The organism is Marinobacterium jannaschii DSM 6295, from assembly GCF_000620085.1.
Taxonomy (GTDB): domain Bacteria; phylum Pseudomonadota; class Gammaproteobacteria; order Pseudomonadales; family Balneatricaceae; genus Pontibacterium; species Pontibacterium jannaschii.
Map to the genome: position 1 here is coordinate 158138 of NZ_KK211067.1, position 56270 is coordinate 214407.

The window sequence follows — 56270 nt, forward strand, 5'->3', positions numbered from 1 at the left end:
CAAATTCCAGTATCTCCAGCTCATTCATCGGCCGGGTAACTGCCTGGTTTTCAGGCGATTTATCCAGTGGCAGGGATTTCACTTTTGAGGTCAGGACGTTCAGGGGGGAGCTCAGAAGCTTGCGCCCGAAATAGATAAACAGGCTCCACAGAATGGCGGTTTTAACCAGCGCCGCCAGCAGCAGCACGATCAGTGAGCCTTTGACTTCACGAATCAGCACATCGTTATTGGAGTAAAACACCACTTCGGCGATCTTGTCGGCCGACAGTCCTGCTTCGGTGTTGGGATCATAGAGGGAGAAGTTGTGTTGCAGTTGATTACTGAGGCGATGTTCTGATCCGGACTGCGGCATCTGGCCCGATTCGGCAAGAACAGAGCCATCGACGTCGTAGACCCTGACGCCGGTAATCGCCGCCTGGGTCAGCAGCCCTTTCAGTAAACTGTCGACCAGTTCTGAATCAAGGTGCCATACCGCGTTTTCCAGACCGTCCTGAACCAGTGGCTGTTGCTCGGCGATACGCAGCGCTATGCGGTTCTTAGAGCTATCGTAGTCATCCCAGGCCTGAAACAATGTGATGCAGATGGCGGCGATACAGTACATGCCAAAAACATGCTTAAGCAGCTTCAGGCCGATCGAGTAGGTCACCGGTGTGTTGCCTGTTTCCATACAGATGCTCCTGCTAGCGGTAGGCGTCCAGTAGCTTAGCCGTAGATTGTTTGGCTTGAGTGACAAGACGCAGCAGGTCTGGCCGGGTTTCGGGTAGCATGATGTAGCGGGAGAATTGCTGATGCTTTATGTCAGAGATCAGAAGTTTCTCTGATTCGGCTTTGATCACGGCATCGTAGCGCAGGAAGTAATTGATTGTTGAGGTCGGCAAGATAGTGGCATCTACCCGTTTCATCAGGATTTTCATCAGGTTATCCCTCTCCTTATTGCCGTCCAGGCGGCGGATTTTACCTTCGCTGACTAGGGGATCTATGCCGAGGTAGCGGTGGCCCCGCATACCGGCGAAGGTTTTTCCCTGAAGTGAATCCGGTCCCTGATAATCGACCGGATTATCGATATGGGACAGAACACTGCTCGATCCCGCGTACAGCTCATGCCAGAGGTAGTTGTCCCGCGGGCCTTTGATAAAGCCCCACCTGGGATTCACCCAGGGTACCAGCCAGTCCTGAGCGCAGCTCTGCTTTTCACACTGTCCCGCTATCCAGTGTTTTATCTTTGCATTCAGGCGTGGGCGAGGCAGTATTTTGACTTTAAAGTCGAACTGGTTTCCCGACTGCTGGCGCAGAATATCCGCCAGCTTATAGGTCAGCCCCTGGCCCGGTTTTGTCACAAATGGAGGATGGTTGTGATAGCTGTAGATATAGATTGTTTCAGCCACTGAGGGACTGGAAACGGCGATGAGCAGAAGCAGCAGTGGGGTGAATAGGCGACGCATACAGATCCCTCCAGATGCATAAGGAGACGGGGATTCCCGGTGCTGGCCGGTATCCGGGAGGGCGGTTGGATACCAGGACATCAGGTGCCGAGAGTGGCTTTATCCGGTGCCACATGTCGCTTAAGCATAGAAGCAGGATGCCATATTGCAATGCAGAAATGGCCAATTCAGACCGATGCCGTTGCCTGGCCGCTATCCTTCAATGCAGATCAGCTGCTGCTTAGCCGCGCTGTCAGCCATTCCCCCAGCCGGATAGCATCCGGACTGTCCGGCGAGGAGATCTGCAGGTTATAGCCGTAACCCGGAATCTCGACGGGTTGTCCCAGGGGAATCAGATCTCCGTTTTCAAGCAGGTCGCGGATCAGTCCGACAAAACCCAGCGCGATGCCCTGGCCCCGCTGGGCGGCTTCAACCACCAGCGCGTAGTTGCTGTAGACACTGGTATCGTCCGGAGTGACCTGAAAGGCCTTCAGGCTGAGCCAGCGGGGCCATGTCATCCACTGACTGCCGTCATCCAGCTCCAGCAGCGGCAGGGACTCCAGCCGTGGCGCGGTCAGTTCAGCAAGATCCAGTCCCTGTTCGGCGATAAACTCCGCGCAGGCCACGGGTACCACTGTTTCGCTAAACAGGTTTCCGTTTTCCCCACCGCTGAGCTGATCATAACTGATGACGATATCGGCTTTGCGGCGCTGTTCTGCCGTGATCACTTCCCGTGCGATCAGCTTGACCTTCAGGTTTGGGAACTGCTCGCGGATCTGCCTCGTCAGGGGCATCAGGCAGCGGCTGGTAAAAGCCGGGTGGGAGAGAATCTCCAGCGAGCGGGAGTGAGATTTCTGTAGCCGGTCACTGGCGTCCGCCAGACCATTCAGATGCAGCGATACCGCCTGATAGAAGGCTTCGCCATCCTGAGAGAGCTGCAGGGTGCGGCTCTGGCGGTTAAACAGCTGAATGTCGAGGAAACTCTCCAGGTTCTTAATCTGATGAGATACCGCCGGCTGAGTGCTGCCCAGCTCTGCCGCTGCACGGGTGACGGTGCCCAGACGCACTACGGCTTCAAAGGCGACCAGTGCTTTCAGGGGCGGTAAACGGGAGATCAGTCGACTCATTAGCTGTTTTTATAGGTGCATGAAAAAGTAGTCAGTATTGGCGGTCGGTATGTTTTGGCAGACTTAGCAGCGTAAACCCGACCGGCAGCGCAGACGCTGCTGATATCAAAAAAATAATAATACGAGTTGAGATCACGAAATATGAGTGATGCGCGATTTGTCGTGAATGAGACAGAAACTGAGCTGAACTTAGTTGTTGGCGACAGATATTTTCCGCTCTCGCCGATCTGGCTGCGTGAATTCAGCAGCGCACCGGAATATCTGGATGCCCGCACCCGCCAGCGCCTGTTTTCGACCCATACCATCGATGCCGGGCTGGAGTTTACCCGTATAGAGCCGCAAGCCGGACAGGTCGCTGTTGGCTTTAGCGATGGTTACTCCCAGCAGTTCGACGTGGCTGAGCTGGTAGAGGCGATCGATCCCCACACCGGCTGTCCGCAAAAAGCGGTGTTTCGCGAAGCGTCGATCCGGAAATTCGATGCAACTGCGCCATCGGTCGAGATGTTCGAGTTTTTCCTCAGATACGGCTTTGCCGTGGTTGAAAATATCGGCACTGAAGCGGACTCGATGGAACGCTATCTGGCGGCGCAGCAGCTTGAAATCCGTGCCACTAACTTTGGCCGCTTCTTTGAGGTGAAAACCCAGCCTGAAGCCAATGACCTGGCCTATACCAGTGTGGCGATCGGCCCGCATACGGATAACCCTTATCGCGATCCGATTCCGACAATCCAGTGCCTGCACTGCCTCTCTAACGAAGCCGACGGAGGTGAGTCCACTCTGATGGATTCGGTACAGGCGATCGAGATCATTCAGCGCGAGCGTCCCGAATTTGTCGAACTGCTTTGCACCGTGCCGGTACGCTACTGGTTTATCGACCGGGATACCGAGCTGAGCGAGTGGCGCACCATCTTCGAGCGTGATCATTTTGGCGAGATCGCGCGCATAAACTACAGCCCGCGGCTGGATTTCAGCTATCCGCTGCCGCCGGCGCAGTACCGCAGCTTTCATGAGGCCCGCAGTTATCTCAACGACCTGCTGAACAGTCCGCAGATGGAGCTGCGCTTCAAACTACAGGCCGGGGAGATGATGATCTTCGATAACCGCCGCATGCTGCACGGGCGTACCTCTTTTGATCCGGATTCCGGTGCCCGCCACCTGCGTGGCTGCTACGTGGATATCGATGCCGTGCGCAGCGGCTACCGCATCGGGCGCAAACAACAATAATCAGGGTGAGATGATGCAACAGGTTTCTTTTATTCAGATGAAGGACGGCACGGCCGAAGAGTATGCCTTTCTTGACCAGCATGAAAAGGCATATATCAAAGCATTGCCGGAGCGGGTACTGAGCCTGCTGGAACAGTTGGGCGATACGCTGGATGGCTACACCGTATCCCGGCTGGAGCACAGCCTGCAGAGTGCCAGCCGGGCGGAGGCCGACGGCTGTGACGAGGAGATGATCGTCGCCGCGCTGCTGCATGATATCGGTGATATGTACGCCCCCGCCAACCACTCGGAGTTTGCTGCTGCGCTGTTACGTCCCTACGTACGGCCGGAGCTGGCCTGGGTGCTTGAGAAACACGGCGAATTCCAGATGTACTACTGGGCCCACCATATGGGTAAGGACCGCAATATACGCGATCAGTATAAAGATCATCCCTGGTACCAGAGCTGTGTCGATTTCTGTGAGAAGTACGACCAGAACTGTTTTGATCCGGACTATCCGAGTAAACCGATCAGCCATTTCGCACCCATGGTGCGCCGGGTACTGGCCTGGCCAAAGTACTGAGCCGACGACGATGTTGCAAACCGCTGACCTTCTGTCAGCGGCTACTCCTCTTCAGGCCCGTCAGGGCCTTTTTTAATAGCCACGTCTGTTGATCTGATCTCTGGACGTCATTTAGCCGATATTTCTGGTGCTGTGGTCTGATCCGCGTATAATGCGCCGCTTCGAGCCTCTGTCACGGCAAAATCTGCGCTCTGTCGTCTGATTTTGTATAGGGAACTCTGTAGTCGTGGCTCGACATTCCTAAGGGGTGGCACTGTATTTCGCAGTGCCTGAGATGCCTGCTGGCAAACCCTTCGAACCTGATCCGGATGATGCCGGCGTAGGGATAGGACCAAGTTCACTTGTTTCCCCGCATCCGACCGGGTCTCTGAGCTGTTTCCGGAGACTTGCCTTGAGTATTAAATCTGTATCCTGCGGCCTGCTGGCTGCTTCCTTCTCTGTCGCCGCCACGGCGAACGAAGATGTTATTAGCGAACAGGCCACCCAGGTGGTGACGGCCGATTTCCGTCAGGCTGAGCTTGAGCTTATACCCGCCAGTATCAGCGTGGTGGATGAAGAGACGATCGCAGCCCGTGGTGCCAGCTATCTTGAAGACCTGCTGGCGCTGACCCCGAACCTGAACTTTGCCGGTGGCAGCTCCCGTGCGCGCTTCTTTCAGATTCGCGGCATCGGCGAGCGCAGCCAGTTCGTTGATCCGGTCAATCCATCTGTCGGATTGCTGGTGGACGGTATCGACATGAGCGGCCTGGGCAGCGGTGCCACCCTGCTTGATGTCCAGCAGGTCGAAGTATTTCGCGGCCCTCAGGGTACCCTGTTTGGCGCCAATGCACTGGCGGGGCTGATCAATATTCGTTCAAACGATCCGCTGGATCAGTTGGGTGGCAGTGTCGAGACAACCCTGGCGACGGATAATACCCGCAGCGTTAAAGGCGTGGTCAGCGGCCCGCTGAGCGATAAGGTGAGCTACCGGGTGGCAGCGCAGCGCTACCTCAGCGATGGCGCTATCGACAATGATCACCTGGGACGCAGCGATACCAATAATCTGGACGAGCAGGCGCTGAAAGCCCGTTTCCGTATCGAAGCCAACGATGAGCTGACGCTGAACCTGTCGCTGCTGCATATCAATATGGATAACGGCTACGACGCCTTCTCGCTGGACAATACCCGCCACACCCTGTCGGACCAGCCGGGTCATGACCGTCAGGAGAATAACGGCGTGGGCTTCAGTGCCAGCTGGGACGGCTTCGACAAGGTCGAGTTACAGCTGATGAGCAGCTATATCAATTCCAACACCGAATACGGTTACGATGAGGACTGGAGCTTTGTCGGTATAGCGCCGGGACTGGAATACAGCTCTTTTGATAATTACCAGCGCGATCGCCAGAGCGGCTCGTTTGAGTTGCGTCTGCTGTCAAAAGAGGGGGCCGAGTTATTTAACGGCAGCACCCGCTGGGTAACCGGCGTCTATCTGCATGACCTGAACGAAAAGCTGGCGCGTCAGCACACCTTTGCCAGCAGTGACTTCAGCAGTGACTACGAAACCACCCGTGCCGCTATTTATGGTCAGCTGGAAAGCGACCTGAGCGAAGACTGGGTGCTGACCAGCGGTCTGCGTGCTGAACATTGGGACGCAGACTACAACGACAGCGAAGGGGTGAGCAGTTCGCCGGAAGAGTTGCTCTGGGGAGGCCGCCTCGCCCTGCAGCACTTCCTGCAAAGCGGCAACAGTGTCTACGGTCTGATCTCGCGGGGGTATAAGGCCGGCGGATTTAATGCCAATAACAGCCTGCTGCCTTCCGAACGTGATTTTGAAAGCGAGCAGCTGTGGAATCTGGAAGTGGGTAGCAAGGGATACTACTTTGATGACCGACTGCAGGCCAACCTCGCGCTGTTCTACCAGCCGCGCAAGAACGTCCAGGTTAAGGATTCCCGTCTGGTACCAGTGGCCGGTGGCGCGACCAGTTTTAATGACTTTATTGCCAATTCCGCCAGCGGCTACAACTACGGCCTGGAAGCTGAGCTGAACTACCAGGCCAGCTCCGAACTGAGCCTGTTTGCCAGCCTGGGCCTGCTGCGTACCAAGTTAAAAGACCCGGCCGCCTCTTTCGATGGCCGCGATCAGGCCCACGCGCCGAAATACCAGTATCTGCTGGGCGCTCAGCTGGAGCTGGGTGCAGGCTGGTACACACGGGTAGAGATCGAGGGCAAAGATGCGTTCTACTTCTCTGATCGTCACGACGCCCGTTCGGTGGATTACGAATTGCTGCATGCCCGGCTTGGCTACCGCACCGCTGACTGGGAGCTGAGTCTCTGGGGACGCAACCTGACCGATCAGGACTATTTTGTGCGTGGTTTCGGTAGCTTCGGCAATGACCCGCGTAAGGGCTATGTTACCGAGCCATACTATCAGTACGGCGCACCGCGTCAGCTGGGTGTTACGGCTAAATACAACTTCTGAGGGCGATCAGGATGACAGATACGGCGATGAAACTGACGGTGGATATCAGCCTCTATCCGCTGCATGAGCGGTATATCGAGGCGATTGATGCGGTGATTCTGGCGTTCAGCCAGTACCAGGGGATTGATGTGGTGACTAATGCCACCGCCACCCAGCTATTCGGTGACTACGACCAGGTGATGGCAGCGGTGAACACAGAAATGCGCCGCTCGTTCGAGACCTGGGGCCGTTCTGTTTTTGTGGTGAAATTCATTGCCGGTGATAGCCGGGAGTTGCTGGATGGCCAGGCACAGCCATGAGTGATCTGTTGCAATCCCTGGTCAGTGGCTGGCAGATGATGTCCGGTTGGGAGCTGGTGGCGGTGCTGCTGTCACTGGCTTATCTCTGGCTGGCAATGATGCAGAATCGCCTGTGCTGGTACGCGGCATTCGCCAGTACCCTGATCTTCAGCTGGTTATTCTGGGATGCCAGTCTGTTGATGGAGTCGGCGCTGAACCTCTACTATCTCGGAATGGCGGCCTATGGCTGGTATCAATGGCGGGGGCCGCGTCCGGAAGAGGGGGCGTCAAGCCGGCCTATTACCACCTGGAGCCTCCGCCAGCACCTGCTGGCGATCGGCAGTATTGCCGCTATGACGCTGTTGTCCGGTAGCCTGCTGGCGGACAATACCTCGGCGGCGCTGCCCTATGTGGATTCGTTTACTACCTGGGGGGCGGTGCTCACCACTTATATGGTGGCGCAGAAAAAGCTGGAGAATTGGATCTACTGGCTGGTGATCGACGGCGTATCGGTGTGGTTGTTTATCGATCGCGGGCTGATGCTGACCGCCGCCCTGTTTGCAGTCTATGAGGTGATGGTTATCTTCGGTTTCCGGCAGTGGTATCGGGCTTACCGCGACCAGCAGCAGGCACAGTGGATGAAGCTGGCCTGAGCATGCTGGCCCGGACGATGTTTCAAGGACAGATAAAGCTGGAACTGGATAATGCCGGATTGGCTGATCGTCACCTTACGGGCCCTGATTGCCGGGCTGGCGATGTCGCTGGCTACAGGCTTATATAAGTCGTGAGATGGACGCCACCGCGAAAATGGGCCTGGTTTATATATCTGAAATGGGTCTTCTGGAGGTCCACTAAAGCATTTAGTCTGCACCGGTAATAAATCAAATTCAGGACACGCTGTGAACAGTGCAATCCTGCGCTTAAGCTGGCAGAAGGGCTGCCGGCTGTTCACCCTGTTCCTGATCAGTACCGGAAGCTAATCCTTATGAGTGAAGTGGTAGTCACAGAGCGGACACGGGTATGTCGGGGCCGGAAGAAAGCCCGCTACGATCGGGAAACCATCTATTCGATTCTGGATGAAGCCTATGTGTGCAATATCGGGGTCAATATTGATGGGCAGGCGGTGGTGCAACCCAGCTCCCACTGGCGGGTTGGCGACGAGCTGATGCTGCACGGTTCCGTCAAGAACGGTTTGTTTCAGGCGATACTGCGCGGCGAGACCGCCTGCATTACCGTCTGCTTGCTGGATGGCCTGGTCTTTGCGCGCTCTGCCTTTAATCACTCCGTTAACTTCCGCTCGGTTGTGCTGTACGGCAAGGGGCGCTTGGTCGAGGATGCAGCGGAGAAACAGGCCGCACTGGCAGCGATGATTGACAGGTACAGTGCTGGCCGTTCTAATGACGTCCGGCCTCCCAGCGATACTGAGATGAAGGCGACGGCGGTCTTTGCCTTTGCTATCGAAGAAGTGTCCGCCAAGGTGAGAACCGGCGGCCCGTCTGAAAAGCCTGAAGACCTGTCGCTGGATGTCTGGGCCGGTGTTAAACCGGTTGCAACGCTGATTGGTGAGCTGATACCGGATCTGCCTTTAACTGCCGATTCAGCACCTTAGCAATTCCCAAAGGATGGCGACGTGCCCCGGGAGTCCCGAAACCTTTTTACTGCGCTTTACCCGGATACGGATCGATATGAGCAATACACAGAAGAACAACCCGTTACACGGCGTCACCCTGGAAAAAATCGTCACTGAGCTGGTAGAGCGCTATGGCTGGGAGCGCCTGGGGAATCTGATTACGATCCGTTGCTTTCAGAAAGATCCCAGCGTGAAATCCAGTCTGCGGTTTCTGCGCAAGACGCCCTGGGCACGCACCAAGGTGGAAGAACTGTACCTTGCCACAAAAAGCAGCCCCTGGGATCAATGAGCCTTCTGTTGAGTTGTTGTAACTCTGTTGCAGCCGGGTTCAGAGGCTGAACCCGGCGCTGGATTCCTGCTGCAGTAACTCCCTGACCACTTTCAGGCCCGCTTCGAGCTCTTCCAGATCCCGGGGCGCGCTGATGCTGAGGCGTACCGCCGGTGGTATTGCCGCACCCGGCGGCGCGAACAGCTCGCCGGATTTCAGCTTGATATTACGCGCCTCGGCAGCCGCGACAAACTCGCTCAGCCGCAGCTGTTCCGGCAGCTTCAGCCAGACATGAAAGCAGTCGCGCTGATAGCGCAGCTGAAACTCGCCCAGATACTGTAGCGTCAGCTCCAGCCGCCGCTCGACCTCCTGCCGGATCTGCTGCAGTACCCGGTCGGCATCGCCGGCACGGATCAGCTCACAGGCGATACCGGTAAGCAACGGGCTGATCATCCAGCTGTGGTTCTGCAATGTTACCGCCATCTGTGTATGCAATTTCTCCGGCACCTGCAGGTAGCCGACCCGCAGGCCGGGCGCCAGACACTTGGAGAGGGCGCCGATGTGGATTACCTGTTCCGGGTCCATATTGACCATCGCTTCAGGCCGCTCCCTTGGCAGCAGGCCATTCACTTCATCTTCGATCAGGTAGAGTTTGTGCTTGCGGCAAACCGCCAGAATCGCTTCCCGGCGCGAGGCCGACAGGGTGCCGGTGGTGGGGTTCTGGAAGGTGGGCATGGCGTAGATCAGTCGCGGCTGGTAAAGGCGGCAGGCGGCATCCAGTGCTTCTGGCAGCAGGCCCTCCGCATCCATATCCACCGGTTTCAGGGTGATCTGTTTCTGCCTGGCCAGGCTGATCAGGCCGGGGTAACTGTACTTCTCAACCAGCAGGGTATCGCCGGCACGGCAGAAGGCGTCCAGTACCATATGGGTGGCGTTCTGGGCCCCGGAGCTGAACAGCAGGCGCTGTGGGTCGAGATGGACATGGTGGTGGCTTAGCCACTGGGCCATCTGCACCCGGTGTTGCTCTATTCCCTCCGGCTTCTGGTACAGCATCAGCTGATTAAGCATCGCCGGGTTACGGGTCAGCTGCTGCATCGCCTGATTCAGCATCTGGGCGCGATCCAGCCAGGGGGGGATGTTATAGCTGAAATGGGTATCTTCCGGATCTCCGCCGCCGCAACTGTCAAAGGTCCATACGGCCGCATTGTCCCCTACAACAAAGGTGCCGGCACCGATGCGGGCTTCGACCAGGCCCCGCCGCTCGGCTTCGGCGTAGGCGCGGGTCACCGTTCCGACGGTGACGCCAAGCTGATCGGCCAGGGCGCGGTGGGTCGGCAGCTTGCTGTTTGCGGGCAGGGCACCGCTTTCAATCAGCTGAGCCAGCTGATCTGCGATCTGGCGATAGCGTGGGCCTGCACCTTCAATCAGTACAATATCTGTGATTGTCATGGTGACAATAAACCTTTTGCGGAAAATTGTATGCTCTGTTAGCGTTGATTGTGTCAGTTAATTCAACACTATTCAGCCTGAGAGCATATATCAATCAATGTATCGATACAATTGTATCGTGACAATGTTGGTCGCTGCTATCCGGCCCTGCGGAGAGAGATATGGATCTTCAGCTTTTAGCCTCGGTCGCGGTGTTTGCCATCGCTACGACCGGTACGCCTGGCCCTAACAATATGATGCTGACGGCATCCGGTGCCAACTTCGGTTATTGGCGCACCCTGCCGCACCTGATTGGTATTACCCTGGGTGTCGCGACGCTGATCATCACAGTAGCGGCGGGCCTGGGCATTCTGTTTCAGCAGTTTCCGCTGGTACAGCAACTGCTGAAAGTTGTTGCCAGCGGATACCTGCTCTGGCTCTCCTGGAAGATTGCCACAGCCCGTTCGGCTCGCTTTGACAGTAATTCAGAGTCCAGGCCGATGAGTCTGTTTGCTGCGGCGATGTTCCAGTTTGTTAATCCCAAGGCCTGGATGATGGCAATAACCGCAGTCGGTTCCTTCACCCTCAGTGGCGGGGACTACTGGCATTCGGTGATCTGGGTCGCGGTGATGTTTATGCTCTGTGGCTTTCCCTGCACTTCTCTTTGGGCGGCCTTCGGCACCTTAGTCGGGCGTCTGCTTTCGTCACCGCGGGCATGGCGCTGGTTTAATGGTGTAATGGGAGCCTTAACTGCGGGCTGTCTGTTTTTTATCTGGTAAAGAAGCGGTGTCCGTATTAATACGGATACCGCATTCGGTTATTGGCCCGATAAACAAATAAAATTCGATTCTGATGGTTAAATAACCGGATATGGAATTGGTTTGTCTGTTATTTGATCTTTGTTTAGTTTTATTAAAGATCGGTTTAGTTTCACTTCAGTGATGGTTGTTTTTTATCATGATAGGATGCGTCGCAATATCAGAAGGTTGTGACGCATTTATAAAATGCGCGCAGTGTATTTTTGTTCCACTTATGATTCATAAGGTCATATCGTGAAAAAACTAATAAAAACAGCCCTGGCGGCAACCGCACTGCTGAGTGCTGGCTTTAGCAACGCAAACGCTCTCTCCGATCAGTCCACCCTGAAAAGTATCGCCAAGAGCGGTGAGATGAAGGTGTGCTTCGATGCCGGCTATATGCCGTTCGAGATGAAAACCAAGAAAGGTGGCTTTATCGGTTTTGATATCGACCTGGCCAAGCTGATGACCAAGCAGATGGGCGTCAAGTTCACGCCGGTTAATACAGCCTGGGATGGCATCATTCCGGCGATGCTGACCGGTAAGTGCGACATTATTATGGCGGGTATGACCATCACCGCTAAGCGTAATATGACTGTCAGCTTTGCCGACCCATATGTGGTAGTAGGCCAGACCATCGTACTGCGTCCGGGTCTGAAGGATGAGATCAAGAGCTACCGTGACCTCAATGATCCTAAGTACACGGTGACGGCAAAACTGGGTACCACCGGTGAGCAGGCGGTCAAGCGTCTGATCCGCAAGGCGAAGCTGGATCTGTACGAGACCTCTTCCGAAGCGGCGCTGGAGGTGATGAACGGTAAGGCCGATGCCTTTATCTATGACCTGCCAACCAACGCCGTATACAGCTCTCAGAATAAAGGTAAAGTCCTACACCTGGATCAGCCTTTCACCTACGAACCACTGGGCTGGGCAGTCCGTCAGGGCGATCCGGATTTCGTGAACTTCCTGAATAACTTTCTGCGCCAGATTAAGGGTGACGGTAGCTACGACCGTATCTACAACAAGTGGTTTAACGACGACCGCTGGTTGAGCCAGGTTCAGTAAAACCCCGCCGAAAAGCCGTTTTATACAGCCGTATAGGGATCTTGTCCTTTGCGGCTGTTTTGTTTTTAGCCGATGTGAAATTCTATGCATGTAAATCAGAAAAACTGGCTCTGGAATGGGGTTTTTATCGCCATCATTCTGGGGCTTTGTGCATCCGTTTACCTGGCCGGGAAGCGGATCGATTACTCCTGGAACTGGGACCGGGTTGTTCCCTTTATTATTAACTCCGACCCGCTGGAAATTGTTGCCGAAGTCGATGGCACCCTGGAATTTAATGAGCAGGGACAGCCACAGATCTATCCCTACGATGGCGGTGATCCTCAGCTGATCGATCCGACGCTGGCATTGTCGCTGAGCGAAGGGGATATGGTCTATGCCGGCGATGTGCTGGCGTCCATCGAGCAGACCCGTATCGGACCCTTGCTGGAAGGCCTGCTGGTCACCATCGAGATCTCCATCATCTCGCTGCTGTTTGCCGTGGTGATCGGTCTGATGGTGGGGCTGATGCGGGTATCGGTTAATCCGGCGCTGCGTAATCTGGCGATCACCTATATCGAGGTTATCCGTGGCACACCGCTGCTGGTGCAGATCTTTATTGTCTACTTCTTCCTGGGTACGGTGCTGGAACTGGAGCGGTTTACCGCCGGTGTGGTGGCCTTGTCGGTCTTTACCGCCGCCTATGTGGCGGAGATTATCCGTGCCGGTATCCAGTCGATTCCGAGCGGGCAGATGGAAGCGGCGCGCTCGCTGGGGATGAGTTATCCCAAGGCGATGATCTATGTCATCCTGCCGCAGGCGTTTAAGCGCACGCTGCCACCGATGGCGGGCCAGTTTATCAACCTGATCAAGGATTCTTCGCTGGTTTCGGTTATTGCCATCACCGACCTGACCAAGGCTGGACGCGAGGTGATCAGCGGGAACTTTGCACCGTTTGAGGTCTGGTTTACTGTGGCGCTGCTTTACCTGGTGCTAACGAGTGCACTGTCCTGGGCAATTCAACGTTTAGAGCGGAGGCTGGCGGCCAGTGACTAAGCACGATTCAAATCAGCCGGCGGCGGAAGCGCCGATTATCATTGCCACCGATGTGGATAAGATCTATCCCAACGGTTGTCATGCCCTGAAAGCGGTTTCCACCACCGTGGCCCGCGGCGAGGTGGTGGTGATCCTGGGACCGTCCGGTTCCGGCAAGTCCACTTTCCTGCGGACTCTCAACCAGCTGGAAGTGATTAATGGCGGCTCGATCCTGATCGATGGTGTCGACATGTACAGCAAGGGCACCAATATCAACCAACTGCGTGAGCAGGTTGGGATGGTGTTCCAGAACTTCAATCTTTTCCCGCACAAGACCGCGTTGGAAAACGTCATGCTGGCGCCGCTGAAGGTGTCCGGCCGCGAGCCGAAGGAAGTGGAAGAGCATGCCCGCGACCTGATGTATAAGGTGGGCATGGATCAGCGGATGCAAAACTATCCCTCGCACCTTTCCGGCGGTCAGCAGCAGCGTGTGGCAATCGCCCGTGCCCTGGCGATGAAGCCGAAGATCATGCTGTTCGACGAGCCCACCTCGGCACTGGACCCGGAGATGGTCGGTGAGGTACTGGATGTGATGAAGAGCCTGGCGGCCGAAGGGATGACCATGGTGGTGGTTACCCACGAGATGGGCTTTGCCCGCGAAGTGGCCGACCGGGTGCTGTTTATGGAAGAGGGCGCGTTGCTGGTGGAGGATAATCCGGATGATTTCTTTGATCATCCGAGCCACCCGCGTTTGAAGCAGTTCCTCTCCAAGATCTTCTGACCTGGCTATGCCCGGCAAAAGCCTGTCCCTGTGACAGGCTTTGTTCTTTCTGTCGCCTTTCTTTTGTCTTAATCCGCTTATATGCCTTTTTGTGTATAATCCGTACCCGACTATAAATGAGTGCCAGAAAGCCCTGTCGTGATCACTGCCAATTGTCCAGAGCGAGATCCGGAACAGGCACCGGAGCGCTGTGTCCAGCATTGTCTGGCGCACCTTCAGGCACTGAAATAACGGGTGAGGGGAGCTCGTCGCAGCTTTGCCTTCCGACCAAGAGCCTACATATGTGGAGAGCCTACGAATGAGCGTAATTCGCCAGGACGACTTTATCAGCTCCGTTGCTGATGCCTTGCAGTTTATCTCTTATTACCACCCGATCGATTTCGTACAGGGTGTGCACGAAGCCTATCTGAAGGAGCAGAACCCTGCTGCTAAAGATGCCATGGCTCAGATCCTGATCAACTCCCGTATGTGTGCTGAAGGGCAGCGCCCGATCTGTCAGGACACCGGTATTGTGACCGTCTTCCTGAAAGTGGGTATGAACGTACAGTGGGACGCGAAAATGAGCGTCACTGATATGGTCAACGAAGGTGTACGCCGTGCTTACACCCACCCTGACAATGTACTGCGTGCTTCTATCCTGGCTGATCCTGCTGGCAAGCGTCAGAACACCAAAGACAACACCCCGGCTGTTATCCACTACGAGATCGTCGAAGGTGATGAGGTTGAAGTGCATGTCGCGGCGAAAGGCGGCGGTTCTGAAAACAAATCCAAGATGGTGATGCTGAACCCGTCTGACAGTATTGTTGACTGGGTAGTGAAAACCGTACCGACGATGGGTGCAGGCTGGTGTCCGCCGGGCATGCTGGGTCTGGGTATCGGTGGTACCGCCGAGAAAGCTGCGGTACTGGCAAAAGAATCCCTGATGGATCCGATCGATATCCATGAGCTGCGCGAGCGTGGCCCGCAGAACCGGGTTGAGGAACTGCGTCTGGAGATCATGGATGCGGTCAACAATCTGGGTATTGGCGCTCAGGGCCTGGGTGGCCTGACGACCGTACTGGATGTCAAAATCATGGATTACCCGACACACGCAGCATCCCTGCCGGTGTGCATGATTCCTAACTGTGCCGCTACCCGCCACACTCACTTCAAGCTTAACGGCAACGGACCGGCTGTACTGACGCCGCCAAGCCTGGAAGAGTGGCCTGAAGTGACCTTCGAGGTGGGTGCCACCACCCGTCGCGTGGATCTGAATACCGTGACGCCTGAAGAGGTTCAGAGCTGGCAGCCGGGTGAAACTGTATTGCTGAACGGCAAGATGCTGACCGGTCGTGATGCGGCTCACAAGAAAATGGTTGAGATGCTCAACAATGGTGAAGAGCTGCCGGTGGATCTGAAGGGCCGCTTTATCTACTACGTAGGCCCGGTTGATCCGGTGGGCGATGAGGTTGTAGGCCCCGCTGGCCCAACCACTGCGACCCGTATGGATAAGTTCACCCGCCAGGTGATCGAGAGCACCGGCCTGCTGGGCATGATCGGTAAATCCGAGCGTGGCCCGGTGGCGATCGATGCGATCCGTGACAACAAAGCGGTCTACCTGATGGCAGTAGGTGGCGCGGCATACCTGGTATCCAAAGCGATCACCAACGCCGAAGTACTGGCGTTCCCTGAGATGGGGATGGAAGCGATCTACGAGTTTGAAGTGAAGGATATGCCGGTTACTGTTGCGGTCGATACCAAAGGCGAGTCTGTTCACACTACTGGTCCAGCCAAGTGGAAACAGATTATCGCGGAACAGGTTGGCTAAGCCTGCAACCTGCGCTGTGGAAAAGCGGCTTCGGCCGCTTTTTTGTTTTTTGCGCCAGCGCTGTCGCTCTGATGTAAGATGGACAGAAAAGCGCAGATTTTTCATGGTGCAGAGTGCTTTTGATTTTGTAATATCTGAACTACAATTCGCGCACAATTTTTCGGGAGACTTTCCCCTCTTTTCGGCAGCTGAAACAGTCGGGCCTGCATCGCGGGCGAGGTTAAGTTCCCCAGGCGTACCTGGCTGCCAAGCCGTAACCTCCTGTGACAGGCAGGGGTGAGTATCTGGAGAAACACGAAGTTGGTATCAAACGGTAAGATCAAACTGCAGGGCTTTAATAACCTGACTAAAAGCCTGAGTTTTTGTATATACGATGTCTGTTATGCGAAGACCCCCGAGCAGAAAGCTGAGTACATCGAGTATATCGATGAGGTGTACAGCGCTGATCGTCTGACTGAGATCCTCACTGAGGTGTGTGACATTATCGGAGCCAACATCCTCAATGTTGCGCGCCAGGATTATGAGCCTCAGGGTGCCAGTGTCACTATTCTGGTCTCTGAAGAGCCGATCAAAGAGTCCGACAATGTCGACCAGACTGAAAAACCAGGGCCTCTGCTGCCAGACTCTGTTGTCGCTCATCTGGATAAAAGCCATATCTGTGTCCACACCTATCCGGAGAGTCACCCGGATAATGGCATCTGTACTTTCCGTGCCGATATTGAGGTTTCCACCTGCGGAATTATCTCGCCGCTGAAGGCACTGAATTACCTGATCCATAAACTGGAATCCGATATCGTCACCATCGATTACCGGGTGCGCGGTTTTACCCGCGATGTTGAGGGTGTGAAGCACTATATCGATCACGATATCAACTCAATCCAGAACTTCGTAACGGATGATATCCGTGAGCTGTACAGCATGATCGACGTAAACGTCTATCAGGAAAACATCTTCCATACCAAGATGATGCTGAAGGACTGCGACCTGGATCAGTACCTGTTTGGTACCAAGGCTGACGAACTGACGAGTGAGGAAGAGCAGGAGATCACCGATCGCCTGTTCAAGGAGATGCGTGAGATCTTCTACGGCCGCAATATGCCGGAGATGAGCTGAGCATTAACCGTGGCTAAGAAAAACGCGACTTCGGTCGCGTTTTTTGTGTCTGCTGCTTTGTGGTTATCGCAGGGGCTATGAATTATCCGCATGCCGTTGGCTTGTGCCTGCGCCGATTCCCGCCAACACTTGTTGCAGGGCATTAGAAAGAGAGCCATTGCTATGTTTCTTAAAGAAAGTGCCAGCGGACATCTGGTGGAAGTGATAAACCTGCAGGATCTGTTTGACCCTTATCAGGCCGAACTTATGGGCCGTTCCCATTACGGCGAGGAGTTGCAGGAAGCTGAGCCGTTCGCCAAGCAGTGCCTGAGATTCCCCTCCGGGGAGGCGTTGCCGCGTTGCTGGCTGGAACCCCATTATCGCGACCATGAGCTGAGACGCTGACTGCGGCCAGGCGCAATCCCCAGCAAACCACGGGCTTCAGGAAGAGGCCAGCTTGCGTTGCTCGTCCAGATAGAGTGGCATCGGTCCTATGTCTTCATAGATCTCTTCGCCCTCTTCGACGCGGATTACCTTCTGTCCGGGAATGTAGGGCATTTGTGACTCCACTTCACTGATCGCCTGGTGAAGCAGACTGCAGATCACCTCTTCGCGGGATAGCTGGTACATCTTCGCCAATGCTTCCAGTTTGATCGCATCGCTCTTATACATCTCAACTTCGGCGCTGATCTTGCCGTTGGCCTGGCGGGAGTGCTCCTCCCAGCTCTGGAGTAATCTGTGAAATGCACTGCTGGCCATTGTGGCTCCCCCCTTGTGTCGCAAACTGTTCTTTTACTGTAGTCGATCCGGCGTGGAGGCGAAGGGCCGTGGCGGAAATTTTGCCGTCGTATTAGCCCTGAGGCGTCAGTGGTTTTTATTCCGGCGGTGATTCATTAGAATTCCTGCTTTCGATGCGAGCGGGAATAATCATGGCAATAATTAAAGTGGTATTTGGTTCTGTAAATGGCAATGCACAGCAACTGGCCGAGGATGCGGTCGAGCAGCTAAAAGCGGCAGGCCATCAGGCTGAACTGCTGCGTCATCCTGAAGTCGCACAGCTGGCCGGGGATTGCAGTGAAGCGCTGCTGGTGATTACCTCCACGACCGGACAGGGCGATATTCCGCCTAACCTGTTGCCGCTGTACGAACAGTTGAATGATCAGTTTCCGCTGATGCCGGAGAAACCCTACGGTGTTGTGGCGCTGGGTGACAGCTCTTATGAAGACTTTGCTGAAGCCGGGCGTTCATTCGACTTCCTGCTGAAGGACCTGAAGGCTCGCCGTGTGATACCGACTCTGTTTATCGATGCCTGTGAGACGCTTGACCCGGAAGAGGAGGTGGCGCAGTGGCTGGATCAGTGGCAGGCGCTGCTGGACTGAGCAGGCCTTGCTCCGGACCGGGCGGGGCTTAGCAGCTGTCGCCCGGAGTTGGCATTACTTCATAGTGCTGGGCGATATCCAGGAAGTGGCGGGTATCCTGCAACAATTCATAGAACTGGCCGGATGCGACCGGCTTGCTGAACAGATAGCCCTGTAGCTGGTCGCAGGCACGCTGCCGTAAAAACTCAGCCTGTGCCGCCGTTTCTACGCCTTCGGCGCAGACCCGCAGGTTCAGGCTGTGGCTGAGCGATATAACGGCGCAGATAATCGCTTCGTCGGCCGGATCGTTCGGCAAGTCACTGACCAGTGAGCGGTCAATCTTCACCTTATGCACCGGCAGCTTCTTCAGGTAGCTGAGCGAAGAATAGCCGGTACCGAAATCATCCAGGGCCAGATTGACGCCCAGGTCGCAGAGTCGCTGCAGCAGGTTGACGGTGCGCTCCTCCTGCTCCATGACGTAGGTTTCCAGAATTTCCAGCTCCAGCCGCTCGGGAGCCAGCTGGTATTTTTTCAGCAGGCCGCTGATCTGCGCAGGCAGGTCACCGTTATCCAGCTGGGCTCCGGCCAGATTGATTGCCAGGTGGAAATCCGCTTCCAGCCCTTTTTTCTGCCAGCGGGCGAGCTGTGCGCAGGCCTCTTCCAGCACCCAGCTGCCGATCTTACCCATCAGGCCGATCTCTTCGGCAATTGGCAGGAAGCGTCCCGGCGAGATCAGTCCCAGTTCCGGATGCTGCCAGCGAATCAGGGCTTCCGCCCCGACAATGCGCTGTCCTTCACCGTCCATCTGTGGCTGATAGTAAAGTTCCAGTTGGTTGTTCTGCAGTGCTTCACGCAGAGCCGGTTCCAGCGATACCCACTCTTCGACGCTGCGGGTCAGCTCGCGCTGGTAGAAGGCATAGTTATTCCGGCCGCGATCCTTGGCGCCGTAGAGGGCGATATCGGCATGTTTTAACAGCGAATCGCTGTTGTCGCCATGTTCCGGTGCCAGGGCGATACCGATACTGGCGGTGGTGAAGTAGTGACGGCCATTGAGTTTAAACGGCTCTTCCATCAATGCCACGATATGCTTGGCAACCTGTTCAGCATCCGGGGCATGCGCCACAGTATTCACCAGCACGGCAAACTCGTCGCCACCGATACGGGCAACGGTGTCCGGGGCGCTGATATTATCGCTGAGACGCTCAGCCACCTGCAGCAGTAACTGGTCTCCGGCATCGTGGCCGAGACAGTCATTGATATGCTTGAAGCGGTCAAGGTCAATAATCAGGATGGCGACCTTATCGCTGCCGCTGCGGTTATTCAGTGCCTGCTCCATGCGTATCTTCAGCAAGGTGCGGTTGGCCAGTCCGGTCAGCGGATCGTAGTGGGTCAGCTGGTGCAGTTTCTGCTCCGACTCCCACAGGTTGCTCATATCCGATACCACCGAGACGTAGTGGGTGAGCTGCTTGGCATTGTTGCGCACGGCATTGATGTTCAGCCAGTGCAGCTTGCTTTCGCCATTCTTACGCCGACTCCAGACCTCACCCTGCCAGTGATCGCACTCGCTGAGCGACAGCTTGATCTGGTCGAAGAAGGTTCGGTCGTGACGGCTGGAGTGAAACAGCGAAGTGCTCTGTCCAATCAGCTCTTCACGGCTGTAACCGGTCAGACGGCAGAACGCGGGGTTAACATCGACAATGCTCTGGCGATCATCACAGAGCATAATGCCTTCATTGGTTGACGCGAATACGATGCCGGCCAGCTTCAGCTGCTCATTGCGACTGTTCTCGGCGGTCTTATCCTGCAGTATGCCACTCCAGTACAGCTTATCGCTTTGGTGGTATACGGGGCGTGCCGAGGCGTGCAGGGAGAGTTCTTCACCATTGATATGGCGGGCCCGGAACTCACATTGCCAGGGCTCATTATTCTTCGCGGCCAGACGCAGCACCAGTTTCAGCCGGTCGAGATCGGCGGGCTGTATCTGTTGTTTCAGCAGCTCCGGCGCTTCGATCACTGCCACCGCATCCAGCCCCAGCATGGTTTCGATACCGCTGCTGAGAAAGCTGATATCAGTGTCCAGTGTCTGGTCGTGACTGCAGAGCTGGAAAACGGCACCGGGCAGGGTATTGGTAATCTGGCTCAGGCGGGCCTGGGTTTTGGTCAGTTCATCCCATACCTGTTCCCGGTGCAGGGCGATGCCGGCCAGGTGTGCCGCAGTATCAAGCAGGTTGAGATGGAAGGGTGTGGCTGCACGCGGGCTGTTGCTGGAGATAGCAATGCTGCCGATGATGCTGTCTGCGGTGATATAGATGGGGAAGGACCAGCAGGCGCGGATGCCGTAGTCGGCGGCGAAGTCCTGATAATCCGCCCAGCGCTGATCTGCCTGGGTATCCTCGACCACCACAGGAGAACCCAGGTATACGGCAGTGCCACAGGACGCGCCGATCGGCCCGGGAGTCAGCCCGCCCAGTCCGTCCCAGTGTTCCTCCGCGATGGAGGGCAGGCAGCGAACGTTGAGATGCTGGCGTTCATCGTCCAGTGTCATCACGCTGACGATGCAGTCACCGACCAGCGTTTCGATAAAACTGCAGATCTTTTCCAGCGTGGCGTTGGTTGGACTGTCTTGCCCGATCAGTTCGATCACTTCGCGTTGCAGGAACAGGATCTGGTCCAGCTCTTGCTGTGGCGGAGTGCTGTCTGTAGCTATCGCCTTATGGAGCGTTCGTCCATGCATCTGCAACAGGGGCCTTAAATGACTGTTTTAATTTGGAATAGCCTAATCTAATCGTTGGCGGCCCGTTGTTCAACTATGGCTATTGTATTAATCGGGATTACTTCTTAAGGAAGCCCCGCTGCTGCAGAAACGGCAGCATGTGCGGGCGCGCTTCCTTCACCAGCATGCCGGATATCTGCTCGGTCCAGCTCATCTCTTTATTGCCACCGGTGCGGCTGCGATAGTAATCACGCACCTCCTTGTCGTAATCCTGCAGGTGTTCGTGGTCTGCCTGGTTGTCGTAGCGGTCCTGTTTTAATACCACGGGCAGAGGCAGGCGGGGTTTGACCTCCGGGTTCTGGTCGGGGTAGCCGAGGCAGAGGCCAAATACCGGATACACCAGTTCCGGCAGTTCCAGCAGCTCAGCCACGCGGGCGATCTGGTTGCGTAAGCCGCCGATATAGACGCCACCCAGTCCCTGTGACTCGGCCGCGACCATAACGTTCTGGGCAAACAGGGCGCAATCCAGTGAAGCGGTAAGGAACTGCTCGGTAAAGCCGCTCTGCATCTCTGCCTCATGCATCTCGCATGCCTGCCGGTGGCGCTGCATATCGGCACAGAACACCAGAAACAGCGGCGCCTGTGCAACGTAAACCTGCCCACCGGCACATTCGGCCAGCTGACTGCGATTATCTGCATCGTTTACCTGAATTACGCTGCAGGCCTGAATAAAGCTGGAAGTGGCCGCTGATTGACCGGCTTCGATCAGTCGCTCAACCAGGGCCTGGTCAACCGTCTCCGGGGTAAACTTGCGGATTGAGCGATGTGACTTCAGTAGATCGATAACATCGTTTTGCATGGGGGCTTCCTTGGAAATGCTCGTTGGCCTGGGTTCAGCCGCTTATTCTACGAAATGTCAGATTAATACGCGCGGATTTCACCTTCCTGCTTTTCGGAACGCTGTGTTGCCACTGGTGTTGCAGGTCGCCGGCCATCAGCAGCAGAGAGCCGTGCCCGAGTAGGATCTCTCGCCGCAGGCTGTTGTCCTCCCGCTGGCGCAGCAGGAAACGCCTGGGTGTGCCCAGTGTGACCGATGCGATGACCGGGTTCTGTCCCAGCTCTGCTTCATCGTCACTGTGCCAGCCCATGCTGTCGCCGCCATCCCTGTACAGGTTAAGCAAGACACAATTGAAGCGGGCGTCGCAACGGCGTTCTATCGCCTGTTTAAGGCGGCCAACCGCCGGGTGCAGGGGCTGGGCGTGCATCACCAGTCCTGAGTACTGGTAGAGCAACCCCGGTTCGCCCTGAAAGTGCTGCTGTCTGGGGATCTTATGGGGGCGGCCAAACAGCTGAATCGTATCCTGGCGCCAGGGAATCTCATGGTAGAGCTGGCTAAACAGCTGATCGGCTTCGGCGGCGCTGAGAAAATGCTCGTAATATTCCAGAATACTGTGGTCGGCCATTAGTCTTGAATCTGTAACACTGATTTTTCAGCATAAGGGAGTTCGCGGCAGAAGTATAAGGCTGTACCAACACAGAGTTGCGGTGGCAGGCTATGCTGTGAGAAGACGTCGCTGAGCCCTATGAATCCGGCCAGCAGACACAACGCAGGGAGAGGACTATGAGTGATCTGGTTGAGCAAAGCTGTCAGGCCTGCCGGGCGGGAGCGCCGAAGGTAACCGAGACGGAGGCGCGGCAGTTGCTGGCCGAAATCCCCGACTGGGCGATAGTGACACGTAATGACATTCCGCGGCTGGTGCGCGATTACCGTTTTGCTGACTTTATAACAGCAATGGCATTCAGTAACCGGGTGGCGGGATTGGCAGAGGCTGAAAATCACCATCCGCAGATTACCACGGCCTGGGGCAGCGTGCGGCTGGAATGGTATACCCATAAGATCCGGGGACTGCACCGCAATGATTTTATCTGCGCAGCGCGCAGCGATCAGCTTTTCACCGAGATCGAAACTTAATCACTTAATCGATATCAATACGTCACCCCGCCGTGTTGGACTAGGATCGGGATATGTATTGGCGTTCGCCACGTATGAGTGGCGCAACAGATAGTATTTCTCAGGAATCAGGGAGAACACGAGATGCTGAGGTCTGTAAAAGCAAGCGACTATATGACAGAGGGTGTGATTACCTTTAAACCGGAAACCGACCTGTTCGATGCGATCAACAGCCTGTTGGAAAACCGGATTTCCGGTGCCCCGGTGGTGGATGATGACGGCAACCTGGCCGGTATCCTGTCGGAGGTCGACTGTCTTAAGGCAATTCTGGCGCTGACCTACCATGAAGAGGAGAAGGGCGGAGTTGTCGGAGAATATATGACCGGCGTAGTAGATACTGTTGAGCACGATGCTGATATCATTAGCGTTTCTGAACGGTTTATAAACGAAGGATTACGTCGGCTACCGGTTGTCAAAAATGGCAGGCTGGTGGGCCAGATCAGCCGCCGCGATATCTTGCGGGCGGTTGAAGTCTTTGCACAGGATGGCTGACGGCGTGCCGGTCCTCAGTATTGATCCCTGAGTGACGGCCGGAAACAAACCACAAAGCCGCAATAGGTCATCGCAGCTGATCAGTTAATGTTCAGTTGCGGATGATTAGTATTGCGGCTTTTTATGTAAGGTGAATGCCCTTCGATGTCTATCTCTATGCCCGAACAACCTCTGCTGGTTTATCCCTCCCTGGTCGCACGCTTCGGCCTCGAAGAGTCGCTGTTGCTGGGGTGCTATCAGCGCTTTGCTGAGCTGACTGGCAGCGACAGCGAAACTTCGGTGGTGGTGACCCTGTCACGCCAGCAATGGTTGCGGCTGGTACCGTTCTGGGATGAAGAGAAGCTGGCCGTGCTGACCAATAGCCTGGTGATCAAACAGGCGCTGGAGGCAGCCTTCGAAGGTGATATTGTCACGCTTGAGATTCTGGCCTCAGGCTCTCAGGAACCTCAAGTGCCGGCAACGGCCCGCGCCACAGAGAGAGGCAATCTTGCGGCCGCAGCCGATGACCGCGCAGTGGATTCAGCGCGGGCAGAATCCGGCTTCTATGCCACGGCAGCTGAGCCGGAAGAAGAGCCTCCGATATTTATCGGCGCGGCACAACGAGAGCCGGCCGACAGCCATACTGCCGATCACAGATCTGCCGCCCTGTTTGCCGATGCTGCAGCGCCGGCTGAATCAGCGGATATTGCCGGTCAGCCGACAGCTGAGCCGGTGAGCGCAGAACCGCTGCAGCCGGGAATGCCGGAACGGGAAGAACCGGAGCCGCCGCTGCTTAATGTGCCGGTCCAGGATCTGCCGGATTCGTCGCCTCAGTTCGATCGTCCGGTGTCACGCCTGCTGGCTGAAGAGATGGCGGCCGGAGAGCCGGACACGACTGACCACCGGGCATCGCTGTTGGATGATCTGGTGCCGGGGCGTGAATCTGGCGGATTCGATTCCGCTGATTTCAGGGTGGAAGTCGAACCGGTTGATCGTCTGCCGGTGGTCGAAGAGCCGCCGCAGTTTATGCAGCCGGTACATCAGGTTCGCCAGCCACGTTATCCGGATGAGATGCCAGCTGTACCACCTCCGGCAGAACCTCTGGTACCGGGACGCGGTCCTGCGCCGACCTTTGGCGGCAGCACTGGCTGGGCGCGTAACCGCCAGGCAAACCGTGCCAGAACCTCTGATGAGTTGCAGGAGATCTTCCAGCAGCGCGAAGTACGTAACCAGCAGCTGCATGCGATCTTTGTTGGCTGGCAGCCGTCGGAATCCTTCTTCGCCTTGCTGCCCCATCATGGAATTCCGGAAGAGTTTGCCCGCGAATGCATTGACGGCTTTATACTGTACTGGCTGGACAAAGATCGCCGGGAGACTAACTGGGACTCAAAATTCCTCGGTTGGGTGAAGCGGGAGTGGGTACACAAGCAAACCGCCGCCGGGCGCCAGCAGCGACAAGAGCAGGAACAACAGAAAGGTTTTGTGAACAATGAAAACACCCGCACAGATTCTCGCGCAAAACGCCAGCGGGTCACCCGGGCAATCATGGACATCCGCGACACCGACTGGTAATCAATCCGGGCCTCAGGGCGGTGCACCGCATCAGAATGCCCAGATCAGCCTGGAAACCAAGACGCTGATCAATATGATCTTTGCCCGTTTTATGGCGATCTACGGGCATAAGTTCAAAAGCTGCTTTGAGAGCGAAAATGAGATCCGCCTGGCGAAGCGGGAGTGGGCGCTCAGCCTCTCGGGTTACAGCGAGGCGGAACTGGTTGCTGCGATCAATCGTTGCAAGGAAACCCTGGCCTGGATGCCGACCGTCTCAGAGTTTATTGCCATCCTTAATGACCTGAATGGCGACTATGGCCTGCCCGCGGTGCGCACAGCCTATATCGAAGCCTGTATGAATGCCGATAAACCCAGTGCGCACCACTGGAGCCACCGGGCCATCTATCATGCCGGGCGTGCGACCGGCTGGTTCCGCCTGCGTAGTGAGGAGGAGCGCCAGGTATTACCTGACTTCCGCTATAACTACGAGGTGATCTGCCGTCGCGTGCGGGCCGGAGAGGAGCTGGATGAGCCTGTCCCGGTGGCACTGGAGAATAAGAGTGATGATACCCTGGCGGCGTTTATCCGCCAGTGGTCGGAGTCCCAGTCGGTGGATGAAGTTACGGCGACCAAACTGCTGTACTTTATGACCAAGCCAAAGGGCAGCCGTACCCGGGCCAAGTTTAAGGCGCTGGCGCAGAAGCAGCTGCTGGAGCTTAAGCTGCCGATCAGCCTGCCGGATGACTATCAATAGAGCGAGCTACGAGCTTGGAATGACAAAAAACGCCCGGACACTGTGCCGGGCGTTTTTGTGTGTGCAGCGGATCAGTTGTCGAAGGTAGAGCCGAACATCTCACCAATGGCATTGGAGAGGGTTTCGCTGCGTTCCGGGCTGCGGAATACCTGCATAATCAGCGCGCGCAGGGCAGGCATAAACATCAGATCGGCCAGCACCCGGGAGAAACCGACCTGACCGGCATTACCGGCAGCGAGGCGTTCGAGGAACAGTTTCAGCAGGTCGGGATACTGCAGGGTTTCGTGACAGCGGGTGGCGATGGCCGCAATCACTTCCGCTTCCAGTGCATAATCGCTTTCAAGAATCAGTTGCAGGGTCTGTTTCAGTCGCGCCTGGTCTCGGCTGTTGGAAATGCCGCGCACCATTGCCGCAACGCGATTGGCGTTGCAGTCCGGGCTGGAGAGGGTTTTCTCGACCCGCTCGGTCAGGGCGCTGAACAGCTTGTGGTCCGGTTCGATATTTTCCAGGCAGGTGCAGAGAATCTCGAACGGCACATCCGGTAGCTGCGGGATGGCACTGGCCAGTACTGCGCTGTTGCTGCCGGTTTCATGGCGGATCACCAGATCAGCGATACCCTGATATCCCAGTCCCTGCCAGTGGTCTGCAAAGCCCAGCTGGCCGGCAAAATACTGCTGGGCATACTCGTAGTACTTAGATGCGGGCTGGCCACTGGTCAGGGTGGCGTTGGCGTGGAAGATCGCCATTTTTTCCTGATCCGGCTTAAAGGCAAACGGATTGTCCTGCATGGCATCCGGTTCACCCTCTTTCTGTTCCATCAGATTGCCGATATTTTTCAGCAGGCGGTGCAGAATATCGTCGCGCACGGCGGTCTGGATAAAGCCGCGTTCGTCCAGTGGCAGTTTCAGGAACCAGACGACACTCTGTTCGCGTTGTTTCGGGTTCCAGATCATCAGGGCGATCCAGGCATGATGCAGAAACGGCAGAGGGTAGGGGGTCAGGCCCTGCTCAATCTTGCTGAATTCGCTGGTGGACAGTTTGGTGACACGACGTCCCATATCAAACAGACGGATCTGGGCACCGCTCTGGCGCAGAAAATCCACCATTGACTCAATTTTTTCTGACATCTCTACTCTCGGCCACAGGCAAAAATACTGATTTTACCAGTCTGGCGATCAGGGCAAAAGCGGATCGCAGATTCCCTGTCCCCGCTCCGTTATCTGTAGCAGTACCGCCAGTATCTGCCGATCGTAACGCTCCGGTGCCGCCAGCATCTGGTCGATTGCATCCCGGGCGGGGATTTTGCGGCGCCAGGCCCGGGGGCTGGTCATGGCCACATAGTCAGTGCAGATGGTCAGGATTCTGGCCTCGGTGGAGATCTGGGCACCGCTCAGGCCGAGGCGGCCGCTGCCATCCAGGTATTCATGTTTATGCAGGATGGTCTCCAGTACCGGGATATTAAAGTCGATACCGCTGAGAAACTGACGGCAGTACTTCATCTCGTTCGCCAGTTGCTGCTTTTCGGCTTCATTCAGCACGCCTTGCTTGGTGAGTGTCTGTTGTGGGATCAGCAGCTTGCCGATATTCGAAAGCCGGGCCGCATATTCCAGCGTGCTGCGCTGCGATTCGCTGAGTTGCATCACGTCGGCAATCTGCTTCGCCAGCTCGGCGGTATTGCCTGAATGCCGGCTGGAGTAAGGGTCATGCAGATCGATAGCGGCACAGAGAGTTTGCATAATCTGCTGTAACAGGTGGGTTTCACGCCGGTGATGACGTTGTTGCAGGGTGATGTCATGCAGGCTGATCAGTACCGCGTCCTGTGCCGCATACTGCATCGGTTGCAGGCTGGCGCTGTAGCTGTGCTGCTGATAGCTGAACTGCATCGTCTTCGATTGCTGCAGGCTGAAACATTGCTCCAGTGGCGGATCGAAACGGTCGGCATCGTGGGGGCCGATCAGTGCGGCGAGGGTCTTGTGGTCCATATCCCCCAAAGGCATCTGCAGCCGCTCAGCCAGGGCTTTGTTGGCAAACAGCAGCTGCCGGTTCCGGTTGACGATCAGAACCAGGTCACGGATGTGATCGTTGATCGCCTGTTGTAATCCCGCCTGATGCTTAAGCTGCTGGGTCTGTGCCGCCAGCCTGAGCGTCAGGCGCCGCTGCTGGCTGGTGCTGCCCCACCACCAGGCACCGGTGATCAGTACCAGCATAATCAGGGTGGAAATCAGTAACAGACTGCGCAGCTGTGCCCGTTGCAGATTGGCCGGTTGTATCACTTCAGACAGCTGTACGCTGGTGAGCAGCACCAGATCACTGTTGCCGATACGGCGACTGACGCCGAGTACGGTGCGACGGTGTTCATCCATCCCTTCGACCAGCGTCCCCGGCAGTTGTGCGGCTTTGCGCGCGACCAGCTGTTCTGATACCGCGACCGGCGTGAGGTTAAGGCGATTCTGGTCGCCCGAAGAGTAATCTATATAGAACAGTTGCTGTTCGTGGTCAGGCTGCAGCAATACGCTGGACAGGGTACCGATACCCTGATTGTAAAGTCGCAGCAAACGGGCCAGGTGACTGGATACCGGCTTCTGTCCTACCAGCATCGCCAGTAACTCCCGCTTCACACTGAAGGCTGGCAGGCTGAATACCGGGCTGACATAGCCAATATAGAGCTGGCCGTCGGTTCCAACCCACAGTGGAGCAACTGAGGCGCTCTGCAGCCGGACACTGTTTTCCAGGCTGTATTGCAGGGCCGTGGAAAGCTGCAGGTTTTCGGCGGTACTCACCAGCGGGCGCAGGCTGGGCTCAATCAGGGCCAGAAAGCGCTGGCTGTGTCCCGGCAGGTTCGCTTCAACTTCCAGTTTCTGCAGTGGCAGGTAGCGTTCATGTTCCGCCACTGCCAGCAGCTGGTTTTTCAGATAGGTCAGTTCGGCACTTTCGGTGCTGCGGGTGAGACTGGATTGCTGTAGCAAGCGGCTGCTGTACAGGCGCAGGGAGTGGTTTTCGGACAGGTTGTGAAAGGGCTGTTGTTGTTGCTCCAGCCACTGTTCGATGGCGGTCTGTTGCTGTCCGGCCATGCCGCTAAGGGTTTCACTCCATTGCTGGCGCTGGAGGCGGACCTGATCGGCATAGAAACGCTCGGTCAGCATGAAACCTGTGCCGGAAACCAGTGCAACGATAATCAGCGCAGCGAGTAAAGAACGTTTCATACCCTGACCCTGATGGTGAGCCTGACCCCGGTGACGGGGTTATCGGCTCATTTCGGAATATGTAACCACCATTGTTGTTCGTTTAAAGAGTATAGCGGCACATAGTGGATCAGATGATGATGGGACAGTATCTGGTCACTCTGGTTGTCGAGGATCCGGGTATCCCCTGGCTGCTCCACGGCCAGCACGGCATGGGGCGTATCCAGACTGGTGTCCTGAACGATCACCACCTTGAGCTGGTCGGCAGGGAAACCGAGATAACGCAGCGACAGGTACTTGGTCAGGGCGTAATCCTCACAGTCACCGCTGCGGCTGAGAAACTGAGTCACACTGGCCCAGTAGTCTTCGCGGCCATAATTCACCTGGTCGAGCCGGTAGGGCATGCGGTTGGCAAACTGATTGACCGTCTGGAGCTGCTCTTCCCGGGGGCGCTTTCGAAGCGAATTCAATAGCTGATACCAGTGATAAAGCTGGCAGCCCTGAGGGCCAGCGGCAAGGCAGGGGGCCGCTGGCATATCCTGCAGCCGATGGCGGTTGCTGAAACTGTTCCATGCGGGCAGATCTGAGAGGTTTGGCTGGGGTTCTGCACTATAGCCAAACAGGTCTGCAGCGACATTTTCCGTAAACAAAAGTAAACAACCTGTCAGGGCAACATCGCGGATTATGAGTTTCACATCATATAGTCATACGTTTTGTTGATTAATAATTGATCAATTGTTCCCAAATGATAACTATACTTGACAGTAGTGGTAACCGGGCTAAACAGCACTGGCTCAACTTCCGCTTCACAAAACTCGCATTATGCGAGCCCGCAAATGGACTTCCGGACTGATGTATGGTGACGGCAAGTCGCCAAACCTGATTTCGGCACTCACCTGACTGCAGCAGTATACGCGACCCGTATCGGTATGGAGTGACGAAAAGGAGTCTGTGATGAAATTTAAACAAACTATGCTGGCAGCAACAGTTGCTGCGAGTTTCATGACCCCTCCTGTCACGGCGGCTGTTGCTGATACTGAAAAGGTAGCAGAAGACTCTGTGTATGAGTGGGGTATCTGGGCTAAACCTCTGGCGCCTGCCGCAGGCGGGGAAGAGACCGGAGCTTTGGTTTTCGCCGGTGAAGGCGATGATGAATATGTATTCTTTGATCCGGAATTCCTCGCCCGGCTTGCCGCTGGCGTGACGACTCCACCTGACGCTGGTGGTGGAAATAGTGGTGGCGGAGGTGGCAACGGTGGCGGAGGTGGCAACGGAGGCGGAGGTGGCAACGGAGGCGGAGGTGGTAACGGAGGTGGAGGCGGTAACGGTGGTGGAGGCGGTAACGGTGGCGGCGGAAATGGCGGCGGCGATCCGGACCCTACCCCGATCGATCTTGGTGGACTGGGCTGTGAAGAAGGCGCTGTATGTGGCTTTGCCAGCCGTATGCCAATGTATGTCGAGGCCCAGTGTCAGGCCGGTGATGGCAGCTGTAGCAATAATCCGGTAGCGATCGATTTTGACACCGATGCCAGTTACAGCGGTGCCCCTTCTGCCATGGGCATTCGCCTGGATAATACAGGCAATCTGATTACCGTCTATCCGAAGGGAGAAGGCGGCAGTATCGATATGAGCCGGCCACACTTCGTCAAAATTGCACAGAACGGTTCAGCGACTATCTACGCCGAAGTACGGCTGCCTAACCGTACCGGCCTGTTTGAAGTAGTGGGTACTATCGATGATTTCGCCGAAGGCCGCTGGCTCTACGGTAAGGTTTACGGCAGTGGCAACGGAAAAGGTAAACCACTTGAGGTTGCCTTCAGTGGTGCCAACGGACAATACGTCATGGGGCGTACCACGGTGTTAGGCGGACGTAAGCTGATTGACCTGTTCGATGTTACAGGGCTTGCCGGGAATATCAGTGCGCACTACGCCGGCCAGACGGCGTACGGCGGTGATGTGGGAATTACCATCCACTTTGGCTCCGATGTCACCTGGGATGGCTCTTTCAACGGCGGGGCTGACAAGGCTGGTGTGATGGTATCAACCGCTTCGGATGGCAGTCGTATTGCCACCGGACGGGTGGGCTTTAACGTCACCGGCGGACAGGTTTCGGGAATTAATCTGGTCGCCCGGGATGGCCAGCTCTCAGCCTCCGATGCCAACAGTATCAGTGGCCAGGTCAATGCCGCCCTGTTTGGGGATAATGCCAACAAGGTTGGCGGTGTGGCGGATATCCAGAAATCTACATCGGCCTACACTCAGGGCGCACATCATGTGACGACCTTCAGTGCTGACTTCGATAAAGTGACCGGGGATCAGTAATCGTTGCAAAAGAAATGTAACGGTTTCGTATCAAAAAGGCGCCATTGGCGCCTTTTTCTTTACAGTTATGCCTATACTGTTTAAATAGCGAACAGTTGTGGAGGGCAGCATGACTGAGATGAAACACCTTTGCCGGCAAGTGCTGCTGGCAACCGGGACTCTGGCATTGGTAACCGGAGGCGCTGTAGCGGCGGAAGAGGAGACGTCGTTTGACCCGGAACAGTTTTTTACTCAGGGCATGGAAGACCGACAAGCCGGAAAGCCGTATTCGTCTATCAAAGCTTTCCAATCCGTTCTTAACAATCAGCCGGCACTGAACCGGGCGCGGCTGGAGCTGGCCGTAGCTTATCTGCAGACCTTGCAATACCAGCAGGCTGAAGCTGAAGCGATGAAAGTGCTGGATGATCCGGATACGCCACCGAATGTGCGGGTGAGTATACTGGCCTTTCTGGCGAAGGTGCGGGAGGAAGCCAAGCAGCTTGAGCCCCGCCATGAATCAAGCGCCTCAATCGCAGTCGGGCTGCTGTTCGACAGCAATGTTAACGTCGGCCCGGATAGTGAAACCATCAATATCAACGGGCAGGATCTGACCCTGTTACCGGGCTCTTCTGCAGAAGAGGATACGGCCTTAACCGTCAACCTGGGGGTTGATCATAGCTATCACACCGGTATGACCCAGCAGCTGGGTGAACGTACCGGTATCTTTATCTGGCAAAGTGGCGCGAACTACTACCACCGTGGCTATACCTCAGAGGATGAGTTTGATCTGGATATCCTCAGCCTCTGGACCGGACCCGCGATGATCACCAATGGTAACTGGCGCGGTAACCTGAACCTGCAATACGATCATATCCGCCTTGGCGGCAGCGAGCTGGCAAATTTCTTCTCGCTAATGCCCAGCGCAACCTGGTCTATCGATCCCCATACCGAGCTGACGGCAGGCGTCGATATTGCCAATCGTAACTATGTTCGCTCCGGCGATCAGGGACGTGACAGCAAATACTATGCCTTTGATATCGCTCTGGGACATGGCTATATGAACAACACCCTGGGGGTGCAGGGTGGTATCGAATATATCAGCAATGATGCCGATAACGAGCGCTACAGCTACAGTGGGCCGGGATTGTTTGTCGGTTTCAACTGGCAGTATGAACCGCGCAGTCAGGTTTATGGCAGACTGGGCTGGCGTCAGTCTGACTATGATGGTCCTGAGCCGCTGCCACCTGTGAGCCGCGATGAGGATGAGATCAAGCTGTTGCTGGGTTTCAGCCATCAGTTCGAAAACCTCTGGGAGCTGAATCTGGATTATCTCTATCTGGATAATGATTCCAATATTGCACTCTATGACTTCGACCGTGACCAGCTCAGCCTGACTGTATCGCGTAAACTGTAAACACTACTTTAAGTCCCATGACAAATATCGGCTCAGACTTTGATCTGAGTCGATACTTTGATGTCACAAACCGTTCGGTCTTTGCCTTTTCCCGCATCTGTCAGTAATCTGAAATCAACCCGCGATACAGTCGTTAAAGTCACCTGAAAAACAGGGACTTAGCGGCTCAGGGATTGTTAACGGATTCATTGACGAAGGAGTCAAAGGGCTTGGGTAGCTCTCTTATTGTACTTGGACGCTCGATGATTGGCAGCTTGAGGGATCTTGCGCCAATTGTATTAGTCATCGGTTTTTTTCAGGTCGTGGTTTTACAGACCCCGATTCCTGATTTCTTTGGAATTGTCACCGGGCTGCTGTGTGTCGTCGCCGGTCTGACGTTCTTTATCTACGGCCTGGAGATGGGGCTTTTTCCTGTTGGTGAATCGATGGCAACCGCCTTTGCCCGTAAGGGCAGCGTGCTCTGGTTGCTGGTGTTTGCCTTTGCGCTGGGGTTTGGTACCACTGTGGCCGAGCCCGCATTGATTGCAGTTGCAGCCGAGGCAGCCAGCGTAGCCTCGGCGGGCGGCATGATTATTGACAGCGAAGCGGCGCGTACCAGTTATGCCACGGGCCTGCGTTATACGGTGGCTTTCTCGGTCGGGCTGGCAATCGTGTTGGGCGTATTGCGCATCCTCAAGGGCTGGTCGATTCAGTACATGATTATCGCCGGTTATATGCTGGTGGTGATTATGACCTCTTTTGCACCGCGCGAGATTATCGGTATTGCCTATGATTCCGGTGGCGTAACGACCTCGACGATCACCGTTCCTCTGGTGACTGCATTGGGCGTGGGACTGGCTTCCTCGATCGAGGGGCGAAATCCGATGATCGATGGCTTTGGCCTGATCGCTTTTGCCTCGTTGACGCCGATGATCTTCGTAATGGCATACGGGATGGTGATCTGATGGAGTTCATGACACAGCTTATCGATATCACCCTGTCGACGGTACGGGATGTAATGCCGATCGCCTTTATCATCTTCTTCTTCCAGTTTGGGGTTATTCGCCGTCCGATTCCCAACCTGAAGCGGGTTCTGATCGGGTTTGGTTATGTCATCCTCGGCCTGGCGCTGTTTCTGCTGGGGCTGGAGAAAGCGCTGTTCCCGGTTGGCCGTATGATGGCTGAGCAGCTGACCGACCCGGACTTTATCCGCAGCTGGAGCAGTGCGGCCGGTGAGGTACTGCAGTGGCAGGACTATTACTGGGTCTACATCTTTGCCTTTGCCATCGGAGCCAGTACCACCATTGCCGAACCATCGCTGATTGCGGTAGCTATCAAGGCGAATGAAGTGTCCGGTGGTGCCATTGGCGTCTGGGGACTGCGGATCGCGGTTGCCCTGGGGGTGGCTGTTGGTATTGCCCTGGGAACCTATCGCATCGTGACCGGCTACCCGATCCACTGGTTCATTATTTCCGGCTACGTGGTGGTGGTGATCCAGACCATGTTTGCACCGAAGATGATCGTACCGCTGGCCTATGACTCCGGCGGCGTGACCACCTCGACGGTTACCGTGCCGCTGGTGGCGGCTCTGGGGCTGGGGCTGGCGGAAACAGTGCCGGGGCGAAGCGCATTGATCGATGGATTTGGCCTGATCGCCTTCGCCAGCCTGTTCCCGATGATGAGTGTGATGGGCTATGCCCAGCTGACTGCGTGGCAGGCTAAACGCGTTAAACGCAAGCAAAGTAATGTTGTGCTCACTGATTGAGCAGGAGAAACAATCATGCATTTCAAACTGTTGTTGGTGTTCGTCGAAGATGCCAAAACAGACAAGGTCATGAAAGCCGCCCGGGAGGCCGGTGCTACCGGCGCTACGGTAATTAACAACGCCCGCGGCGAAGGTGTTAACAAGACCAAGACCTTCTTCGGACTCTCACTGGATACCCAGCGCGATGTGTTGCTGTTTATCGTTGAGGAGCACCTGAGTCGCAAGATTCTCGAAACTATTGCAACGGTTGCCGGTTTTGATGATGAGCCGGGGCAGGGGATTGCGATTCAGCTGGATGTCGAAGATGCCGTTGGCGTGGCGCATCAGATTCAGACTTTGAGTAACGTGGTGGAGAACGAGCTATGAGCACAGAGCGTAAAGTTGTGCGTACAAAGGATGTAATGACCGATCGCTATGCGATGGTCGATGGCCTGGTAACCGTCCGCGAGGCGATGGACCTCTACCGTCAGGAGAATGTTGATGTCCTGATCGTTAATAAGCGAGACCAGGATGACGAATACGGCATCCTGCTACTGTCCGATATCGCCAAGCAGGTGGTGGCGAAGGACCGTGCACCTGAGCGTGTAAACGTTTACGAAGTGATGGCCAAGCCCGTGGTGGCGGTCGAGCCGAGAATGGATGTACGTTACTGTGCGCGCCTGTTTGAGAACTTCGGCCTCTCCGTAGCTCCGGTGATCGCCAATGGCGAGGTGCAGGGCATTGTCGGCTATACCGAGATTGTGATGAAAGGGATGTTGGCGGATTAAGCAAGCATTACCTTCGGATACGAAAAAGCCCCGGTCAGTAATGGCCGGGGCTTTTGCTTTTTGGCGTATGGCTTGGTGCGTTTAGCCACAAGCTTAGCGCTGTTCTCAGTGCCTGAGGTTGAGCGCTTCATCCAACTGCTGAACCAGGCCCAGCAGTTCATCGGTATCGGCAGAGAGGTGCTTGAAAGCTTCTTCTGCCATTGCTGAGATATTGCTGTTGTGCGGCAGGGACTGACCCTGTTGCAGCATTGTTTCCAGACGCGGCACCATCATCCACTGCAGCCAGTCATCGAATGATATGGCATCGACCGCAAAGGGTTCGGTGCTGGCCATCGCCTGTGGCGATGGCTGCTCCGTGCCCCATAGCTGCAGCATCTGCATCTCCATGCGGATCTGACGCAGCAGGGCCGTGACAGTGGAGTTCCGGCTCACTTACCGTTGCCCCGGGCCACTTTCAGGGTATCGGCGATCAGGAATGCCAGTTCCAGCGACTGTTCGCCATTGAGGCGCGGGTCACAGAAAGTGTCGTAACGGTCAGCCAGACCCGCTTCAGTGATCTGGTAGGCGCCGCCGATACATTCGGTCACATTGTGGCCGGTCATTTCGAAGTGAACGCCACCGGCATGGGTACCTTCGGCATTGTGTACTTCGAAGAAGCCTTTCATCTCTTTCAGCACGGCATCAACGCTGCGGGTCTTGTAGCCGCTGGAAGCCTTAATGGTGTTGCCGTGCATCGGATCGGAGCTCCAGATCACCTGGCGGCCTTCGGCCTTAACGGCACGGACCAGCGCTGGCAGGTGATCGGTGATCTTGTCGGCACCCATGCGGGCGATCAGTGTGATACGGCCAGCTTCGTTCTCCGGGTTCAGGGTATCGAGCAGCTGCATCAGATCGTCGGTGCTGGTGGTGGGCCCCACCTTGACGCCGACCGGGTTTTTCACCCCGCGCAGGAACTCTACGTGGGCGTGATCCGGCTGGCGGGTACGGTCACCGATCCACAGCATATGCGCGGAACAGTCGTACCAGTCATCGGTCAGGCTGTCCTGACGGGTCAGCGCTTCCTCATAACCCAGCAGCAGCGCCTCGTGGGAGGTATAGAGCGTGGTTTCATGCAGCTGCGGCGTGTTTTCCGGGTGAATGCCGCAGGAACGCATAAAGCCCAGAGCCTGATCGATCTGATCGGCCAGGTGCTGGTATTTCTCACCCAGCGGGCTCTGCTCGACAAAGCCCAGATTCCATTTATGTACCTGGGTCAGGTCAGCCAGACCGCCCTGCGCGAAGGCACGCAGCAGGTTCTGAGTAGAGGCTGCCTGATGGTAGGCACGCAGCAGGCGCTGAGGATCTGGCGTACGCGCTTCCGCAGTGAAATCGATGCCATTGATAATATCGCCACGATAGCTTGGCAGTTCGATACCGTCGATGGTTTCGGTGCCGGCGGAGCGAGGTTTGGCGAACTGGCCCGCCATACGGCCAATCTTCACCACCGGGCAGCTGCCGGCAAAGGTCAGAACCACTGCCATCTGCAGCAGCACCTTAAACGTGTCACGGATCTTGTTGGCATTAAACTCAGCAAAACTCTCGGCACAGTCGCCGCCCTGCAGCAAAAAGGCATTGCCTTTGGCTACTTCGGCTAGCTGCGCTTTCAAAGAGCGGATTTCGCCGGCAAAGACCAGGGGCGGCAGGTTGGTCAGCTCGTTTTCCACGGCTGCCAGCTGCGCCTGATCAGGGTAGACCGGCTGCTGTACGATTGGTTTTGTTCTCCAGCTGTCTGGTGTCCAGTTCTGCATGAGTGCTGATCCTGACTAATCAATATACGAAACGCCAGAGTGTAAGGCATTGCGGCCAATAAACAAGGGGGAGCGCCGGGCAAGAGGGGCTTCCGGTTGATTTCAGCACCGTTGCCTGGCCAGTGGGCGTTCCGACGACGCTGATACAGTCACTGCGGATGTTTTTCCTACTGGGTCGCATTGGTTCTCCCTTTGTCGGCTCGCAGCCCGGGCCGATTCGTGGCAGGCTCTGGGTTACAGGATCAGATCTATTTATCCGGCATATTGAATGCCGGACCAGAGGAGAATAAGCAGTATGTCAGCAGACGATTTTGAGAACGGACTGAAGGTACGTCGTGAGGTGATGGGCGATGAGTTCGTGCAACGTGCGATCGACAATACCACGGAATTGACCGCGCCCTTGCAGGGCTGGATTAATGAACATGCCTGGGGCTCTACCTGGCAGCGTGACGGCCTGCCTCGCCAGACACGCAGCCTGGTCACAATCGGGATGCTGGTTGCGTTAAAGGCGCCGACTGAGCTGAAGGGGCATATCAGGGGGGCACTGCGAAATGGCTGCAGCGTAGAGGAGATTCAGGAAGTCTTGCTACACAGCCTGCCATATTGTGGTGCACCGGCTGCACAGGAAGCTTTTCGTGCCGCCCAGGAAGTGATTGATGCCTGGCAGCAGGAGCACTGACCGGTTGTACTTTATCTCACCTGCCTGGCGTCCCGCCGGGCATCGCGACTTCTTTACATCGGCATAATGTCTCTGGCAAGAGGCTTAAAGATGCCTGTGGCGTAATTAACCTGTAAACGCCCTCCAGGGATCGCTGTAATCGGGTTGTAACAACGGCTACACAAAACTGAAGCATCAGGGCGCTACCATGCCCTGTTTAGGCTTGCCTCCGCCCGGGCTGAGCCTCTTTGCTGGCTCAGATAATGCAAACTGCAGGCACCCTCCGGACAGGCTCGCGTTGTAATGCTGATTGATCAGCGGCTGTGCTGACTGCAGTGTCTTGTTGAAGCCTCTGTACTGGATTCTTCCAACGTTCAGGCAGCGCTGGAATGAGCCGTCATGATAAGAGCGTCAGGCGCTGGAGATAATCCCGGGCCCGTGCTTTTCTGCTTCCTGTTACATCTTCTAGCGGCTGCCGGGCAAAACGGCTGTAAACTGTAGTCGATACTTTGGATAGTCGACGCAGCCGATATGGCCAGTTGCCTCTGTCTCCTTAGCCAGTTGGCGGACGCTATACGATCGGTAACCAGGTCTTAACTGCAGGGGATGACCATGGCTGAAAACAGCACCGCAAGGAGAGCGACCAAGGGAACCCTGATCTATGTGATGGGGGCCTCGGGTTCCGGTAAGGACAGTTTACTGCGCTATGCCCGGCAGGCGGTGAATGGTGGTGCCCAGGTGATGTTTGCCCACCGTTATATTACTCGCAGCATGCATGCCGGAGGGGAAAACCATGTCGAGCTGAGTGTAGAGGAGTTTGCCTACCGGCTGCGCCACCATTGCTTCAGCCTGCACTGGAAAAGCCATGGTCTGCACTATGGTATCGGCTGCGAAGTGGATGCCTGGCTGGAGCATGGCCTGAATGTCGTGGTGAATGGCTCGCGGGCACATTTTGAGGCCGCCTGTCAGCGCTACCCGGATTTACTGCCGGTATTAATTACCGTATCGGAACCGGTACTGAAACAGCGCCTGCTGGATCGCGGGCGAGAATCAATTGAAGAGGTTGAGGCGCGGCTTCAGCGTGGGCAGCAGTATGCACCACCCGCCCATCCTGATCTGCAACGGATATGCAATGAAGCCGAACTGACTGTGGCCGGGGAAGCCCTGCTGCAACTGATCAGGAGTCTGCGCTCGGAAGAGTAGAATCTATGAAGATAACCCTGCTGGGAACCGGCGATGTGCGCCAGGTTCCTGTTTATGGCTGTGACTGTGAAGCCTGCTATCGTGCCCGTATTGATGTCAGCTATGTGCGTCGTCCCTGCAGTGCGTTGCTGGAAAGCGCCGGTGGCCGACTGTTGCTGGATGGTGGTCTGAGTGATCTCTGTCAGCGCTTTAAACCTGGTGATCTGGATGCAATCCTGCTGACTCACTATCATGTGGACCATGTGCAGGGCCTGTTTCACCTGCGCTGGGGGCTGGGGCCGACCATACCGGTATTCGGCCCGGAAGATCAGAATGGCTGCGCCGATCTGCTGAAACATCCCGGGATGCTTGCGTTCCAGCCGCCACTGAATGCATTCGAAAGCATTTATTTCGGAGATCTGCAGCTGACGCCACTGCCCCTGCAGCATTCCAAGCCCACCTTTGGCTACCTGTTGCGAGAGGGCGATCACAGCATTGCCTACCTGACAGACACTGTCGGCTTGCCGCCGGAGACAGAGGCCTACCTGAAGCAGCACACGCCGGATCTGCTGGTAGTGGATTGCTCCCACCCGCCGACAGAGATCCCACCGCGCAATCATAACGATCTGAATATGGCGCTGGCGATACATCACAGCCTTCAGCCGGGTAAAACCGTGCTGACCCATATCAGTCATGAGCTGGATGCGATGTTTGCACAGAAGCTGATCGAGCTGCCCGCCGGTGTTTACCTGGCTGAAGATCAGATGGGCTGGTCACTGGACTGTGGAGGCCTGCGTCGGGACTGGCGCATGGGCGCACTGATCGGCTAGCAAGGGCGCTGCTTTGGGGCTCTGCTCTTAATTCAGGCCTGATGATCGCGCTGGCAGAGGCTATGGTCGGCCAGTACCTCCAGTACCTGACAATGGGATGCATCACCTTGCTGGCAGCGACTGATCATCGCCTGCAGCTCGGTTTCCAGGGCCTGCAGGCTCTTGATCCGCTGCTGCACCTGTTGCAGATGGCTGCTGGCAATCTGATCCGCTTCATGACAGTCGTGCTTATCGCACCGGGACAGGTGCTGTAACTGGCGGACCGCATTCAGGTCAAACCCCAGCTCGCGGGCGTGACGGATGAAACGCAGTGTCGTCAGGTGGTGCTGATGGTAGCGCCGCTGATTGCCTTCGCTGCGGGATGCGTCGGGCAATAATCCCTCTTTCTCGTACCAGCGGATAGTTGTGACCTTGCAACCGGTCAGTTTGGATAACTGACCGATGCTATATGCGTCTGACATTTTATCTATCCTGCGACTTGAACCTCTAGTTACTGTAGATATTAGACTGCCTCTATCTTAAATAAAACCTTTAAGGAGGGGCGGCTTATGTCAGGGTCCTGTTGTGGGAAGGCGAAGTTTGATGGACTGGATCCAGGCTATATACGGATTCTCTGGTGGGTGATTGCCATCAATGGTCTGATGTTTCTGGTCGAGATGGCGGCGGGTATTGGGGCCCAGTCACAGGCATTGCAGGCCGATGCGCTGGATTTTCTCGGTGATACGCTGACTTACGGTGTCAGCCTCTGGGCGATAGGTAAAGCCATCAGCCTGCGCAGTAATATTGCCCTGATTAAGGGTTACAGCCTGCTGATCATGGCATTCTGGGTTTTTGGCAGCACTGTTTACCGGGTTTTTGTGGTGAGCTCACCGGATGCAATGACCATGGGGGGCGTAGCAATCGCTGCCTTCGCCGCTAATCTGGTCAGTGTGCTGTTACTGATGCGTTACAAGGATGGTGATGCCAATGTGCGTTCAGTCTGGCTCTGTAGCCGCAATGATGCTATCGGCAACCTGATCGTGCTGCTGGCGGCTTCCGGAGTCTGGTTTGCCGATAGCGCCTGGCCCGACCTGGCAGTGGCCGCGGTATTGGCCGGACTGTTCCTGTCGTCGGCCTGGCAGATTGTAAGGCAGGCGCGGGCGGAAAAGCTCAGCATTGCTGAGCACAGTGGCCATAGTCATGGTGCCGGTTAGATAATCAGCTGTTTGATGCTGGGAGGCCTGATCGTTATTGAATATGTAGCGACCAGGCTGTACATTGCAGCGAATTTTAGACAGGGCGGCCATTGCTATGAACCGACGCAAGAAGATAAAAGAGATTCTGACCAAGAAAGCGAAAAAGGCTAATGCCAAGCTTCAGCCCAACACTAAACCGCGCTATATCTCCAAGGCGGAGCGGGCAAAGCTGGAGGCGGAAGAGGCTGCACAGGTTGTAGAAGGTGAAGGCGAGACCGGGCCAGTAGCGGGTTAACCCGGTATCATTACTGCCATACTCAGTCGCAGCAAGGGTCAGTCCGGCCGGATCAGGCCAGCTTAATACCGCTGAGGTTACGGAATGAGACCTCTTTAGCGGTGTTAAGGAAATCAACCATAAACTCTGAGTTCTTCTGGTCTTCCCGAATTGCCGCATAAAGGGTGCACCAGACTCCTTTCTCGCCCAGTGGGCGGGAGGCGATATATTCCCGCTGCAGATACTCATGCAATGCCCAGTTCGGCAATGCGGCGACACCGCGGCCACTGGCGACCAGTTGCAGCATCATAACTGTAAGCTCTGCATTACGGATCGCGGCCGGTTCGACGTCGGCCGGGTCGAGGAAATAGCGGAACACATCCAGGCGGTTCTGTTCCACCGGATAGGTGATCAGGGTTTCCTGAGCCAGATCTTCCGGGTGTATATAGCGCCGTGCCATTAGGCGGTGCTGCTTACTGATTGCCAGCACGGATTCATAGGTGAACAGCGGTATATAGGCGATGCCGTTACGGGGTTCCGGTTCGGAAATTATTACCAGATCCAGGTCGCCGCGGGCCAGTGCCGGCAGCGGCTGGAAAGAGAATCCGGATGACAGGTCCAGTTCCACCTCAGGCCAGTGCTGGCGGAAGTGGTCGATGGTCGGCATCAGCCAGTCAAAGCAACTATGGCATTCGATGCAGATATTCAGTCGTCCCGCCTCGCCGCCGGCCAGCCGGGCGATATCGCGCTCGGCATTGCGGATCATCGGCAACACCTCGTCGGCCAGTGTCAGCAGGCGCTGACCGGCGCTGGTAAAGCAGATCGGTTTGGTCTTACGGATAAACAGGGAGCAATTGAGCCGGTCTTCCAGATCCTTGATCTGGTGAGACAGTGCAGATTGCGTCAGATGAACCCGTTCAGCCGCTTCAACTAAGCTACCGGCGTCGCGCAGGGCCGACAGTGTTTTCAGATGACGCAATTCGATCATTGGTTGCTCCCTAACGACAGGTCTGACTCGAAGTATAGTATGCTCTGGCTGGATGTCAGAGTCAGGCTGCACGGCGGCAGCCTGACCGATTATGCCTCAGCGACTTCTTCTTTGCAGGTGACAAGCAGAAATTCCAGCAGGGCCTTCTGGGCATGCAGGCGGTTTTCTGCTTCGTCAAAGGCAACAGAACGCGGATCGTCCAGCATATCTTCGCTGATCTCTTCACCGCGGTGGGCTGGCAGACAGTGCATAAAGATAGCTTCTTTATCGGCTTTGTCCATCAGCGCCGGGTTCACCTGGTAGTCGGCGAAGGCTTTTTCGCGAATCGTCTGCTCCTCTTCCTGGCCCATAGAGGCCCAGACGTCGGTTACAACCAGGCTGGCGCCTTTTACCGCATCTTCGCAGGAACGCATCACATTGACGCGATCGGCATTGGCCGCAACCAGCTCGGCATCCGGCTCAAAGCCTTCCGGGCAGGCAACATTGAGGGTGAAGTTGAACTGACGGGCGGCATTGATATAGGAGCTGCACATGTTGTTGCCATCACCGATCCAGGCCACGGTCTTGCCTTCGATATCACCGCGATGCTCCAGGAAGGTCTGCATATCGGCCAGCAGCTGGCAGGGGTGGTATTCATCCGTCAGTGCATTGATGACCGGTACGTGGGAGTTGGCCGCAAACTCGGTTACCAGCTCGTGGCTGAAAGTACGGATCATCACCACATCGACCATGCTGGAGATAACGCGGGCACTGTCGGAGATCGGCTCGCCGCGGCCCAGCTGGGTATCGCGAGGCGACAGGAACATGGCGTGGCCGCCGAACTGAGCCATACCGGCTTCGAAGGATACGCGGGTACGGGTCGATGACTTTTCAAAGATCATCGACATAACCTTGTTTTTCAGCGGTTCGTAAATCTCACCGCGGTTGCGAATTGCTTTAAGCTCAGTGGCGCGTGCAATAAGACGCTTCAACTCTTCCGGAGACAGATCCAGCAAAGTCAGAAAGTGTCTGGTAGTCATAAAAATATCTCGGTCAGAAGGGGCGCTTCACTGCGCCCCTGTGGGCAGCTCAGGCGTCGGCGCCTTCATCTGCACAGTAGATCTTGATGAGTCTGGACAGGGTGTTGACCAGCAGATCGGCTTCGGTGTCGGACATAATCAGGGGCGGCAGCATGCGAACCACGCGACCACCGCCGGTAACATTCAGAAGAATGCCTTTAACCTTGGCCAGTACCGCCAGTTCTGAACCGGCTTCATTCAGCTCGATGGCCAGCATCAGGCCCTTGCCGCGAATGTCCTTGATGTAGCTGGCATCGCCAAGCTGCTGGCGGAATCCGCTGAGGATGCGCTGGCACAGTTCGCTGGCGCGTTCGGTGAGGTTCTCGTCGACGATGGTATCAACAGTCGCCAGTGCAGCTGCACAGGCCAGCGGGTTGCCGCCATAAGTAGAGCCATGGGTGCCCGGCACTAGGATGTCAGCTGCCTGGCCGCGGGCCAGGCAGGCACCGATCGGCATACCATTACCCAGGCCTTTCGCAGTCGTCACAACATCCGGCAGGATGCCGTTATGCTGGTAAGCGAAATACTCGCCGGTGCGGCCGTTGCCGGTCTGTACTTCGTCGAGCATCAGCAGCCAGCCGTTCTGGTCACAGATATCGCGCAGGTTATTCAGGTAGTCGTCGGCCGGGATTACAACACCGCCTTCGCCCTGAATCGGTTCGACCAGAATAGCGACTACATTGCTATTATTGGCTGCGATATTCCGGATAGCTTCAACATCGTTGTAGGGCGCACGGACAAAACCACCTACCAGTGGCTCGAAGCCTGCCTGGGCAGAGCGGTTGCCGGTTGCCGACAGCGTTGCCATTGTACGGCCGTGGAAAGAGCCTTCCATGACGATGACGGTAGGGAGATCAATACCTTTCTGATGGCCATAACGACGTGCCAGCTTGATCGCGGCTTCGTTGGCCTCGGCACCTGAATTGCCAAAAAACACATTATCCATGCCGGAGATGCGGGTCAGTCGCTCCGCCAGCTGCTGTTGCAGAGGAATGGTGTACAGGTTCGAGGTGTGGATCAGTTTTGATGCCTGTTCGCTGATCGCGTGGGTAACGGCCGGATGAGCATGGCCAAGACCGCAGACTGCGATACCGCTGAGGGCATCCAGGTATTTATTGCCGTCCGTATCGTACAACCAGGCCCCTTCGCCGTGATCAAAGGCGACGGAGAGGCGGTTATAAGTATTCATGATTGGCTCTGCTGCCATAATCTCTGCTCCCTACAACGCAAAAAGGCAGCTACCAGCTGCCATAAAGACCCGATACTACTGTGTGAACAAGTTCTGTTCAACCACCGATATCTGCAAATCTGACCTGTGCGCGATTGCCTGACAGGCGGTCTGTATTTAAACCATCATAGAGAATAGCTATTAAGGTGATTAGCAAAAGCAAATACACATTAACAGAGTAACATGGTCGGATATGTGATATCTTTTTTTGCACCAAAGGCGATTCCTTCCTGCCTTTGTTAAGCGTTAGTCGAATAGGTGCGTGAATGAGTGTAATCGATACCATCAAAGAGCAGATTGAGAAGAATGATATCCTGCTCTACATGAAAGGCACACCGCGTTTTCCGCAGTGTGGTTTCTCCTCCCGTTCTGCGGAGGCGATCATGGCATGTGGCGAGCGTTTTGCGTTTGTGAACATTCTGGAAAATCCGGAAATCCGCGCAGAGCTGCCTAAGTATGCAAACTGGCCAACCTTTCCACAGCTGTGGATTAAGGGCGAACTGATCGGCGGATGTGACATCATCTGCGAGATGGCCGCAACCGGTGAGCTGGAAAAGCTGATCAAAGAAGCCTCTGCAGAAGCTGATTCTGAATAAACTTTTGATAATGGTGGCCTGCCCGTCAGGCAGGCATCGTTGTTGCGGATACAACAAGCGCTTAAATAAAGCACATTAATGGAGATTCAAAAATGGGCGTACTCGTAGGTAAGCAGGCACCAGACTTTACCGCTGCAGCTGTACTGGGCGACGGTCAGATCGTTGATAACTTCAACCTGAAAGAAGCCATCAACGGCAAATGTGGTCTGGTTTTCTTCTACCCACTGGACTTCACTTTCGTTTGTCCTTCTGAGCTGATCGCTCTGGACCACCGTATGGACGCGTTCAAAGAGCGCGGCGTAGAAGTTATCGGCGTTTCCATCGACTCCCAGTTCACCCACAACGCATGGCGTAACACGCCGGTGAACGAAGGTGGCATCGGTCCTGTTAAGTACACTCTGGTTGCAGACGTTAAGCACGAAATCTGCCAGGCATACGACGTTGAGCACGATGCCGGTGTTGCATTCCGTGGCGCTTTCCTGATCGATAAGGAAGGTAACGTACGTTCCCAGATCGTTAACGACCTGCCACTGGGCCGTAACATGGATGAGCTGATCCGTCTGGTTGACGCGCTGCAGTTCCACGAAGAGCACGGCGAAGTTTGCCCGGCTGGCTGGAACAAAGGTGACAAAGGTATGGACGCTTCTCCGGAAGGCGTTGCTAAGTACCTGACTGAAGAGTCTGAAGGTCTGTAACAGACAAGCAGCTATAAGCTGTGAGCCTCAGGCTTGCAGCTGATCGAAAAAACCCGCCTGATGGCGGGTTTTTTGTTTCGGCTATCTGAGCTACGAGCTACGAGCTACGAGCTACGAGCTACGAACGCTTGCGGCTTATCTCTTATAGCTGGCTTTACTCATCATCGTCATCCTGCATTGCCAGCACCATGTCCCAGCCGCCCATATCTTTCCAGCGGTTGACGATGGCGCAGAACAGTTCGGCGGTGCGTTCGGTGTCGTATAGCGCCGAGTGTGCCTTCTTGCCGTCGAAATCGATACCAGCGACGTCACAGGCTTTGGCCAGCACGGTCTGGCCGTAGGCCAGGCCTGCCAGTGTTGCAGTGTCAAAGCTGGAAAACGGATGGAACGGGTTGCGTTTGATATCGTTGCGCTCGGCCGCTGCGTTGACAAAACTCTGGTCGAAAGAGGCATTATGGCCTACCAGGATAGCGCGCTTGCAGTCGTGGGCTTTCATCGACTTACGGATAGGCTTGAACAGGCTTTCCAGTGCCTCGGTCTCAGGGACGGCAGGGCGCTCCGGGTCATAGGGATCGATTCCGGTAAAGTCCAGTGCCGCCTTTTCCAGGTTAGCGCCTTCAAAGGGTTCTACGTGAGCTTCATAGCTGTACTCTGGCATCAGGTAACCATTCTCATCCATAGTGATGGTAACGGCCGCAATCTCCAGCAAGGCATCGGTTTTTGCGTTAAAACCGGCTGTTTCAACGTCAACGACTACAGGTAGGAAACCGCGGAAACGGTTTGCCATTGGGTGTTTGTACAGGCTGCTCAAAAGATTCCCTTACTGGTTTTGGGGATATGGTCTGAAAATGTGGCTATCCGGCCTTATTTTCGGGGCTACCCCAGAGGATTGGCGAAAATTGAGCCTATTCTAACAGCGCTGGCCTGCTGCCTCCATGCCGCCGGGCTAAAGAAGTTGTTTAACAGGCCGACAGGGGTAAGATAGGTTGGCCGTTTTGGTCTCTGTCTCTTATCTAGCAGGATAGCTGTGTTGTGCGTCAACGATTGATTCCCCTGTTTTCCCTGATGCTCTGTTGCCTCCAGTCTGTTCAGGCGGCGACTTTTATGCCTTCTATTGAGGACTCCCGTTGGGAACTGGTGGGCTCCAGGTTTATGTGCCGTATGACCCAGGCGATCCCGGCCTTCGGGATGGCTGAGTTTGAGCATGAGGCCGGGGAGGAGGTGCGCTTTATCCTGCGTCCCACCGATCGTATTCATTTTCGTGACGGGGCTTACCTGGTCGCTGAACCGGCACCCTGGCAGCCTGGTATGAATGCCCGCGATATCGGTTTTGTTAAAGGCGATAAGGAATCGGGCCATCTGCATACCAGTACCCGTTATGCTAAGAACATGCTTGCAGCGTTGAATCGCGGCATGATGCCGACATTTACCACTGACCAGTGGTACGGTACTCCGGAGAGCCTGCGTGTGGCGCTTTCTGCCGTTAACTTCCAGGCTGCCTACCCGGAATATGTCAGTTGTGTTTCCGGGTTGCTGCCGGTTAACTTCCGTCAGGTGGCCCGCACCGCAGTACTTTTTACCGGAGGTGGCTGGCACCTGTCCGACTCCTCCCGCAAGCGACTCGACCTGATCAAGATGTATGTCGATAACGATGACAGCGTTAATGCCATTTATGTCGATGGTCACTCCGACTCGGCGGGCCGTCGTCTGGCAAACCGTGACCTCTCGAAAAAGCGGGCTGAGGCCGTTACCGAGTATCTGGTTTCAAAGGGGATGGATGAGGCGATGATTACCACCCGTTACCACGGTGAACGCTACCCTGTTGTACCCAACACCAGTAAAGATAACCGTGCCCGTAACCGTCGCGTGACAATCCGTCTGGAACGTGAGTAGTTCCGGCTATGCTGCAGTGACACAATTCTTTAACCGGCGTGCTGATTTCCTGTTATAATTCCGCCCTTATTTCTGAAAAAGCCGGTCGCTCTGGGCTGCGACCGACTGTTCGCAAGTTGGAGCTTGAGAATGTCCGATATCAAGAAGGTCGTTCTGGCCTACTCCGGCGGCCTGGATACATCTGTAATTGTCCGTTGGCTGCAGGATGAATATAACGCTGAGGTGGTTACCTTTACTGCTGACCTGGGTCAGGGTGAAGAGGTCGAGCCGGCTCGTGCCAAGGCTGAAGCGCTGGGTGTAAAAGAGATCTATATCGAAGATCTGCGCGAAGAGTTTGTTCGTGACTTCGTATTCCCAATGTTCCGTGCTAACACCATCTATGAAGGTGAGTACCTGCTGGGTACGTCTATCGCACGTCCGCTGATCGCTAAGCGATTGATCGAAATCGCCAATGAAACCGGCGCTGATGCGATCTCTCACGGTGCGACCGGTAAGGGTAATGATCAGGTTCGCTTCGAGCTGGGTGCCTATGCACTGAAGCCAGGTGTACACGTGATCGCGCCTTGGCGTGAGTGGGATCTGAACTCCCGCGAGAAGCTGATGCAGTACTGTGAAGACCACGGCATCGAAGTGGACTTCGCCAAGAACAAGAAAAAGTCTCCCTACTCCATGGACGCCAACCTGCTGCATATCTCTTACGAGGGCGGCATCCTGGAAGATCCGTGGGCTGAGGCTGAAGAAGATATGTGGCGCTGGTCCGTTGCCCCTGAACAGGCACCGGATGAGCCAACCTATCTTGAGCTGACCTACGAGAAGGGCGACATCGTTGCCATCAACGGCGAAGCCATGAGCCCGGCAACTGTTCTGGAATACCTGAACAAGGTCGGTGGCGAGAACGGTGTAGGCCGTCTGGATATCGTAGAGAACCGCTTCGTGGGCATGAAGTCCCGTGGCTGCTACGAAACACCGGGTGGCACCATCATGATGAAGGCGCACCGTGCGATCGAGTCCATCACTCTGGACCGTGAAGCGGCGCATCTGAAAGATGAGCTGATGCCGAAGTACGCTAAAGTGATCTATAACGGCTTCTGGTGGTCAGAAGAGCGTAAGATGATGCAGCAGATGATCGACTTCTCCCAGCGTGTCGTGAACGGTGATGTTCGCGTTAAGCTGTATAAAGGTTCGGTTGATGTTGTCGGTCGTCGCTCCGAAGACTCTCTGTTTGATGAAAGTATCGCTACCTTTGAGGACGATGCTGGTTCATACGATCAGAAAGATGCGGCCGGCTTTATCAAGCTGAATGCGCTGCGTATGCGCATTGCAGCCAGCAAAGGGCGTGATCTGCTGGAAGACTGATTGGTCTGAATATGATCTGACACAAAGCCTCGCCTATGGCGGGGCTTTTTCGTGTCTGGCGGGCTTTGCTAGAAAGCTGATTTATATGCTACTTTTGCGGATTGTTATGCCTGACTATTCCGGTTGTAAAGGTCCGGAAGGGCGGTTGCCAGGGAGAAGGATGCGGCTTACGTATAATATGACCGGGTTGGATAGGTTTTCTCTTCCTGCTGTTTCAGGCCGGAACTCTGTTCCGGGGTTTTCTGACGGTTGCTGTAGTGGCTGTGCCGCCGGATAACGTATGGAAATTAATTACTCAGAAAAATCAGTACTGATTGTTGACCATAACCTCGAAGATCTCGGGGCGCTGCGGTCTGTGCTGAGCAATCTGGGTATCAAAAAGATTCAGGTGGCCTCATCAGTGAATATGGCCCTGAATCTGATGCGCTTCGATCATTATGATATCTGCCTAGCTGCCTATGATCTGGCCAAGCACGAAAAAAGTGGCTTGCAGCTCCTGCATGAAGCCAATGCCGAAGGCCTGCGCCGGGCTGGCGATCTGTTTATCCTGATCGTCGATGCAGAGCGTTCCAGTCTGCTGTTCGGCTCGCTTGAGCACTCTCCCGATACATATATCTCCAAACCATTTGATGTCGCACGGATACGCCACCGGCTGGAAAAAATATCCCGGGTTAAACAGGTTATTGCGCCGCTGGAAAAGCGCCTGAGTGAAAATCAGTCAGAGGCATTCCTGTCCGGCTGCGATCAGCTGATCAGCCGGTTTCCCGGTTTGCAGGTGTTCCTGTCGCGCCAGAAAGGTGTTGTCCTGCTGCGCTGTGGCCGTTATCGCGAGGCGCTGGCGTTGTTCAGTCAGTTGCTGAAAGGGCGGGAGCTGCCTTGGGCGGAGGTGGGGCTGGGGATGTCGCAATACCATCTGGGGGCCTACCGTGAAGCGCTGCAGACACTCGGTCGCGTCATTGATCAGCAGCATATCTGCGTCGAGGCCTTTTACTGGCTGGGGCAGGCACACCGGGCACTGGGGGAGATGAACCAGGCCGTTGCGCTGATGCGAAAAGCGGTGATGCTGCAGCCAACTGTACCAAGCCTGCAGGGCGAACTCGGTGATCTGGCGGCTCAGGATGCTCAGGTTGATATTGCGCTGGGGGCTTACCGCCAAGCTTTGCGATTCGCCCGTGGTACGGCTTTTCAGCGTCCGGGTCATTACCTGGGGCTGGTGCGGGTATTGGCACCACGAATGAAGGTGTCAGATAAAGAGCGTGCTGCTGAAGCCGAGGCTGAAGTGGTTACCGTGCTGGAGAGTGCGCTGCTTGATCATGAAGGTTCGCTGGAAGTGCAGCTGCAGGTGAAGCTCTGTGCTTTTGAGGTTTATCAGGAGGCGGGTTTCCTGGTGCGAGCCGAACAGATCTGGCGTGATGTGCAGGCGGTATTCACCCAGCTGGACGAGGAGCAACAGGTAAGCTGGTTCGATCAGCTGCTGGCGTCGGGAGGTGTGCGTTACCGCTCGGAGCTGATGCAGCAGCAGCCGGAGATGCAAAAGCAGATGGCGCGCTACCACTGGGGTAAGGCCGCTGTCGCCGGTAGCTTTAACCTTAGTCAGGGGCATTATGCCAAGGCGTTCAGCCTGTTGCGCCAGGCGCAGCAACTGCAGCCGGCGCATCTGGGGATCGCACTGGATATGGTCGAAGCCGGTATCGGCTATCTGAAAACCGAACAGGAAAACCGCCGCGGCGTGTTGCTGCGTTCGGTGAAGGTATTGTGTGAGATCCGCTTTGGTGAACTGGCTGCCTCTCAGGTGGCGCGCTACAAACGGCAGGTTGAAAGCTGTGTAGAGTCGCTGGCCGGGCCTGATGCACGGAATGCCTGAGTACAGATCCGCCCTTTAGGCTTAGGGGCGCTCGATTGCATTCGCTCAGGTGGAGCTTTAAAATCCCCGCCCATCCTGAGGTTTTCCGGGGCCGTTTACTGATAACCTATGCTGTTGTCAGTGCCTATCGCCCCGTCTATCGGTACAGAGCCAGAACATGAAAGCACATAAGATCCAGCAAGCCCCTATTCCCATGCGCAGTGTCGGTCCGCTGAAGATCAGTGGCCCGGTGCTTGACGAGAAAGTCGTGGTGCCGCTGGCCACTTACGAAACGCCCCTGTGGCATTCGGTTGGGCGTGGTGCCCGTGTTTCGACCCTGACCGATGGCATCAAGGCCACCATTATTGATGAGCGTATGACTCGCTCAATTCTGCTGGAAGCGAACGATGCCCATGAGGCTTTGCTGGCGTTGCAGGCCATCAAGGGGCGGCGTGAGGATCTGCAGGCGGTGGTGGCTCAGTCCAGCCGCTTTGCCAGGCTGATCGATATGCACAGTCAGGTGGTGGCAAACCTGATCTACCTGCGCCTTGAATTCACCACCGGTGATGCCTCGGGTCACAATATGGTGACCAATGCCGCAGACCGGTTGTTGCCGTGGATTCTCAATGAATATCCACAGCTGCGCTACTCCTCTATTTCCGGGAACTATTGCTCCGACAAAAAGGCGACGGCCGTCAATGGCATCCTCGGTCGTGGTAAATACGTGGTGACTGAGATCACCATTCCCCGTGACATCTGTGAGCGACGCCTGAAAACCACGCCGGAAAAAATCGTCGACCTGAATATCAAGAAGAACCTGATCGGTACCATGGTGGCGGGTGGCCTGCGCAGTGCCAATGCTCACTATGCCAATATGTTGCTGGCGTTTTACCTGGCTACAGGCCAGGATGCGGCGAATATTATTGAAGGCTCGCAGGGGATCGTGCATGCCGAAGTGCGTGCTGGCGATCTCTACTTCTCATGCACCCTGCCAAACCTGATTATGGGAACGGTAGGCAATGGCAAGGGGATCGATTTCGTCGAAGACAACCTGCGTGAGCTGGGTTGTAAGGAGGAACGTGAGCCGGGCGCGAATTCGCGTCGGCTGGCTGCGATCTGTGCTGCAACCGTGCTTTGTGGCGAACTCTCTCTGCTGGCGGCGCAAACCAATCCGGGTGAGTTGATGGAAGCTCACATTAAACTGGAACGCTAATGTCCGATCAGACCAACGATCGTAAGATCGAACATATCCGGGCCATCGAGAACGATCCGCTGACCGATCGCAGTCATCATTACTTTGATGCGATCCGGTTGCTGAACCGTGCCATGCCTGAGCTGGACCTGGCTGAGGTCGATCCGGCAATCAGTTTTATGGGTAAGAGGCTGAGCTTTCCTCTGCTGATCTCCTCGATGACCGGTGGTGATCATAAGCTGGTGAAAACCATCAATCGTAATCTGGCTCTGGCCGCAGAGCAGACCGGGGTTGCGCTGGCGGTGGGTTCCCAGCGGGTGATGTTCAGTTCGCCTGAAGCGCGCGAAAGTTTTCAGCTGCGCCAGCACGCGCCCTCGGCGCTGCTGCTGGGGAATATCGGCGCGGTGCAATTAAACTATGGTGTGGCTGCACAACAGGTTCAGGAGGCGATAGATTGTCTTGGTGCAGACGGTATCTACCTGCATCTTAATCCGTTGCAGGAAGCCGTTCAGCCTGAGGGAGATACAGATTTTTCCGGTCTGCAGCAGGCGATCAGTGCGCTGGTCCGGGAACTGAAAGTACCGGTGCTGCTGAAAGAGGTGGGCTGTGGTCTGTCTCCGGCCGATATCGAGCAGGGGCTGGCCGCTGGCGTTCGTTACTTTGATGTGGCTGGAGCCGGTGGCACCTCATGGAGCCGGATCGAGCATCATCGTCGCAACGATGGCGTTGACCTGGGGCTGCGCTTTCAGGACTGGGGAATTCCGACGCCACAGGCGCTGAAGATGGCTGATCCGTATCATGACCGGGCGACCCTGATCGCCAGCGGCGGCCTCAGAGATGGGATTGATATGGCGAAGTCTGTTATACTCGGCGCCTCCTTGTGTGGCATGGCAACGCCTTTCCTGGCTCCGGCTATGGAATCGGCAGAGGCCGTGGTGGCGGTCATTGAAAGGATTCGACGGGAATTTGTAACCGCCATGTTCTTACTGGGAGCCCGGGATGTTTCATCTCTGTTTAGAAACCGGACTCTCATACTAGAAGAGTGTTGAGGATTGAGACCTTAATATGTCAGTTGGTATTGACGAAATTAGCTTTTATACATCCAATTATTTCCTGGATCTGCGTACCCTGGCTGAAGTGCAGGGCACCGATCCTGAGAAGTACTATCAGGGTATCGGCCAGATAAAAATGGGTATGGCCGCACCTGATGAGGATGTGGTGACAATGGCAGCCAATGCTGCCCTGCCGCTGATCGAACGGGTCGGTGGAGATGCAATCAGTACCCTGATGTTTGCGACAGAGACCGGTATCGATCAGTCCAAGGCTGCAGGTGTCTATGTGCATCGCCTGCTGGGCCTGACTTCAAACTGCCGGGTCGTTGAGATGAAACAGGCCTGTTACAGTGCCACAGCTGCTATCCAGATGGCCTGTGCCCTGGTGGCACGCCAGCCTGAAAAGAAGGTGCTGGTCATCGCGTCTGATATCGCCCGTTACGAGCTGGACACCCCCGGTGAAGCGACCCAGGGATGCGGCGCTGTAGCTATGTTGATCTCTGCTAATCCACGTATTGTTGAAATCGCGCCTGAAGTGGGTAACTACACTGAGGACGTGATGGATTTCTGGCGCCCGAACTACCGCTCTACGGCACTGGTTGATGGTAAGTATTCCACCAAGATCTATCTGCGTTCACTGAAGCAGGCCTGGGAGAACTTCCGTCAGGTCAGTGCGGCGTCATTTGAGGATTTTGGACACTTCTGTTACCACCTGCCGTTCAGTAAGATGGCGCAGAAAGCCCATCAGCAGCTGGCCCGTATCAATAAGGCGGGTCTGAGCGCCGAACAGCTGGAAGAGCAGATCCTCGATAGTCTCTACTACAACAAGATTATCGGTAACAGCTATACGGCTTCGATGTATATCGGCCTGACCTCGCTGCTGGAAAACTGTCGGCAGAACCTGGCGGGCAGTAAGATAGGCTTCTTCAGTTACGGCTCAGGCTGTGTGGCGGAATTCTTCTCCGGCACCGTGATGGAAGGCTATCAGCAGTACCTGCATACCGAGCGTCACAGCAAGATGCTGGAAGCCCGCTCCGAAGTTTCCTACGACGAGTATCTGGCACTCTACAAGCATCCTGATCCGCGCGACGGTGAGCGTTGTGATATCCCGCACGTCACTACCGGGCGTTATCGCCTGGTATCTATCGTCGATCACAAGCGGGAATATATCGCGCTCTGATGAAAGCAATCGCCCCGGGAAAAGTCATCCTGAGTGGGGAACACTCAGTGGTGTACGGGGCGCCTGCCATCGCCCTGGCGGTCGCCAACCATATCTCAGCTGACTTCATCGCCGATCGCGAAGCGCGTATAGATATCCGCTTTGCCGGGGCCGAATCGGCTGCACTTTCTCTGTCCGATATGGCCCAGCTGCCCGCTCAGCTGGACCAGCGCTTCGAGTCCTTTCTTCAGGGTGAGTTAGATATCACCCGGGTTCTGCAATCTCCGTTTCAGCTTTTACACTATGTACTGGGTTTACAGTCTGTGGCTGTGGGCGGCTGCCTGACGACGCAGAGTACACTGCCGATGGGGGCCGGTATGGGCTCGTCGGCAGCGGCGATCGCCGCTACCTTGCTGATCGCCGAGCGACTTACCGGTACTGAACTGAGTGCCCGTCAGCGCTTCGAACGGGTACGTTTCTGTGAGCGTCTGCAGCATGGCCGGGGCAGCGCCATCGATGCGGCCGCCGTCACTTTAGGTGGTTTTGTCCGGGTCCGTGAGGGCAATGTCGAACAGCTGGATATTGGCCTGCAGGGCGAGTGGTACCGGGTAGATACCGGTTCGCCCCGGGTTTCAACCGGGGAGTGTGTGCAGGCGGTAAGGGAAGGCTTCGCCGGTAGTGCAATCTGGAATGAATTTGCTGACGTCAGTGATGCGATGATTGCTGCAATGGATACTTCTGACCAGTTGCTGGCGCTGATTCGGGCCAATCACCGGCTGCTGCAGGCGATCGGCGTGGTACCGTTGCCTGTAGCCGACTTTATTGCTGAGATTGAAGTCGCCGGTGGTGCCGCCAAGGTCAGCGGCGCCGGGGCTCATCAGGGAGATCAGGGCGGCCTGGTGCTGGCTTGTCTGTCGCGTAACGAACTGGCAAAAATCTGTGCCCGACACGGTTATCGTTGGACACCCGTAGAAGAGGATGCATCCGGTGCCCGGATTATCAGTGACTGAAGTCGCGCCTGACAGCGCCTTAGTGGTTACCGCCCCCGGCAGCATCATGCTGATGGGGGAGCATGCGGTATTATTTGGCCACCGCGCTATTGCCTGTGCCGTGAATAAGTATATGCGGGTCGAACTGACTCCCCGCGGCGACCAGCGGGTTGAGATCGACTCGGCCCTGGCTCGCTACAGTGCCAGTCTGAGTGCGCTGACAGATGAGCCTCGCCTGAGCTTTGTACTGGCCACTATCCGGCGTTTTGTACCTCAGCTGGCACAGGGTTTTCGTCTGACTATCCGCTCTGAATTCTCCCATACTGTCGGGCTGGGTTCCTCTGCTGCAGTGACAGCCGCAGTGGTGACAGCCCTGGCGACCTATGCCCGGGGCGAAACGCCGGAGCGGGCAGAGCTTTTCGACCTGGCGCTGTCGGTTGTGCATGAAGTCCAGGGCGGTCGGGGGTCCGGTACCGATCTGGTTGCCAGCATCTACGGCGGCTTTATCGCCTACACAGTCGAGCCACGTCAGATCGAGGCTCTCAGTGGGCTGCCGCCGATCAGCCTGTTTTATGCCGGTTATAAGACGCCGACGCCGATCGTACTGCAGCGGGTTGAGCAGCTGAGCCGATCACAGCCTGAGATCTATAATGAGCTGTACAGGCTGATGCACAGCACAACAGTCGCGGCGGAAGCAGCTATTCGCGCAGCGGACTGGAATGAGCTGGGTAAGCTGATGAATATCTATCAGGGGCTGATGGATGCCCTGGGTGTTTCAGATGCAACCATCAGCGATATGATCCGGCGCCTGCGGGGATCCGAGCAGATTGCTGGTTGCAAGATTTCCGGCTCCGGACTGGGCGACTGTGTAGTAGCCCTGGGGCGCGACCGGAATCTGGATATGCCGTATGAAGAGATACCGGTCGCGGTATCAGCCAAGGGGGTTGATGTTGAAACTATCTAAAATGGACGTGGTAGGTCCCTATCTGCCGCAAACGTTGCAACCGGGTGAGCGGGGCGAGGCCTTTGCGCCAAGTAATATTGCGCTGTGCAAATACTGGGGAAAACGCGATACCGGCCTGAACCTGCCGATTAATGCC

Annotated in this window: 59 protein-coding genes and 1 riboswitch (2 of these 60 running past the window's edge); of the genes, 41 read left to right on the forward strand and 18 right to left on the reverse strand. The window is 55.8% G+C overall.

The features are described from left to right. The 3 genes from Q354_RS27670 to Q354_RS0121335 all read right to left on the reverse strand — a co-directional run. A protein-coding gene (locus Q354_RS27670; protein WP_051560504.1) for an ATP-binding protein crosses the window boundary here: on the reverse strand, positions 1–667 show its beginning. 1337 nt of this gene lie to the left of the window's left edge; 667 of the gene's 2004 nt are visible here — the first part of the coding sequence; the start codon lies at positions 665–667; the stop codon falls past the left edge of the window. A 13-nt stretch (positions 668–680) separates the two neighbouring features. Further along, positions 681–1442: a type 2 periplasmic-binding domain-containing protein gene (locus tag Q354_RS0121330; RefSeq protein WP_027859379.1), complete on the reverse strand. Its 762-nt coding sequence runs from the start codon at positions 1440–1442 to the stop codon at positions 681–683. Positions 1443–1651: 209 nt separating this feature from the next. After that, positions 1652–2548 (reverse strand): LysR family transcriptional regulator, encoded by an 897-nt coding sequence (locus Q354_RS0121335; RefSeq protein WP_027859380.1) that lies wholly within the window; start codon positions 2546–2548, stop codon positions 1652–1654. Positions 2549–2689: 141 nt separating this feature from the next. On the opposite strand from Q354_RS0121335, the gene Q354_RS26810 reads away from it, so the two are divergent. From Q354_RS26810 to Q354_RS0121380, 7 genes are all read left to right on the forward strand, one after another. Next, positions 2690–3772, forward strand: coding sequence for a TauD/TfdA family dioxygenase (locus Q354_RS26810; RefSeq protein ID WP_036231118.1), 1083 nt, complete (start codon positions 2690–2692; stop codon positions 3770–3772). 13 nt (positions 3773–3785) lie between these two features. Further along, positions 3786–4334, forward strand: a complete 549-nt coding sequence (locus Q354_RS0121345; protein WP_027859381.1) for an HD domain-containing protein — start codon at positions 3786–3788, stop codon at positions 4332–4334. Positions 4335–4567: 233 nt separating this feature from the next. Then, a riboswitch (TPP riboswitch) is annotated at positions 4568–4677 on the forward strand. A gap of 48 nt (positions 4678–4725) precedes the next feature. After that, a complete protein-coding gene (locus Q354_RS0121350) occupies positions 4726–6792 on the forward strand; it encodes a TonB-dependent receptor (protein WP_051560506.1) in 2067 nt (688 codons plus the stop codon). 11 nt (positions 6793–6803) lie between these two features. Continuing rightward, positions 6804–7091, forward strand: a complete 288-nt coding sequence (locus Q354_RS0121355; protein WP_245601105.1) for a YkoF family thiamine/hydroxymethylpyrimidine-binding protein — start codon at positions 6804–6806, stop codon at positions 7089–7091. After that, on the forward strand, positions 7088–7723 hold the full coding sequence (gene pnuC / locus Q354_RS0121360; RefSeq protein ID WP_027859384.1) for a nicotinamide riboside transporter PnuC: 636 nt from the start codon (positions 7088–7090) through the stop codon (positions 7721–7723). Before Q354_RS0121355 ends, pnuC begins: the two co-directional genes overlap by 4 nt. Before the next feature lie 332 nt (positions 7724–8055). Further along, complete coding sequence (locus tag Q354_RS0121375; protein ID WP_027859385.1) at positions 8056–8679, forward strand: pyridoxamine 5'-phosphate oxidase family protein; 624 nt, start codon at positions 8056–8058, stop codon at positions 8677–8679. A 76-nt stretch (positions 8680–8755) separates the two neighbouring features. Continuing rightward, a complete protein-coding gene (locus tag Q354_RS0121380) occupies positions 8756–8989 on the forward strand; it encodes a VF530 family protein (RefSeq protein ID WP_036231023.1) in 234 nt (77 codons plus the stop codon). A gap of 39 nt (positions 8990–9028) precedes the next feature. Here Q354_RS0121380 and Q354_RS0121385 read toward each other — a convergent pair whose 3' ends face one another. Continuing rightward, the gene (locus Q354_RS0121385; RefSeq protein ID WP_027859387.1) at positions 9029–10417 is read right to left on the reverse strand and encodes an aminotransferase-like domain-containing protein; all 1389 of its coding nucleotides are present in this window, start codon (positions 10415–10417) and stop codon (positions 9029–9031) included. A gap of 161 nt (positions 10418–10578) precedes the next feature. Here Q354_RS0121385 and Q354_RS0121390 point away from each other — a divergent pair, with 161 nt between their 5' ends. The 7 genes from Q354_RS0121390 to Q354_RS0121420 all read left to right on the forward strand — a co-directional run bounded on the left by Q354_RS0121390 (position 10579) and on the right by Q354_RS0121420 (position 17354). After that, a complete protein-coding gene (locus tag Q354_RS0121390) occupies positions 10579–11175 on the forward strand; it encodes a LysE family translocator (RefSeq protein ID WP_027859388.1) in 597 nt (198 codons plus the stop codon). A gap of 273 nt (positions 11176–11448) precedes the next feature. Beyond that, positions 11449–12258: a transporter substrate-binding domain-containing protein gene (locus tag Q354_RS0121395; protein ID WP_027859389.1), complete on the forward strand. Its 810-nt coding sequence runs from the start codon at positions 11449–11451 to the stop codon at positions 12256–12258. Positions 12259–12342: 84 nt separating this feature from the next. Further along, entirely contained in the window at positions 12343–13290 is a 948-nt protein-coding gene (locus Q354_RS0121400; protein ID WP_027859390.1) for an amino acid ABC transporter permease, read from the forward strand. Then, positions 13283–14050 carry an amino acid ABC transporter ATP-binding protein gene (locus Q354_RS0121405; protein WP_322786159.1) on the forward strand — a complete coding sequence of 256 codons (768 nt, stop codon included), beginning with the start codon at positions 13283–13285 and terminating at the stop codon, positions 14048–14050. The genes Q354_RS0121400 and Q354_RS0121405 overlap by 8 nt, the downstream gene beginning before the upstream one ends. Before the next feature lie 298 nt (positions 14051–14348). Further along, positions 14349–15857: a fumarate hydratase gene (locus Q354_RS0121410; protein WP_027859392.1), complete on the forward strand. Its 1509-nt coding sequence runs from the start codon at positions 14349–14351 to the stop codon at positions 15855–15857. Between the two features lie 300 nt (positions 15858–16157). Then, complete coding sequence (speD, locus tag Q354_RS0121415; RefSeq protein ID WP_027859393.1) at positions 16158–16970, forward strand: adenosylmethionine decarboxylase; 813 nt, start codon at positions 16158–16160, stop codon at positions 16968–16970. A gap of 162 nt (positions 16971–17132) precedes the next feature. Further along, positions 17133–17354 (forward strand): hypothetical protein, encoded by a 222-nt coding sequence (locus Q354_RS0121420; RefSeq protein WP_027859394.1) that lies wholly within the window; start codon positions 17133–17135, stop codon positions 17352–17354. A gap of 36 nt (positions 17355–17390) precedes the next feature. On the opposite strand, the gene Q354_RS0121425 is transcribed toward Q354_RS0121420, so the two are convergent. Beyond that, the gene (locus tag Q354_RS0121425; RefSeq protein WP_027859395.1) at positions 17391–17708 is read right to left on the reverse strand and encodes a C15 family peptidase; all 318 of its coding nucleotides are present in this window, start codon (positions 17706–17708) and stop codon (positions 17391–17393) included. A gap of 170 nt (positions 17709–17878) precedes the next feature. On the opposite strand from Q354_RS0121425, the gene Q354_RS0121430 reads away from it, so the two are divergent. Further along, positions 17879–18328 (forward strand): flavodoxin, encoded by a 450-nt coding sequence (locus Q354_RS0121430; RefSeq protein ID WP_027859396.1) that lies wholly within the window; start codon positions 17879–17881, stop codon positions 18326–18328. 28 nt (positions 18329–18356) lie between these two features. Here Q354_RS0121430 and Q354_RS26815 read toward each other — a convergent pair whose 3' ends face one another. The 3 genes from Q354_RS26815 to Q354_RS0121445 all read right to left on the reverse strand — a co-directional run bounded on the left by Q354_RS26815 (position 18357) and on the right by Q354_RS0121445 (position 22483). Then, positions 18357–21041 carry a sensor domain-containing phosphodiesterase gene (locus Q354_RS26815; RefSeq protein ID WP_051560508.1) on the reverse strand — a complete coding sequence of 895 codons (2685 nt, stop codon included), beginning with the start codon at positions 21039–21041 and terminating at the stop codon, positions 18357–18359. A 97-nt stretch (positions 21042–21138) separates the two neighbouring features. Further along, positions 21139–21879 (reverse strand): oxygen-insensitive NADPH nitroreductase, encoded by a 741-nt coding sequence (nfsA, locus tag Q354_RS0121440; RefSeq protein ID WP_036231027.1) that lies wholly within the window; start codon positions 21877–21879, stop codon positions 21139–21141. A gap of 34 nt (positions 21880–21913) precedes the next feature. Beyond that, positions 21914–22483, reverse strand: a complete 570-nt coding sequence (locus tag Q354_RS0121445) for an alpha-ketoglutarate-dependent dioxygenase AlkB family protein (RefSeq protein WP_036231032.1) — start codon at positions 22481–22483, stop codon at positions 21914–21916. Positions 22484–22641: 158 nt separating this feature from the next. Between Q354_RS0121445 and Q354_RS0121450 the strand changes: the two genes are divergently transcribed. The 4 genes from Q354_RS0121450 (at position 22642) to Q354_RS0121465 (ending at position 25807) form a co-directional block, all read left to right on the forward strand. Next, complete coding sequence (locus tag Q354_RS0121450; RefSeq protein WP_027859399.1) at positions 22642–22992, forward strand: 4a-hydroxytetrahydrobiopterin dehydratase; 351 nt, start codon at positions 22642–22644, stop codon at positions 22990–22992. Between the two features lie 123 nt (positions 22993–23115). Then, positions 23116–23523 carry a CBS domain-containing protein gene (locus Q354_RS0121455; RefSeq protein WP_027859400.1) on the forward strand — a complete coding sequence of 136 codons (408 nt, stop codon included), beginning with the start codon at positions 23116–23118 and terminating at the stop codon, positions 23521–23523. A 144-nt stretch (positions 23524–23667) separates the two neighbouring features. Beyond that, entirely contained in the window at positions 23668–25074 is a 1407-nt protein-coding gene (locus tag Q354_RS28795; RefSeq protein WP_051560509.1) for a DnaT-like ssDNA-binding domain-containing protein, read from the forward strand. After that, positions 24992–25807 carry a replication protein P gene (locus Q354_RS0121465; RefSeq protein ID WP_245601106.1) on the forward strand — a complete coding sequence of 272 codons (816 nt, stop codon included), beginning with the start codon at positions 24992–24994 and terminating at the stop codon, positions 25805–25807. Before Q354_RS28795 ends, Q354_RS0121465 begins: the two co-directional genes overlap by 83 nt. Positions 25808–25878: 71 nt before the next feature. Here Q354_RS0121465 and Q354_RS0121470 read toward each other — a convergent pair whose 3' ends face one another. From Q354_RS0121470 to Q354_RS0121480, 3 genes are read right to left on the reverse strand one after another with little or no spacing between them, the layout of a single operon-like run. Further along, positions 25879–26934, reverse strand: a complete 1056-nt coding sequence (locus Q354_RS0121470; protein ID WP_027859402.1) for a DUF3549 family protein — start codon at positions 26932–26934, stop codon at positions 25879–25881. Positions 26935–26982: 48 nt separating this feature from the next. Further along, positions 26983–29010 (reverse strand): HD domain-containing phosphohydrolase, encoded by a 2028-nt coding sequence (locus Q354_RS0121475; RefSeq protein ID WP_027859403.1) that lies wholly within the window; start codon positions 29008–29010, stop codon positions 26983–26985. 47 nt (positions 29011–29057) lie between these two features. Then, positions 29058–29639 carry a transglutaminase-like cysteine peptidase gene (locus tag Q354_RS0121480; RefSeq protein ID WP_245601107.1) on the reverse strand — a complete coding sequence of 194 codons (582 nt, stop codon included), beginning with the start codon at positions 29637–29639 and terminating at the stop codon, positions 29058–29060. Between the two features lie 304 nt (positions 29640–29943). Here Q354_RS0121480 and Q354_RS27680 point away from each other — a divergent pair, with 304 nt between their 5' ends. The 6 genes from Q354_RS27680 (at position 29944) to Q354_RS0121510 (ending at position 35215) form a co-directional block, all read left to right on the forward strand. Further along, entirely contained in the window at positions 29944–31311 is a 1368-nt protein-coding gene (locus Q354_RS27680) for a hypothetical protein (RefSeq protein ID WP_051560511.1), read from the forward strand. Positions 31312–31420: 109 nt separating this feature from the next. Then, entirely contained in the window at positions 31421–32704 is a 1284-nt protein-coding gene (locus Q354_RS0121490) for an outer membrane beta-barrel protein (protein ID WP_027859405.1), read from the forward strand. A gap of 242 nt (positions 32705–32946) precedes the next feature. Beyond that, a complete protein-coding gene (locus tag Q354_RS0121495) occupies positions 32947–33648 on the forward strand; it encodes a DUF1538 domain-containing protein (RefSeq protein ID WP_036231042.1) in 702 nt (233 codons plus the stop codon). Then, on the forward strand, positions 33648–34448 hold the full coding sequence (locus Q354_RS0121500; protein ID WP_027859407.1) for a DUF1538 domain-containing protein: 801 nt from the start codon (positions 33648–33650) through the stop codon (positions 34446–34448). The genes Q354_RS0121495 and Q354_RS0121500 overlap by 1 nt, the downstream gene beginning before the upstream one ends. Before the next feature lie 15 nt (positions 34449–34463). Continuing rightward, positions 34464–34814 carry a P-II family nitrogen regulator gene (locus tag Q354_RS0121505; protein WP_027859408.1) on the forward strand — a complete coding sequence of 117 codons (351 nt, stop codon included), beginning with the start codon at positions 34464–34466 and terminating at the stop codon, positions 34812–34814. After that, positions 34811–35215, forward strand: coding sequence for a CBS domain-containing protein (locus tag Q354_RS0121510; RefSeq protein WP_027859409.1), 405 nt, complete (start codon positions 34811–34813; stop codon positions 35213–35215). The genes Q354_RS0121505 and Q354_RS0121510 overlap by 4 nt, the downstream gene beginning before the upstream one ends. A 105-nt stretch (positions 35216–35320) precedes the next feature. Here the strand turns inward: Q354_RS0121510 and Q354_RS0121515 are convergent, their stop codons facing one another. Together Q354_RS0121515 and Q354_RS0121520 are read right to left on the reverse strand one after the other, a co-directional pair. Beyond that, the gene (locus Q354_RS0121515) at positions 35321–35647 is read right to left on the reverse strand and encodes a YqcC family protein (RefSeq protein ID WP_027859410.1); all 327 of its coding nucleotides are present in this window, start codon (positions 35645–35647) and stop codon (positions 35321–35323) included. Beyond that, entirely contained in the window at positions 35644–37002 is a 1359-nt protein-coding gene (locus tag Q354_RS0121520) for a class II 3-deoxy-7-phosphoheptulonate synthase (RefSeq protein ID WP_027859411.1), read from the reverse strand. Before Q354_RS0121520 ends, Q354_RS0121515 begins: the two co-directional genes overlap by 4 nt. A 295-nt stretch (positions 37003–37297) precedes the next feature. Between Q354_RS0121520 and Q354_RS0121525 the strand changes: the two genes are divergently transcribed. The 3 genes from Q354_RS0121525 (at position 37298) to phnP (ending at position 39672) form a co-directional block, all read left to right on the forward strand. Continuing rightward, a complete protein-coding gene (locus tag Q354_RS0121525) occupies positions 37298–37681 on the forward strand; it encodes a carboxymuconolactone decarboxylase family protein (protein WP_027859412.1) in 384 nt (127 codons plus the stop codon). Positions 37682–38272: 591 nt separating this feature from the next. Then, positions 38273–38863: a phosphonate metabolism protein/1,5-bisphosphokinase (PRPP-forming) PhnN gene (gene phnN, locus Q354_RS0121530; protein WP_027859413.1), complete on the forward strand. Its 591-nt coding sequence runs from the start codon at positions 38273–38275 to the stop codon at positions 38861–38863. A gap of 5 nt (positions 38864–38868) precedes the next feature. Further along, complete coding sequence (phnP, locus tag Q354_RS0121535; RefSeq protein WP_027859414.1) at positions 38869–39672, forward strand: phosphonate metabolism protein PhnP; 804 nt, start codon at positions 38869–38871, stop codon at positions 39670–39672. A 32-nt stretch (positions 39673–39704) separates the two neighbouring features. Here the strand turns inward: phnP and Q354_RS0121540 are convergent, their stop codons facing one another. Then, the gene (locus Q354_RS0121540; protein WP_027859415.1) at positions 39705–40133 is read right to left on the reverse strand and encodes a MerR family transcriptional regulator; all 429 of its coding nucleotides are present in this window, start codon (positions 40131–40133) and stop codon (positions 39705–39707) included. Between the two features lie 87 nt (positions 40134–40220). On the opposite strand from Q354_RS0121540, the gene Q354_RS0121545 reads away from it, so the two are divergent. Both Q354_RS0121545 and Q354_RS0121550 read left to right on the forward strand, forming a co-directional pair. Continuing rightward, positions 40221–40865 (forward strand): cation transporter, encoded by a 645-nt coding sequence (locus Q354_RS0121545; RefSeq protein WP_027859416.1) that lies wholly within the window; start codon positions 40221–40223, stop codon positions 40863–40865. 97 nt (positions 40866–40962) lie between these two features. Next, positions 40963–41142 (forward strand): DUF2986 domain-containing protein, encoded by a 180-nt coding sequence (locus Q354_RS0121550; protein ID WP_027859417.1) that lies wholly within the window; start codon positions 40963–40965, stop codon positions 41140–41142. Positions 41143–41194: 52 nt separating this feature from the next. Here Q354_RS0121550 and Q354_RS0121555 read toward each other — a convergent pair whose 3' ends face one another. From Q354_RS0121555 to Q354_RS0121565, 3 genes are all read right to left on the reverse strand, one after another. Beyond that, the gene (locus tag Q354_RS0121555; protein WP_027859418.1) at positions 41195–42109 is read right to left on the reverse strand and encodes a LysR family transcriptional regulator; all 915 of its coding nucleotides are present in this window, start codon (positions 42107–42109) and stop codon (positions 41195–41197) included. 89 nt (positions 42110–42198) lie between these two features. Next, on the reverse strand, positions 42199–43128 hold the full coding sequence (gene argF / locus Q354_RS0121560; protein ID WP_027859419.1) for an ornithine carbamoyltransferase: 930 nt from the start codon (positions 43126–43128) through the stop codon (positions 42199–42201). A 49-nt stretch (positions 43129–43177) separates the two neighbouring features. Beyond that, the gene (locus tag Q354_RS0121565; protein ID WP_027859420.1) at positions 43178–44374 is read right to left on the reverse strand and encodes an aspartate aminotransferase family protein; all 1197 of its coding nucleotides are present in this window, start codon (positions 44372–44374) and stop codon (positions 43178–43180) included. A gap of 287 nt (positions 44375–44661) precedes the next feature. Here Q354_RS0121565 and grxD point away from each other — a divergent pair, with 287 nt between their 5' ends. Continuing rightward, a complete protein-coding gene (gene grxD, locus Q354_RS0121570; protein WP_027859421.1) occupies positions 44662–44991 on the forward strand; it encodes a Grx4 family monothiol glutaredoxin in 330 nt (109 codons plus the stop codon). Positions 44992–45083: 92 nt separating this feature from the next. Next, a complete protein-coding gene (locus Q354_RS0121575; protein ID WP_027859422.1) occupies positions 45084–45686 on the forward strand; it encodes a peroxiredoxin in 603 nt (200 codons plus the stop codon). Between the two features lie 154 nt (positions 45687–45840). Here Q354_RS0121575 and rnt read toward each other — a convergent pair whose 3' ends face one another. Next, positions 45841–46473 carry a ribonuclease T gene (rnt, locus tag Q354_RS0121580; protein ID WP_027859423.1) on the reverse strand — a complete coding sequence of 211 codons (633 nt, stop codon included), beginning with the start codon at positions 46471–46473 and terminating at the stop codon, positions 45841–45843. Positions 46474–46718: 245 nt separating this feature from the next. Here rnt and Q354_RS0121585 point away from each other — a divergent pair, with 245 nt between their 5' ends. The 9 genes from Q354_RS0121585 to mvaD form a co-directional block, all read left to right on the forward strand. Then, positions 46719–47579 (forward strand): flagellar protein MotY, encoded by an 861-nt coding sequence (locus tag Q354_RS0121585; RefSeq protein WP_027859424.1) that lies wholly within the window; start codon positions 46719–46721, stop codon positions 47577–47579. Between the two features lie 123 nt (positions 47580–47702). Further along, on the forward strand, positions 47703–48935 hold the full coding sequence (locus Q354_RS0121590) for an argininosuccinate synthase (protein WP_407637288.1): 1233 nt from the start codon (positions 47703–47705) through the stop codon (positions 48933–48935). Between the two features lie 280 nt (positions 48936–49215). Continuing rightward, positions 49216–50799 (forward strand): tetratricopeptide repeat protein, encoded by a 1584-nt coding sequence (locus Q354_RS0121595; protein WP_027859426.1) that lies wholly within the window; start codon positions 49216–49218, stop codon positions 50797–50799. A gap of 157 nt (positions 50800–50956) precedes the next feature. After that, positions 50957–51991, forward strand: coding sequence for a hydroxymethylglutaryl-CoA reductase (locus tag Q354_RS0121600; protein ID WP_027859427.1), 1035 nt, complete (start codon positions 50957–50959; stop codon positions 51989–51991). Then, the gene (gene fni / locus Q354_RS0121605) at positions 51991–53019 is read left to right on the forward strand and encodes a type 2 isopentenyl-diphosphate Delta-isomerase (protein WP_027859428.1); all 1029 of its coding nucleotides are present in this window, start codon (positions 51991–51993) and stop codon (positions 53017–53019) included. Before Q354_RS0121600 ends, fni begins: the two co-directional genes overlap by 1 nt. 16 nt (positions 53020–53035) lie before the next feature. Next, positions 53036–54202, forward strand: coding sequence for a hydroxymethylglutaryl-CoA synthase (locus tag Q354_RS0121610; protein ID WP_027859429.1), 1167 nt, complete (start codon positions 53036–53038; stop codon positions 54200–54202). Then, positions 54202–55191 carry a mevalonate kinase family protein gene (locus Q354_RS0121615; RefSeq protein ID WP_036231046.1) on the forward strand — a complete coding sequence of 330 codons (990 nt, stop codon included), beginning with the start codon at positions 54202–54204 and terminating at the stop codon, positions 55189–55191. Before Q354_RS0121610 ends, Q354_RS0121615 begins: the two co-directional genes overlap by 1 nt. Then, positions 55169–56134 (forward strand): mevalonate kinase, encoded by a 966-nt coding sequence (gene mvk, locus Q354_RS0121620; protein ID WP_245601108.1) that lies wholly within the window; start codon positions 55169–55171, stop codon positions 56132–56134. The genes Q354_RS0121615 and mvk overlap by 23 nt, the downstream gene beginning before the upstream one ends. Continuing rightward, positions 56118–56270 carry the 5' portion of a diphosphomevalonate decarboxylase gene (mvaD, locus tag Q354_RS0121625; protein WP_027859432.1) on the forward strand. 852 nt of this gene lie beyond the right edge of the window, so 153 of the gene's 1005 nt are visible here — the first part of the coding sequence; it begins with the start codon at positions 56118–56120; the stop codon falls past the right edge of the window. The genes mvk and mvaD overlap by 17 nt, the downstream gene beginning before the upstream one ends.

Bases quoted from the DNA above. Each gene is read 5' to 3' on its own strand.
- Q354_RS0121330 (WP_027859379.1), bottom strand. From the start codon at position 1,442: ATGCGTCGCCTATTCACCCCACTGCTGCTTCTGCTCATCGCCGTTTCC.
- Q354_RS0121335 (WP_027859380.1), bottom strand. From the start codon at position 2,548: ATGAGTCGACTGATCTCCCGTTTACCGCCCCTGAAAGCACTGGTCGCC.
- Q354_RS26810 (WP_036231118.1), top strand. From the start codon at position 2,690: ATGAGTGATGCGCGATTTGTCGTGAATGAGACAGAAACTGAGCTGAAC.
- Q354_RS0121345 (WP_027859381.1), top strand. From the start codon at position 3,786: ATGCAACAGGTTTCTTTTATTCAGATGAAGGACGGCACGGCCGAAGAG.
- Q354_RS0121355 (WP_245601105.1), top strand. From the start codon at position 6,804: ATGACAGATACGGCGATGAAACTGACGGTGGATATCAGCCTCTATCCG.
- pnuC (WP_027859384.1), top strand. From the start codon at position 7,088: ATGAGTGATCTGTTGCAATCCCTGGTCAGTGGCTGGCAGATGATGTCC.
- Q354_RS0121375 (WP_027859385.1), top strand. From the start codon at position 8,056: ATGAGTGAAGTGGTAGTCACAGAGCGGACACGGGTATGTCGGGGCCGG.
- Q354_RS0121380 (WP_036231023.1), top strand. From the start codon at position 8,756: ATGAGCAATACACAGAAGAACAACCCGTTACACGGCGTCACCCTGGAA.
- Q354_RS0121385 (WP_027859387.1), bottom strand. From the start codon at position 10,417: ATGACAATCACAGATATTGTACTGATTGAAGGTGCAGGCCCACGCTAT.
- Q354_RS0121390 (WP_027859388.1), top strand. From the start codon at position 10,579: ATGGATCTTCAGCTTTTAGCCTCGGTCGCGGTGTTTGCCATCGCTACG.
- Q354_RS0121400 (WP_027859390.1), top strand. From the start codon at position 12,343: ATGCATGTAAATCAGAAAAACTGGCTCTGGAATGGGGTTTTTATCGCC.
- Q354_RS0121410 (WP_027859392.1), top strand. From the start codon at position 14,349: ATGAGCGTAATTCGCCAGGACGACTTTATCAGCTCCGTTGCTGATGCC.
- Q354_RS0121420 (WP_027859394.1), top strand. From the start codon at position 17,133: ATGTTTCTTAAAGAAAGTGCCAGCGGACATCTGGTGGAAGTGATAAAC.
- Q354_RS0121425 (WP_027859395.1), bottom strand. From the start codon at position 17,708: ATGGCCAGCAGTGCATTTCACAGATTACTCCAGAGCTGGGAGGAGCAC.
- Q354_RS0121430 (WP_027859396.1), top strand. From the start codon at position 17,879: ATGGCAATAATTAAAGTGGTATTTGGTTCTGTAAATGGCAATGCACAG.
- Q354_RS26815 (WP_051560508.1), bottom strand. From the start codon at position 21,041: ATGCATGGACGAACGCTCCATAAGGCGATAGCTACAGACAGCACTCCG.
- nfsA (WP_036231027.1), bottom strand. From the start codon at position 21,879: ATGCAAAACGATGTTATCGATCTACTGAAGTCACATCGCTCAATCCGC.
- Q354_RS0121445 (WP_036231032.1), bottom strand. From the start codon at position 22,483: ATGGCCGACCACAGTATTCTGGAATATTACGAGCATTTTCTCAGCGCC.
- Q354_RS0121450 (WP_027859399.1), top strand. From the start codon at position 22,642: ATGAGTGATCTGGTTGAGCAAAGCTGTCAGGCCTGCCGGGCGGGAGCG.
- Q354_RS0121455 (WP_027859400.1), top strand. From the start codon at position 23,116: ATGCTGAGGTCTGTAAAAGCAAGCGACTATATGACAGAGGGTGTGATT.
- Q354_RS28795 (WP_051560509.1), top strand. From the start codon at position 23,668: ATGTCTATCTCTATGCCCGAACAACCTCTGCTGGTTTATCCCTCCCTG.
- Q354_RS0121465 (WP_245601106.1), top strand. From the start codon at position 24,992: ATGAAAACACCCGCACAGATTCTCGCGCAAAACGCCAGCGGGTCACCC.
- Q354_RS0121470 (WP_027859402.1), bottom strand. From the start codon at position 26,934: ATGTCAGAAAAAATTGAGTCAATGGTGGATTTTCTGCGCCAGAGCGGT.
- Q354_RS0121475 (WP_027859403.1), bottom strand. From the start codon at position 29,010: ATGAAACGTTCTTTACTCGCTGCGCTGATTATCGTTGCACTGGTTTCC.
- Q354_RS27680 (WP_051560511.1), top strand. From the start codon at position 29,944: ATGAAATTTAAACAAACTATGCTGGCAGCAACAGTTGCTGCGAGTTTC.
- Q354_RS0121490 (WP_027859405.1), top strand. From the start codon at position 31,421: ATGACTGAGATGAAACACCTTTGCCGGCAAGTGCTGCTGGCAACCGGG.
- Q354_RS0121495 (WP_036231042.1), top strand. From the start codon at position 32,947: ATGATTGGCAGCTTGAGGGATCTTGCGCCAATTGTATTAGTCATCGGT.
- Q354_RS0121500 (WP_027859407.1), top strand. From the start codon at position 33,648: ATGGAGTTCATGACACAGCTTATCGATATCACCCTGTCGACGGTACGG.
- Q354_RS0121505 (WP_027859408.1), top strand. From the start codon at position 34,464: ATGCATTTCAAACTGTTGTTGGTGTTCGTCGAAGATGCCAAAACAGAC.
- Q354_RS0121510 (WP_027859409.1), top strand. From the start codon at position 34,811: ATGAGCACAGAGCGTAAAGTTGTGCGTACAAAGGATGTAATGACCGAT.
- Q354_RS0121520 (WP_027859411.1), bottom strand. From the start codon at position 37,002: ATGCAGAACTGGACACCAGACAGCTGGAGAACAAAACCAATCGTACAG.
- Q354_RS0121525 (WP_027859412.1), top strand. From the start codon at position 37,298: ATGTCAGCAGACGATTTTGAGAACGGACTGAAGGTACGTCGTGAGGTG.
- phnN (WP_027859413.1), top strand. From the start codon at position 38,273: ATGGCTGAAAACAGCACCGCAAGGAGAGCGACCAAGGGAACCCTGATC.
- phnP (WP_027859414.1), top strand. From the start codon at position 38,869: ATGAAGATAACCCTGCTGGGAACCGGCGATGTGCGCCAGGTTCCTGTT.
- Q354_RS0121540 (WP_027859415.1), bottom strand. From the start codon at position 40,133: ATGTCAGACGCATATAGCATCGGTCAGTTATCCAAACTGACCGGTTGC.
- Q354_RS0121545 (WP_027859416.1), top strand. From the start codon at position 40,221: ATGTCAGGGTCCTGTTGTGGGAAGGCGAAGTTTGATGGACTGGATCCA.
- Q354_RS0121550 (WP_027859417.1), top strand. From the start codon at position 40,963: ATGAACCGACGCAAGAAGATAAAAGAGATTCTGACCAAGAAAGCGAAA.
- Q354_RS0121555 (WP_027859418.1), bottom strand. From the start codon at position 42,109: ATGATCGAATTGCGTCATCTGAAAACACTGTCGGCCCTGCGCGACGCC.
- argF (WP_027859419.1), bottom strand. From the start codon at position 43,128: ATGACTACCAGACACTTTCTGACTTTGCTGGATCTGTCTCCGGAAGAG.
- Q354_RS0121565 (WP_027859420.1), bottom strand. From the start codon at position 44,374: ATGGCAGCAGAGCCAATCATGAATACTTATAACCGCCTCTCCGTCGCC.
- grxD (WP_027859421.1), top strand. From the start codon at position 44,662: ATGAGTGTAATCGATACCATCAAAGAGCAGATTGAGAAGAATGATATC.
- Q354_RS0121575 (WP_027859422.1), top strand. From the start codon at position 45,084: ATGGGCGTACTCGTAGGTAAGCAGGCACCAGACTTTACCGCTGCAGCT.
- rnt (WP_027859423.1), bottom strand. From the start codon at position 46,473: ATGGCAAACCGTTTCCGCGGTTTCCTACCTGTAGTCGTTGACGTTGAA.
- Q354_RS0121595 (WP_027859426.1), top strand. From the start codon at position 49,216: ATGGAAATTAATTACTCAGAAAAATCAGTACTGATTGTTGACCATAAC.
- Q354_RS0121600 (WP_027859427.1), top strand. From the start codon at position 50,957: ATGAAAGCACATAAGATCCAGCAAGCCCCTATTCCCATGCGCAGTGTC.
- fni (WP_027859428.1), top strand. From the start codon at position 51,991: ATGTCCGATCAGACCAACGATCGTAAGATCGAACATATCCGGGCCATC.
- Q354_RS0121610 (WP_027859429.1), top strand. From the start codon at position 53,036: ATGTCAGTTGGTATTGACGAAATTAGCTTTTATACATCCAATTATTTC.
- Q354_RS0121615 (WP_036231046.1), top strand. From the start codon at position 54,202: ATGAAAGCAATCGCCCCGGGAAAAGTCATCCTGAGTGGGGAACACTCA.